Source organism: Actinotalea endophytica (genome assembly GCF_025717005.1).
GTDB lineage: Bacteria > Actinomycetota > Actinomycetes > Actinomycetales > Cellulomonadaceae > Actinotalea.
In genome coordinates this window covers 288,203-345,873 of record NZ_JAOVZU010000005.1, presented here as the reverse complement: position 1 = coordinate 345,873, position 57,671 = coordinate 288,203, and the positions used below count along the sequence as shown (strand labels likewise).

Annotated in this window: 45 protein-coding genes and 1 pseudogene (2 of these 46 running past the window's edge); 34 read left to right on the top strand and 12 right to left on the bottom strand. The window is 73.2% G+C overall.

Annotated elements, in window-relative coordinates; all coding sequences use genetic code 11:
- The 3 genes in view from OEB99_RS10900 to mshC are tightly spaced (at most 47 nt apart) and all read left to right on the top strand, a layout consistent with a single transcriptional unit that may run on beyond the window.
- Positions 1 to 477: the 3' portion of an undecaprenyl-diphosphate phosphatase gene (locus tag OEB99_RS10900; protein WP_263510074.1), read on the top strand. 396 nt of this gene lie to the left of the window's left edge; the window shows 477 of its 873 coding nt (coding positions 397–873); its start codon lies off the left edge, out of view; the stop codon is at positions 475 to 477.
- Positions 478 to 524: 47 nt separating this feature from the next.
- Positions 525 to 1,505: a pirin family protein gene (locus tag OEB99_RS10895; RefSeq protein ID WP_263510073.1), complete on the top strand. Its 981-nt coding sequence runs from the start codon at positions 525 to 527 to the stop codon at positions 1,503 to 1,505.
- 9 nt (positions 1,506 to 1,514) lie between these two features.
- Positions 1,515 to 2,768, top strand: a complete 1,254-nt coding sequence (gene mshC / locus OEB99_RS10890; RefSeq protein WP_263510072.1) for a cysteine--1-D-myo-inosityl 2-amino-2-deoxy-alpha-D-glucopyranoside ligase — start codon at positions 1,515 to 1,517, stop codon at positions 2,766 to 2,768.
- On the opposite strand, the gene OEB99_RS10885 is transcribed toward mshC, so the two are convergent.
- On the bottom strand, positions 2,769 to 3,464 hold the full coding sequence (locus tag OEB99_RS10885) for a M50 family metallopeptidase (protein ID WP_263510071.1): 696 nt from the start codon (positions 3,462 to 3,464) through the stop codon (positions 2,769 to 2,771). It lies immediately after the preceding gene.
- A 55-nt stretch (positions 3,465 to 3,519) separates the two neighbouring features.
- Positions 3,520 to 4,380, bottom strand: coding sequence for a PAC2 family protein (locus tag OEB99_RS10880; protein WP_263510070.1), 861 nt, complete (start codon positions 4,378 to 4,380; stop codon positions 3,520 to 3,522).
- 85 nt (positions 4,381 to 4,465) lie between these two features.
- Here OEB99_RS10880 and OEB99_RS10875 point away from each other — a divergent pair, with 85 nt between their 5' ends.
- A complete protein-coding gene (locus tag OEB99_RS10875) occupies positions 4,466 to 5,158 on the top strand; it encodes an HAD family hydrolase (RefSeq protein ID WP_263510069.1) in 693 nt (230 codons plus the stop codon).
- A 4-nt stretch (positions 5,159 to 5,162) separates the two neighbouring features.
- On the opposite strand, the gene OEB99_RS10870 is transcribed toward OEB99_RS10875, so the two are convergent.
- Positions 5,163 to 6,086, bottom strand: a complete 924-nt coding sequence (locus OEB99_RS10870) for a RecB family exonuclease (RefSeq protein ID WP_411910687.1) — start codon at positions 6,084 to 6,086, stop codon at positions 5,163 to 5,165.
- Between the two features lie 50 nt (positions 6,087 to 6,136).
- Here OEB99_RS10870 and OEB99_RS10865 point away from each other — a divergent pair, with 50 nt between their 5' ends.
- The 10 genes from OEB99_RS10865 (at position 6,137) to hisF (ending at position 16,639) form a co-directional block, all read left to right on the top strand.
- On the top strand, positions 6,137 to 7,249 hold the full coding sequence (locus tag OEB99_RS10865; protein ID WP_263510068.1) for a site-2 protease family protein: 1,113 nt from the start codon (positions 6,137 to 6,139) through the stop codon (positions 7,247 to 7,249).
- A gap of 55 nt (positions 7,250 to 7,304) precedes the next feature.
- The gene (locus OEB99_RS10860) at positions 7,305 to 8,276 is read left to right on the top strand and encodes a tRNA (adenine-N1)-methyltransferase (protein WP_263510067.1); all 972 of its coding nucleotides are present in this window, start codon (positions 7,305 to 7,307) and stop codon (positions 8,274 to 8,276) included.
- Between the two features lie 79 nt (positions 8,277 to 8,355).
- Positions 8,356 to 10,029 carry a proteasome ATPase gene (gene arc / locus OEB99_RS10855; protein WP_263510066.1) on the top strand — a complete coding sequence of 558 codons (1,674 nt, stop codon included), beginning with the start codon at positions 8,356 to 8,358 and terminating at the stop codon, positions 10,027 to 10,029.
- Between the two features lie 105 nt (positions 10,030 to 10,134).
- A complete protein-coding gene (gene dop, locus OEB99_RS10850) occupies positions 10,135 to 11,703 on the top strand; it encodes a depupylase/deamidase Dop (protein WP_411910688.1) in 1,569 nt (522 codons plus the stop codon).
- A gap of 71 nt (positions 11,704 to 11,774) precedes the next feature.
- Entirely contained in the window at positions 11,775 to 11,996 is a 222-nt protein-coding gene (locus OEB99_RS10845; protein ID WP_263510065.1) for a ubiquitin-like protein Pup, read from the top strand.
- Positions 11,997 to 12,002: 6 nt separating this feature from the next.
- Positions 12,003 to 12,815: a proteasome subunit beta gene (prcB, locus tag OEB99_RS10840; RefSeq protein WP_263510064.1), complete on the top strand. Its 813-nt coding sequence runs from the start codon at positions 12,003 to 12,005 to the stop codon at positions 12,813 to 12,815.
- Positions 12,812 to 13,504 carry a proteasome subunit alpha gene (prcA, locus tag OEB99_RS10835; RefSeq protein ID WP_263510063.1) on the top strand — a complete coding sequence of 231 codons (693 nt, stop codon included), beginning with the start codon at positions 12,812 to 12,814 and terminating at the stop codon, positions 13,502 to 13,504. The genes prcB and prcA overlap by 4 nt, the downstream gene beginning before the upstream one ends.
- A gap of 2 nt (positions 13,505 to 13,506) precedes the next feature.
- Positions 13,507 to 14,868, top strand: a complete 1,362-nt coding sequence (gene pafA, locus OEB99_RS10830) for a Pup--protein ligase (protein WP_263510062.1) — start codon at positions 13,507 to 13,509, stop codon at positions 14,866 to 14,868.
- Positions 14,869 to 15,008: 140 nt separating this feature from the next.
- Positions 15,009 to 15,869 (top strand): FKBP-type peptidyl-prolyl cis-trans isomerase, encoded by an 861-nt coding sequence (locus OEB99_RS10825; protein ID WP_263510061.1) that lies wholly within the window; start codon positions 15,009 to 15,011, stop codon positions 15,867 to 15,869.
- 2 nt (positions 15,870 to 15,871) lie between these two features.
- Entirely contained in the window at positions 15,872 to 16,639 is a 768-nt protein-coding gene (gene hisF, locus OEB99_RS10820; protein WP_263510060.1) for an imidazole glycerol phosphate synthase subunit HisF, read from the top strand.
- A 30-nt stretch (positions 16,640 to 16,669) separates the two neighbouring features.
- On the opposite strand, the gene OEB99_RS10815 is transcribed toward hisF, so the two are convergent.
- Together OEB99_RS10815 and OEB99_RS10810 are read right to left on the bottom strand one after the other, a co-directional pair.
- A complete protein-coding gene (locus tag OEB99_RS10815) occupies positions 16,670 to 18,013 on the bottom strand; it encodes an aspartate aminotransferase family protein (RefSeq protein ID WP_263510059.1) in 1,344 nt (447 codons plus the stop codon).
- 160 nt (positions 18,014 to 18,173) lie between these two features.
- Complete coding sequence (locus OEB99_RS10810; protein ID WP_263510058.1) at positions 18,174 to 18,731, bottom strand: hypothetical protein; 558 nt, start codon at positions 18,729 to 18,731, stop codon at positions 18,174 to 18,176.
- 336 nt (positions 18,732 to 19,067) lie between these two features.
- Between OEB99_RS10810 and OEB99_RS10805 the strand changes: the two genes are divergently transcribed.
- The 14 genes from OEB99_RS10805 to pyk all read left to right on the top strand — a co-directional run bounded on the left by OEB99_RS10805 (position 19,068) and on the right by pyk (position 37,479).
- A complete protein-coding gene (locus tag OEB99_RS10805; RefSeq protein ID WP_263510130.1) occupies positions 19,068 to 20,816 on the top strand; it encodes an ABC transporter ATP-binding protein in 1,749 nt (582 codons plus the stop codon).
- The gene (locus OEB99_RS10800) at positions 20,813 to 22,585 is read left to right on the top strand and encodes an ABC transporter ATP-binding protein (RefSeq protein ID WP_263510057.1); all 1,773 of its coding nucleotides are present in this window, start codon (positions 20,813 to 20,815) and stop codon (positions 22,583 to 22,585) included. The genes OEB99_RS10805 and OEB99_RS10800 overlap by 4 nt, the downstream gene beginning before the upstream one ends.
- Before the next feature lie 104 nt (positions 22,586 to 22,689).
- The gene (locus tag OEB99_RS10795; RefSeq protein WP_263510056.1) at positions 22,690 to 23,085 is read left to right on the top strand and encodes a cupin domain-containing protein; all 396 of its coding nucleotides are present in this window, start codon (positions 22,690 to 22,692) and stop codon (positions 23,083 to 23,085) included.
- Positions 23,086 to 23,162: 77 nt separating this feature from the next.
- Positions 23,163 to 23,513, top strand: coding sequence for a phosphoribosyl-AMP cyclohydrolase (gene hisI / locus OEB99_RS10790; RefSeq protein WP_318011404.1), 351 nt, complete (start codon positions 23,163 to 23,165; stop codon positions 23,511 to 23,513).
- Positions 23,510 to 25,060, top strand: coding sequence for an anthranilate synthase component I (locus OEB99_RS10785; RefSeq protein ID WP_263510055.1), 1,551 nt, complete (start codon positions 23,510 to 23,512; stop codon positions 25,058 to 25,060). The genes hisI and OEB99_RS10785 overlap by 4 nt, the downstream gene beginning before the upstream one ends.
- A complete protein-coding gene (locus OEB99_RS10780) occupies positions 25,057 to 25,620 on the top strand; it encodes a Trp biosynthesis-associated membrane protein (RefSeq protein ID WP_263510054.1) in 564 nt (187 codons plus the stop codon). The genes OEB99_RS10785 and OEB99_RS10780 overlap by 4 nt, the downstream gene beginning before the upstream one ends.
- 37 nt (positions 25,621 to 25,657) lie before the next feature.
- Positions 25,658 to 25,927 carry an HGxxPAAW family protein gene (locus tag OEB99_RS10775; RefSeq protein WP_263510053.1) on the top strand — a complete coding sequence of 90 codons (270 nt, stop codon included), beginning with the start codon at positions 25,658 to 25,660 and terminating at the stop codon, positions 25,925 to 25,927.
- An 84-nt stretch (positions 25,928 to 26,011) separates the two neighbouring features.
- Positions 26,012 to 26,824: an indole-3-glycerol phosphate synthase TrpC gene (gene trpC / locus OEB99_RS10770; RefSeq protein ID WP_263510052.1), complete on the top strand. Its 813-nt coding sequence runs from the start codon at positions 26,012 to 26,014 to the stop codon at positions 26,822 to 26,824.
- Between the two features lie 41 nt (positions 26,825 to 26,865).
- Positions 26,866 to 28,125, top strand: coding sequence for a tryptophan synthase subunit beta (gene trpB, locus OEB99_RS10765; RefSeq protein ID WP_263510128.1), 1,260 nt, complete (start codon positions 26,866 to 26,868; stop codon positions 28,123 to 28,125).
- Positions 28,089 to 28,925 carry a tryptophan synthase subunit alpha gene (gene trpA / locus OEB99_RS10760; RefSeq protein ID WP_411910686.1) on the top strand — a complete coding sequence of 279 codons (837 nt, stop codon included), beginning with the start codon at positions 28,089 to 28,091 and terminating at the stop codon, positions 28,923 to 28,925. Before trpB ends, trpA begins: the two co-directional genes overlap by 37 nt.
- Positions 28,922 to 29,830: a prolipoprotein diacylglyceryl transferase gene (gene lgt / locus OEB99_RS10755; RefSeq protein WP_263510050.1), complete on the top strand. Its 909-nt coding sequence runs from the start codon at positions 28,922 to 28,924 to the stop codon at positions 29,828 to 29,830. Before trpA ends, lgt begins: the two co-directional genes overlap by 4 nt.
- 153 nt (positions 29,831 to 29,983) lie before the next feature.
- Entirely contained in the window at positions 29,984 to 34,528 is a 4,545-nt protein-coding gene (gene gltB / locus OEB99_RS10750) for a glutamate synthase large subunit (protein ID WP_263510049.1), read from the top strand.
- Entirely contained in the window at positions 34,521 to 35,996 is a 1,476-nt protein-coding gene (locus tag OEB99_RS10745; RefSeq protein ID WP_263510048.1) for a glutamate synthase subunit beta, read from the top strand. Before gltB ends, OEB99_RS10745 begins: the two co-directional genes overlap by 8 nt.
- Before the next feature lie 73 nt (positions 35,997 to 36,069).
- On the top strand, positions 36,070 to 37,479 hold the full coding sequence (gene pyk / locus OEB99_RS10740) for a pyruvate kinase (RefSeq protein WP_263510047.1): 1,410 nt from the start codon (positions 36,070 to 36,072) through the stop codon (positions 37,477 to 37,479).
- Between the two features lie 83 nt (positions 37,480 to 37,562).
- On the opposite strand, the gene OEB99_RS10735 is transcribed toward pyk, so the two are convergent.
- Complete coding sequence (locus OEB99_RS10735; RefSeq protein WP_263510046.1) at positions 37,563 to 40,034, bottom strand: FAD-dependent oxidoreductase; 2,472 nt, start codon at positions 40,032 to 40,034, stop codon at positions 37,563 to 37,565.
- 126 nt (positions 40,035 to 40,160) lie between these two features.
- Here OEB99_RS10735 and OEB99_RS10730 point away from each other — a divergent pair, with 126 nt between their 5' ends.
- Positions 40,161 to 40,685 (top strand): hypothetical protein, encoded by a 525-nt coding sequence (locus tag OEB99_RS10730; RefSeq protein ID WP_263510045.1) that lies wholly within the window; start codon positions 40,161 to 40,163, stop codon positions 40,683 to 40,685.
- A gap of 3 nt (positions 40,686 to 40,688) precedes the next feature.
- Here OEB99_RS10730 and OEB99_RS10725 read toward each other — a convergent pair whose 3' ends face one another.
- A complete protein-coding gene (locus OEB99_RS10725) occupies positions 40,689 to 41,756 on the bottom strand; it encodes a bifunctional glycosyltransferase family 2/GtrA family protein (RefSeq protein WP_263510044.1) in 1,068 nt (355 codons plus the stop codon).
- Complete coding sequence (locus tag OEB99_RS10720) at positions 41,753 to 42,718, bottom strand: phosphodiester glycosidase family protein (RefSeq protein WP_263510043.1); 966 nt, start codon at positions 42,716 to 42,718, stop codon at positions 41,753 to 41,755. The genes OEB99_RS10725 and OEB99_RS10720 overlap by 4 nt, the downstream gene beginning before the upstream one ends.
- Before the next feature lie 227 nt (positions 42,719 to 42,945).
- Between OEB99_RS10720 and OEB99_RS10715 the strand changes: the two genes are divergently transcribed.
- The 3 genes from OEB99_RS10715 (at position 42,946) to OEB99_RS10705 (ending at position 45,467) form a co-directional block, all read left to right on the top strand.
- Entirely contained in the window at positions 42,946 to 44,256 is a 1,311-nt protein-coding gene (locus OEB99_RS10715) for a TrkH family potassium uptake protein (RefSeq protein WP_263510042.1), read from the top strand.
- A gap of 55 nt (positions 44,257 to 44,311) precedes the next feature.
- Entirely contained in the window at positions 44,312 to 44,713 is a 402-nt protein-coding gene (locus tag OEB99_RS10710; RefSeq protein ID WP_263510041.1) for an OsmC family protein, read from the top strand.
- A gap of 91 nt (positions 44,714 to 44,804) precedes the next feature.
- The gene (locus tag OEB99_RS10705; RefSeq protein WP_263510040.1) at positions 44,805 to 45,467 is read left to right on the top strand and encodes a hypothetical protein; all 663 of its coding nucleotides are present in this window, start codon (positions 44,805 to 44,807) and stop codon (positions 45,465 to 45,467) included.
- Positions 45,468 to 45,528: 61 nt separating this feature from the next.
- Here the strand turns inward: OEB99_RS10705 and OEB99_RS10700 are convergent, their stop codons facing one another.
- Positions 45,529 to 46,554: a Gfo/Idh/MocA family protein gene (locus tag OEB99_RS10700; protein ID WP_263510039.1), complete on the bottom strand. Its 1,026-nt coding sequence runs from the start codon at positions 46,552 to 46,554 to the stop codon at positions 45,529 to 45,531.
- Positions 46,555 to 46,973: 419 nt separating this feature from the next.
- Between OEB99_RS10700 and OEB99_RS19815 the strand changes: the two are divergent.
- Together OEB99_RS19815 and OEB99_RS10690 are read left to right on the top strand one after the other, a co-directional pair.
- Positions 46,974 to 48,191 (top strand): annotated as a pseudogene (locus OEB99_RS19815) (ATP-binding protein); the annotation flags it as partial.
- 104 nt (positions 48,192 to 48,295) lie between these two features.
- Positions 48,296 to 49,318: a tetratricopeptide repeat protein gene (locus tag OEB99_RS10690; protein ID WP_263510037.1), complete on the top strand. Its 1,023-nt coding sequence runs from the start codon at positions 48,296 to 48,298 to the stop codon at positions 49,316 to 49,318.
- Here OEB99_RS10690 and OEB99_RS10685 read toward each other — a convergent pair.
- From OEB99_RS10685 to OEB99_RS10675, 3 genes are all read right to left on the bottom strand, one after another.
- Entirely contained in the window at positions 49,299 to 53,582 is a 4,284-nt protein-coding gene (locus OEB99_RS10685) for a hypothetical protein (protein ID WP_263510036.1), read from the bottom strand. The genes OEB99_RS10690 and OEB99_RS10685 overlap by 20 nt on opposite strands.
- A gap of 10 nt (positions 53,583 to 53,592) precedes the next feature.
- Positions 53,593 to 57,435 (bottom strand): hypothetical protein, encoded by a 3,843-nt coding sequence (locus tag OEB99_RS10680; protein ID WP_263510035.1) that lies wholly within the window; start codon positions 57,433 to 57,435, stop codon positions 53,593 to 53,595.
- A gap of 192 nt (positions 57,436 to 57,627) precedes the next feature.
- Positions 57,628 to 57,671, bottom strand: the end of a protein-coding gene (locus tag OEB99_RS10675) for a hypothetical protein (protein WP_263510034.1). 2,161 nt of this gene lie beyond the right edge of the window; only the last 44 of its 2,205 coding nucleotides appear in the window; its start codon lies off the right edge, out of view — the gene reads right to left on this strand; it ends in the stop codon at positions 57,628 to 57,630.

The following is a 57,671-nucleotide window of genomic DNA, read 5'->3' as shown; positions in this document are numbered from 1 at the left end:
GTGTTCGGTCTGATCCTCGGCTGGGCGGACAAGGTCGGAGCCAAGCGCGAGACGCTCGACCGGATCGACGCCAAGCACGCGGTCGCGTTCGGCTTCGCCCAGGCGATGGCGCTCATCCCGGGCGTGTCGCGCTCGGGCGGCACGATCACCGCCGGTCTGCTGCTCGGCTACACGCGCGAGGCCGCGGCGCGCTACTCGTTCCTCCTGGCGATCCCCGCGGTGCTCGGCTCGGGCTTCGAGCAGCTGGTCACCAACATCGACCTGCTCGGCACGGCCGGGACGCCGAGCCTCGCCATGACCCTGCTCGCCGCGTTCATCGCGTTCGTGGTCGGCTACGTCGTCATCATCGGCTTCCTGAAGATCGTCTCGACGTACAGCTACCGGCCGTTCGTGATCTACCGGCTCGGGCTGTCCGTGGTCGTCCTGGCGCTGCTGGTGCTCGGCGTCCTGGACCCGTACGGCGGCGCGCTCGGCTGAGCGTCGCCCGGGGTGCGTGGCCCGGGCCGCCGGGTGACCATGTGGGCGTGAGCGACCCGGACCGCAACCCGACCGCCCTGGTGTGCGAACCCGGGCACCCCGACGGGCCGCCCGTCCAGGTCCTCGACCCCCGCGACGTCCCGCTCGGCGGCCCGCGTGCGATGACCGTCCGCCGCACCCTGCCGCATCGCGACCGGTCGTTCGTCGGTGCGTGGTGCTTCGTGGACCACTACGGACCCGACCCGGTGGCCGACACCGGGGGGATGGACGTCCCGCCGCACCCGCACGCGGGGCTGCAGACCCTCACCTGGCTGTTCGAGGGCCGGGTCGAGCACCACGACTCGGGCGGCGGCCACGTGGTGGTCGAGCCCGGCGAGGTCAACCTGATGACCGCGGGCCGCGGCATCGCACACTCCGAGGTCTCGACCGAGGACTCCGCCCGCCTGCACGGCGTTCAGCTGTGGGTGGTGCTCCCGGAGGCCGACCGGGAGCTCCCGCGGGACCTGCAGCACCACCGCGCCCGGTCGGTCGAGGTCGCCGAGGGCGTGCGTGCCCGGGTGCTGATCGGCGGGTTCGCGGGCGAGGCATCACCCGTGCGCACCCGCACGCAGCTGCTCGCCGTCGAGCTCGTCCTCGCCGCGGGAGCCCGGATCGACGTCCCCGTGCCGGCGGTGCACGAGCACGCGCTCCTGGTCGACGCCGGCGCGGTGCGCTGGCACGGCGCGGCGCTGGGCCCGGGTCAGCTCGGCGTGGTCGACGCCGGGCCCGAGCACATCGAGCTCACCGCCGAGCTGCCGTCGACGGTCCTGCTGCTCGGCGGGGAGCCGTACCCCGAGAGCATCGTGATGTGGTGGAACTTCATCGGTCGCGACCACGCGGAGGTCGCCGCGTTCCGGGCCGAGTGGCAGGCCGGCTCCGAGCGGTTCGGGGACGTCCCGGACTACCCGGGCCGGCTGAGTCGGCTCCCCGCGCCGATGCTGCCCTCCGGGACCCTGAGACCGCGCGGCCGGCACGGCCGCGGCCACTAGGCTGCCGCCGTGCAGACCTGGCCCGCTCCCGCTGTCCCGACACTGCCCGGACACGGGCCCGAGGTGCAGGTCCGGGGCCTCGACGGCCACCTCGTGCCGGCCGCCGCGGGTCCCGTGGCGGGGATGTACGTGTGCGGCATCACGCCGTACGACGCGACGCACCTCGGGCATGCGGCGACCGCCGTCGGCTTCGACCTGCTGCACCGCGCCTGGCTCGACCAGGGTCTCGAGGTGCGCTACGTCTCCAACGTCACGGACGTGGACGACCCGCTGCTCGAGCGGGCCGCCGAGCTCGGCGTCGAGTGGACGGACCTGGCCACCGAGCAGGCCGCGCTGTACGCCGAGGACATGACGGCCCTCGCCGTGCTGCCGCCGCACACCTATCTCGGGGCGGTGGAGGCGATCCCGCTGGTCATCGACGCGGTGGCCCGGCTGCTGGATCGCGGCGTCGCCTACCGCGTGCCGCTCGAGCCCGGCGCGGGTGGTGACCACCCGGAGCTCGGCGACGTGTACGCCGACGCGGTCGCCCAGGGCATCCACGGGCTGACCGGCATGTCGCACGAGGGCACGGTCGCGCTGTTCGGCGAGAACGGCGGGGACCCGGAGCGGCCGGGCAAGCGCGACCCGCTGGACCCCGCGCTGTGGCGCCGTGAGCGCCCGGGTGAGCCGTTCTGGTTCGCGGGGGACCTGGGGACCGGCCGGCCCGGGTGGCACATCGAGTGCACCGCGATCGCCGAGCAGGCGCTGGGCGATCACTTCGACGTGCAGGGCGGCGGTCGCGACCTGTGCTTCCCGCACCACGCGATGAGCACGGCGCACGCCCTCGCGCTGGGCGGTCACGGCCCGCGGGTGCAGATGCACACCGGGATGGTCGCGCTGTCGGGGGAGAAGATGAGCAAGTCGCGAGGCAACCTCGTGCTCGTCTCGGCGCTGCGCGAGCGGGGCGTGGACCCGATGGCGGTCCGGCTCGCGATCCTCGCCCACCACTACGCCTCGGACTGGGAATGGACCGACGACGTGCTCGATGCCGCGACCGCACGTCTGGACCGGTGGCGGGCCGCGGTGTCCGGCAATGGCGGTCCGGACGCCACCGAGCTGCTCGGCGAGCTGCGCGAGGCACTGGCCGACGACCTCGACACGCCGCGTGCGCTCGCCGCGATGGACAGCTGGGCGTCGGCCTCGCTGAGCATCGGCGGCGAGGTCGAGGGCGCCCCCGGCGTCGCCGCCCGCGCGGTCGACGCGCTGCTCGGGGTACGCCTGTAGTCAGGCCGCCGCGCCGACCAGGAGCACCGCACCCACCGCGGCAGCGGCGAGGCACACCGCGCCGAACACGCCGACCCACACCCACGCCGGCAGGTGCGTGAGGCGGGCCAGCGTGTCGGCGTCCGACGTGCGCGACCGTCGGCGGGTCCGCGCGAGCTCGATCACGGCGCGCGGCGCGCCGAGCAGGAAGAACCACGCGACCGCGTGCGCCCACGGCTGCGGGTCGAGGTACCAGGTGACCAGGCCGAGGACCACCCCGGCGACGAGCAGCGTCCACAGGCCGTAGAGGTTGCGGATCGCGACCAGCATCACCGCGACCAGGACCAGCAGCAGCCACAGCACCGCCGCGGCGTGCCCGCGGGACAGCAGCCAGGCCGCGCCGAGCCCGGCGAGCGCCGGCCCGACGTACCCGGCGAACGCGGTGGCCACCATCCCGGGGCCGCGGGCGGGGCCGACCGAGACGGTCAGGCCCGAGGTGTCGGCGTGCAGCCGGATGCCTGAGAGTCGTCGCCCGGTCAGCAGCGCGACGCCGGCGTGCGAGCCCTCGTGCACGATCGTCAGCAGATGGCGTGCGAGGAGCCACAGGCGCGGTGTCGCGAGGACCACGAGCACGGCCGCGGCGGTGGCGAGCACGACGGTGAGCGATGCGGGGTCGGAGGCGGCGGTCGCCCGGGCCCACAGCTCGGAGACGCTCACCGGGTACCGGTCCGGGCGTGCAGCACCGGGGTGAGGAGTGTCGTGCCCAGGACGGTCAGCCGTTCGGGTGGTCGCGACGGCGCAGGAACTTCTCGAACTCCCGCGCGATCGCCTCGCCGGTGGCCTCGGGGAGCTCGGCGGTGTCCTTCGCCTCCTCGAGCTGGGCCACGTACTCGGCGATCTCGGCGTCCTCGGCGGCGAGCTCGTCCACCCCGAGCTGCCAGGCGTCGGCGTCGTCGGGCAGCTCGCCGACGTCGACCGGCGCGCCGAGCAGCTCCTCGATCCGGGCGAGCAGTGCCAGCGTCGCCTTCGGCGACGGCGGGTGCGCCACGTAGTGCGGCACGGCGGCCCACAGCGAGACCGTGCGGATCCCGCGGCGCCGGGCCTCGTCACCGAGCACGCCGACGATGCCGGTCGGGCCCTCGTAGCTGTTCCGGTCCAGGTCGAGCTCCTCGCGCAGCATCGCGTCGTCGCTCGTCGCGGTGACCGGGATCGGCCGGGTGTGCGGCACGTCGGCGAGCAGTGCGCCGAGCGTGACGAGCGTGGTGACGCCGAGCCGCTCCGCGCTGTCCAGGAGCTCGCCGCAGTAGGTGCGCCAGCGCATCGACGGTTCGATGCCGTGCACCAGCACCACCTGGTCGCCGTCCCCGCTGCCCGGCCGGTCGGCGACCGCGACGGTCGTGGCGGGCCAGGTGATGTGCCGGGTGCCGTCGGCCTCGGTGCTCACGTGCGGACGGTTCACCTGGAAGTCGTGGTACTCCTCGGGGTCGAGCTCGTCGACCTGCTCGGCCTCCCAGGCGGTGTGCAGGTGCACCAGGGCCTGGGACGCGGCGGAGCCCGCGTCGTTCCACCCCTCGAAGGCGGCGAACATCACCGTGCCGCGCAGGGCGGGGTGCGGCGGTGGGACGTCGGTCATGCCCCCCAGCGTAGGCGGTGACCCCGCGGGCACCACGCGAGCCCGGCCCGGTGGGTCCTGAGTGGGCCGACCCTAGACTGACGCGGTGCTGGTGCCCGAGGTTCCCCTGCCCGCGGCCGTGCTGTGGGACATGGACGGCACGTTGATCGACACCGAGCCGCTGTGGTTCGCGGCCGAGGCGGCGTTGGCGGCCCGGCACGGCGTCGCGTGGGGACCGGAGCTCTCCGAGGGACTCGTCGGCATGCCGCTCGACGTGTACGGCGCCACGCTCGTCGAGCACGGGGTGGACCTGACGGTCGATCAGGTGGTCGCCGAGCTCGTCGCCGAGGTCCGCGGTGGTCTGGTCGACGGGGTGACCTGGCAGCCCGGGGTCCGTGACCTGCTCACCGGGCTCGCGGCCGCCGGTGTGCCGTGCGCGCTCGTCACGATGTCCTACCGGGAGCTCGCGGAGCCCGTGGTCGCCCAGGCCCCGCCGGGGGCGTTCCGCGTGGTGGTGGCGGGTCAGGACGTCGAGCAGGGCAAGCCGCACCCCGAGCCCTACCAGCGGGCCGCCGCGGCGCTGGGCGTCCCGATCGGGCGGTGCGTGGCGATCGAGGACTCACCGCCCGGCATCACCTCGGCCATGGCCGCGGGCGCACGCACACTGGGCGTGCCGCACATCGTGGACGTCACGCCTCGTCCCGGACTGAGCCGCGTGCCCTCGCTCGCCGAGGTCGACCTCGCGATGCTCGCGGCGATCGGCGCCGGGCAGGTGCTCGACCTGCTCGAGCCCGCCTGAGCCCTCACGCCTGCGGGCGCACCCCGACGGCGTGCTCGACCGCGTCGGCATCCAGCGGCGGCGGGGTGCCGCCGAACAACGGGCAGAGCGACTGGTGCGCGCACCAGTCGCACAGGGGCCCGCGACGTGGCTGGAACTCACCCCGCGTCGCGGCCTCGCGGATGCCGGACCAGATCGCCCGGACCTTCCGCTCGGTGCCGGCCAGCTCGGCGTCGTCCGGGACGTGGCGCAGCACGACGCCGTCGCCGAGGTACACGAGCTGCAGCATCGCCGGGACCTGGCCGCGGAGCCGGGAGAGCACGAGCGCGTAGAACTTCATCTGGAACAGCGCGCTCGCCTCGAAGCCCTCCCTCGGCGACCGCCCGGTCTTGTAGTCGACCACCCGCATCGCGCCGTTCGGGGCGACGTCGAGCCGGTCGACGATCCCGCGCAGCTCCCAGCCCTCCTCGGTGTCCAGGCGCACCGCCAGCTCTCGTTCGGCCGGTGCCAGGCGGTTCGGGTCCTCGAGCGTGAAGTAGGTGCGCAGCAGCGCGGTCGCGTTCTCGAACCACGCGTCGGTGCCCGCACCGTCGAGCACCTCGGCGACGCGGGGCTCGGCCTCGACCATCGCCTCCCACACCGGGGCGAGGAGCGCGGCCGCCGCCTCGAGGGTCCGCGCGCCGGCCGGCAGGTCGAACAGCTGCTCGAGCACGGCGTGCACCATCGTGCCGCGCACGGCCGCGGGGCTCGGCGGCTCGGGAACCCGGTCCACCACGCGCAGCCGGAACAGCAGCGGGCACTGCAGGTAGTCGGACGCACGGGACGGGGACAGACCCGGCAGCCGCGTCGTGGACTCCGGCGGCTGGACGTCTCCGGCCGCCGCAACGGCGTCGGCGACGACCTCGGCCGGGTCCGTGCGGGTGGGCGGCAGCACGTCGGGGGAGGTCACGCGGGCAGCGTACGACCTGCGTCCGACGCGCCACGCCCTAGGGTGGCCCGGTGGACGTGCGGGCATGGGGTCGCGGCTGGGTGGTCGGTCGCGTCACCGGCATCCCGGTGGTGCTCTCGCCGGGCTGGATGGTCGCCGCCGTCGCGCTCGTCGTGCTCGTGCTCCCGTACGCGTCCCAGGCCGTCGGACCCGACGGGACCGGCACGGCGTGGCTGCTCGCCACCGCCACGGTGGCGCTGCTGTTCGCCTCGACCTTCCTGCACGAGGTCGCCCACGCGCTGGTGGCACGGCGCCACGGCATGCACGTCGAGAAGATCGCCCTGACCCTGCTCGGCGGCCACACCGAGCTCGGCGGCCAGGCCCCGGGGCCCAAGGCCTCGGCACTCGTCGCGATCGCCGGCCCGGTGAGCAACCTGGCCATCGCCGCGTGCGCCTGGCTGCTGCGCCAGGCCCTGCCCGGGTACGGCGCCGTCGCGGCGCTCGTGCTCGCGGTCGCCGTCACGAACACGTTCGTCGGTGTGCTCAACCTGCTGCCGGGGCTCCCGCTGGACGGCGGCTTCGTGCTCGAGGCCACGGTGTGGGCGGCGACCGGTCGACGGGCAGCCGGGACGACGGCCGCCGCGTGGGTCGGGCGTGGCCTGGCGGTCGCGATGGCCGCGTGGGCGCTGTGGCCCGTGCTGACCGGCGCGCCCGACCTCACCCGCGCGCTGTGGGGCCTGCTCGTCGCATCGTTCGTCTGGTCCGGCGCCGGCCAGGCGCTCCAGGCGGCCGCGGTCGACACGGCGGTCCAGCGGCTCGTGCTCGCGGACCTCGCCCAGCCGGCCGTGGCGGTCGACGTGCGGGCCACGGTCGCCGACCTCGACACCGGACCGGCGGGTGTGCTGGCGGTCCTCGTGCACGCCGGCGCGGTGGTCGGTTTCGTCGACCCGGCCGCGGCCGGGAGCGTCCCCGCGCCGTTGCGGGCCGGCACGCCGCTCGAGGCCGTCGCGACGCCGTTGCCGCCCGAGGCCCAGGTGCCCGGAGCGCTGACCGGCCACGCCGCGGTCGAGGCGGTGCGGGCCGCGTCCCGGCGCTCGCCGGTGATGGTCGTGCTCGGGCCGGACGGTGGCGTGGCCGGGCTGCTGCGCACCGCGGACGTCGTGCGGGCCCTGCGCACCGGCTGACCCGAGGGCGGTCCGGCTGGACCGCAGGCCCGGCACCCCGGCAGACTCGGGCGCCGTGACCCACGTGACCGGCGCCGATGCGCGACGCGGACCGTTGCGCGCCGGTGAGCGCGTCCAGCTGACCGACCCGAAGGGGCGGTTGCACACGATCACGCTCGCCCCGGGAGCGACGTTCCACACCCACAAGGGCTACTTCCGGCACGACGAGCTGATCGGCGCGCCCGAGGGCAGCGTGGTGACCGCGACCGGTGGCGCCCAGTACCTGGCGCTGCGCCCGCTGCTGGCCGACTTCACCCTGTCCATGCCTCGGGGTGCGGCGGTGGTCTACCCGAAGGACGCCGGCCAGGTCGTGACGATGGGCGACATCTACCCGGGCGCGCGCGTCGTGGAGGCCGGCGTCGGGTCCGGTGCGCTGACGCTGAGCCTGCTGCGGGCGGTCGGCGACGGGGGCGCGCTGGAGTCGATCGAGCGTCGCGAGGACTTCGCCGCGATCGCGCGGGCCAACGTCGAGACCTACTTCGGCGGGCCGCACCCGGCCTGGCGGCTGACCGTCGGGGACCTCGCGCAGGTGCTCGCCGAGCGCGAGCCCGGCAGCGTCGACCGGGTCGTGCTCGACATGCTCGCGCCCTGGGAGAACGTCGACGCGGTGGCCCGTGCGCTGGCCCCCGGCGGCGTTCTGACCTGCTACGTCGCGACCACGACGCAGCTGTCCCGGCTCGCCGAGGACGTCCGCGCCGACGGCCGGTTCACCGAGCCGGCCGCGTGGGAGTCGATGGTGCGGACCTGGCACCTCGAGGGCCTTGCGGTGCGCCCCGACCACCGGATGATCGCGCACACCGGGTTCCTGCTCACCGCGCGGCGGATGGCCGAGGGTGTGGCACCGCCCGAGCGCACCCGGCGTCCGGCCAAGGGTTCCCGCCCGGCCGACGAGTGGAGCGCCGAGGACCTCGGCGAGCGGGCCGTCTCGGACAAGAAGGTCCGCAAGGTGCGCCGCGACCTCGGCGCGACCGATCCGGTCGAGGGCTGAGACCGAGCGGTGCGTCAGGCCCCCTGACACGCCCCGTTCACGAGAGGCACCTATCGTGGGAGGGTCGGAGGGAGGCACCATGACCGAGAGCCACGGTGAGAGCCACCGCCCCGTCGGGGCGAACCCGGACGACGCGGCGCGCCGCGCCGGGGACGCCGCACGTCAGGCTGCGGCGCTCGCGGCGAAGAACGAGCGGCTCGCCGAGGCCCTGAGGGCCGCCCGCGACCGGATCGTGGAGCTGCAGCGGCAGATCGACGACCTGGGCCGCCCGCCGGCCACGTTCGCCACCCTCGTGCGGCTGCGCGACGACGGCACCGCGGTCGTCTCGCAGTCCGGCCGCAAGCTGCACGTGCAGATCGGGCCCGGCGTGGACCTGTCCGAGCTGCGCTCCGGCCAGGAGGTCCGGCTCAACGAGGCGATGGTCGTCGTCGAGGCCGAACCCACCGAGGACGTCGGCGAGATCGTCACCGTCAAGGAGCTGATCGGCACCGACCGCGCGCTCGTGGTGGGCCGGGGCGACGAAGAACGGGTGGTGCGGCTGTCCGGCACGCTGCGCGATGTGCGGATCCGGGTCGGCGACGTGCTCACGGTCGACTCGCGGTCCGGCTTCGTGTTCGAGCTCGTGCCGCGTTCGGAGGTCGAGGAGCTGGTCCTCGAAGAGGTCCCGGACATCGACTACGAGGACATCGGCGGTCTGGGCGCCCAGATCGAGCAGATCCGCGACGCGGTCGAGCTGCCGTTCGCGCACCCCGAGCTGTTCCGCGAGCACGGCCTGCGCCCGCCCAAGGGCGTGCTGCTGTACGGCCCGCCCGGGTGCGGCAAGACGCTGATCGCCAAGGCGGTCGCGCGGTCGCTCGCCGAGACCAGGGGACGCACCCCGGACGGCCAGCCGGGCACCTCCTACTTCTTGAACGTCAAGGGCCCCGAGCTGCTCAACAAGTACGTGGGGGAGACCGAGCGGCACATCCGGCTGATCTTCGCCCGTGCCCGGGAGAAGGCGTCGCAGGGGTCGCCCGTGGTCGTGTTCTTCGACGAGATGGAGTCGCTGTTCCGTACCCGCGGCACCGGCATCTCGAGCGACGTGGAGACCACCATCGTGCCGCAGCTGCTCGCCGAGATCGACGGTGTGGAGCGGCTCGACAACGTCATCGTGATCGGCGCGTCCAACCGCGAGGACATGATCGACCCGGCGATCCTGCGGCCGGGCCGCCTCGACGTGAAGATCAAGATCGAGCGCCCCGACGCCGAGGCCGCCAAGGAGATCTTCGGCAAGTACCTCACCACGAACCTGCCGCTGCACCCCGACGACCTCACGGTGCACGGCGGCGACCGGGACGCGACCGTCGCGGGCATGGTCGAGGCGACCGTGGAGCGGATGTACGACGAGTCCGCCGACAACGAGTTCCTCGAGGTCACCTACGCCTCGGGCGACAAGGAGACCCTGTACTTCAAGGACTTCTCGTCCGGCGCCATGATCCAGAACGTCGTCGACCGCGCGAAGAAGACCGCGATCAAGGACTTCCTCGCCACCGGGCAGCGCGGCATCCGCGTCGAGCACCTGCTCGCGGCCTGCGTCGACGAGTTCAAGGAGAACGAGGACCTGCCGAACACGACCAACCCGGACGACTGGGCGCGGATCTCGGGCAAGAAGGGCGAGCGGATCGTGTTCATCCGCACGATCGTCCAGGGCAAGTCCGGCAAGGAGTCCGGCCGGACGATCGAGAACGTCAACCCGACCGGCCAGTACCTGTAGCGACGCGAACCCGGCGACCGCGCCGGAACCGGTCCCGACCACCACGCCCGGCAGGAGAGCCGCGGCGGCCGGCACTAGCCTGAGGCGGTGGGTGTGCGCCGGGTGATGGGGATCGAGACCGAGTACGGCGTGCTGCAGCCTGGGCGCCCGCAGGCCAACCCGATGCTGCTGTCGAGCCACGTGGTGAGCGTGTACGCCGCGGTCCACGCCGAGTCGCGCGCCCGCTGGGACTACGCGGACGAGGACCCGTTGGCCGATGCGCGGGGGTTCCGCCTGCGGCGGACGGCCGCCCACCCCTCGCAGCTGACCGACGACCCGTCCCGTCCGGCCCCGTCGGGCGACGACGCCGTCGCGCTCACCCCCGACCAGGTGGAGCGCCCGTTGGCCGAGGAGTTCGACGACCCCGGAGCCGCGACCAGCATCCTGTCCAACGGCGCGCGGCTGTACGTGGACCACGCGCACCCCGAGTACTCCTCGCCCGAGGTGACCACGCCACGCGACGCGGTGATCTGGGACAAGGCAGGTGAGCAGGTCATGCTCGCGGCGGCCCGGGCGTGCGCCGCGAGCCCGGCGCTCCCGGAGATCGTGCTGTACAAGAACAACGTCGACGGCAAGGGCGCGTCGTACGGCATGCACGAGAACTACCTGGTGGACCGCGCGGTGCCGTTCTCGGTGCTCGCGGCGGAGCTCATGCCGTTCCTGGTCACCCGGCAGGTGTACGCCGGAGCGGGCCGCGTCGGGATCGGGCAGTCCGGCCAGCTGCCGGGCTTCCAGCTGTCCCAGCGCGCCGACTACATCGAGGCGGAGATCGGCCTGGAGACGACCTTGCGCCGCCCGATCGTCAACACCCGCGACGAGCCGCACGCCGACCGCGTCCGCTGGCGTCGCCTGCACCTGATCCTCGGTGACGCGACGATGCTCGAGGTCGCGACCTGGCTCCGGCTGGGCACGACCTCGCTGGTGCTCTCGCTGATCGAGGACGCCGGTCCCGACGGAGTGCCCGCGCTCGACGAGCTCGCGCTCGCCGACCCGGTCGCCGCGGTGCACGCGATCAGCCACGACCCGACCCTGACGACCCGCGTCGAGCTCGTCGACGGTCGGTGGCTGACCGGGCTGGAGATCCAGCAGCACGTGCTCGCCGCCGTGCGCGCGCACGGCGTGGACACCGAGTCCGAGCCGGTCGTGGAGCGCTGGGCGTCGGTGCTCGACCGCCTGGCGCAGGACCCGGCGCTGTGCGCGCGTGAGGTCGAGTGGGTGGCCAAGCTGCGGGTGCTCGACGCGATGCGCCGTCGCGACCACCTCGCCTGGGACCACCCGCGGTTGGCGGCGATGGACATCCAGTGGTCCGACGTGCGCCCCGAACGTGGCCTCTACCACCGGCTCGTCGCCGCCGGCGCGGTCGAGCGGCTGGTCGACGACGCCGAGATCGAGCGGGCCGTGCACGAGCCGCCGGGGGACACCCGCGCGTACTTCCGCGGGACCGTGGTGCGCCGGTTCGCCGACCAGGTCCGGGCCGCCAGCTGGGACTCGGTCGTGCTCGACGTGCCGAGCCTGGCGACGCTGCAGCGGATCCCGCTGCGCGACCCGTGGCGCGGCACCGAGGCGCACGTCGGTGAGCTGCTCCGCTCCTGCAAGGACGCGTCCGCGCTCGTCGCGGCCCTGGCGACCGGTTGACCGGGCCGTCTCGCCCGGCGTCGTGACGCGACCGGCGACGCCCCGCACGCCTAGGATCGCACCGGGACCGCGTGACGGTTCGTCGGACGGACGGAGGTCAGCCCATGGCACAGGATCAGCAGCGCGCACGGCACGACGAGAACGAGCCGGACGAGCCCGAGGCTCCGCCGGTCCCCGCCGCGCCGCAGTCCCAGGACTCCGACGTCGACGCGTTGCTGGACGACATCGACGAGGTGCTCGAGTCCAACGCCGAGTCGTTCGTGCGTGGGTTCGTCCAGAAGGGCGGCGAGTGACGCTCGATGCCTGAGGCCGCGGGCCGTCTGCCACGGTCCTTCCTGACGCCGGGGAGCTCGTCGTTCGTCGAGTTCCTCGCCGCCCACGACCCGTCGCTGCTGCCCGGCGGCCGCCCGCTGCCGCCCGGCGAGGTGCCGCTCAGCCCGCACGGCACGACGATCGTCGCGCTGACCTACGAGGGCGGCGTCGTCATGGCCGGTGACCGGCGGGCCACGGCCGGGTCGATGATCGCGTCGCGGCAGATCGAGAAGGTGCACCCGGCCGACGACTACTCGGTGGTCGGCATCGCCGGGACGGCCGGTCTGGCCCTGGAGCTCGTCCGGCTGTTCCAGCTCGAGCTCGAGCACTACGAGAAGATCGAGGGCGCCCTGCTGTCGCTGGACGGCAAGGCGAACCGGCTGGCGACCATGGTGCGCAGCGGCCTCGGCCTGGCGATGCAGGGCCTCGCGGTGGTCCCGCTGTTCGGGGGCTACGACCTCGACCGCACGGTCGGGCGGATCTTCTCCTACGACGTGACCGGCGGCCGGTACGAGGAGACCGAGCACCACGCGGTCGGCTCCGGCTCGGTGTTCGCGCGCGGCTCGCTCAAGAAGCTGTGGCGGTCGCGGCTGTCCGAGGCGGATGCCGTCCAGGTCGCGGTGCACGCCCTGATCGACGCCGCGGACGACGACTCCGCCACGGGTGGGCCGGACCGCGCGCGGCGGATCTGGCCGACCGTCGCCGTCGTCGACGCGTCCGGGTACCGCGCGGTCGGGGACGACGAGCTGGCGGCCGTGGTCGACCGGGTCGAGGCGACCCGGGAGGGGGAGCGCGCATGAGCATGCCGTTCTACGTCGCGCCCGAGCAGCTGATGAAGGACCGGGCGGACTACGCGCGCAAGGGCATCGCACGCGGCCGGTCCGTGGTCGTCGTCGGCTACGACGAGGGCATCGCGTTCGCGACCGAGAACCCGTCGGCGGCGCTGCACAAGATCTCGGAGATCTACGACCGGATCGCCTTCGCGGCGGTCGGCAAGTACAACGAGTTCGAGAACCTCAGGGTCGCCGGCATCCGGTACGCCGACCTGCGCGGCTACTCCTACGACCGCTCGGACGTCAGCGCCCGCGCGTTGGCCAACGCCTACGCGCAGACCCTCGGCACGGTCTTCACCACGGAGTCCAAGCCGCTCGAGGTCGAGCTTGCGGTGGCCGAGGTCGGTGCGACGCCCGACGAGGACCAGATCTACCGGCTCTCCTACGACGGGTCGGTCACCGACGAGCGGCGGTTCGTCGTGATGGGCGGCCAGGCCGACAGGCTCGCCGAGGCGCTGGCCGAGCGGTGGCAGCCCGGCCTGGACCTCGGGTCGGCGGTCCGGCTCGCGGTCGACGTGCTCGCGAGCCAGCCGGACGAGCCGCCCCGCACCATCGACGCGGCCCAGCTCGAGGTCGCCGTGCTCGACCGGACCCGCCCGCGCCGGGCCTTCCGTCGACTGGCCGGCCCCGCGGTCGCCGACCTGCTGGCGGGCTGAGCGTGGACCGCAGGATCTTCGGGCTCGAGACCGAGTACGGCGTCACCTGTGCGGTCTCGCACGGTCGCGGGCTGTCGGCCGACGAGGTCGCGCGCTACCTGTTCCGCAAGGTCGTGGCCTGGGGCCGGTCGTCGAACGTCTTCCTGCGCAACGGCTCGCGGCTGTACCTCGACGTCGGCTCGCACCCGGAGTACGCGACCGCCGAGTGCGACTCGCTGCGTCAGCTCGTCGCGCACGACCGCGGTGGTGAGCTGGTCCTCGAGGGCCTCGTGGCGGACGCGCAGCAGCGCCTCGAGCACGAGAGCGTCCCGGGCACGATCCACCTGTTCAAGAACAACACCGACTCGGCCGGCAACTCCTACGGGTGCCACGAGAACTACCTGGTGCGCCGACGGGGCGACTTCGGCCGGATCGCCGACGTGCTCGTGCCGTTCCTGATCACCCGGCAGGTGCTGACCGGGGCCGGGAAGGTGCTCCCCACCCCGCGCGGTGCGGTCTTCACGCTGTCCCAGCGCGCGGACCACATCTGGGAGTCGGTCTCCAGCGCGACGACCCGGTCGCGGCCGATCATCAACACGCGGGACGAGCCGCACGCCGACGCCGAGCAGTACCGGCGGTTGCACGTGATCGTCGGCGACTCCTCGATGTCGGAGACCACGACCTTGCTCAAGGTCGGCGCGACCGACCTGGTGCTGCGGATGGTCGAGGCCGGCCTGCCGATGCGGGACATCGGGCTGGAGAACCCGATGCGGGCGATCCGGGAGATCAGCCACGACCTCACCGGCACGGCACCGGTGACCCTCGCCAGCGGCCGGACCGCGAGCGCGCTCGACCTCCAGGACGAGCTGTTCGCGCGGGCCGCGGAGTTCGCCGAGGCCGAGCTGGACCTCACCGACGATCAGCGTCGGGTGCTCGACCTGTGGGGTCGCGGCCTGGCCGCGGTGCGCTCGGGCGACCTCGCCGCGGTGGAGCGCGAGCTGGACTGGGTGATCAAGCTTCGGCTCGTTCAGCGCTACCAGGCCAAGCACGGCATCACGCTCGACGACCCCCGGATCGCCCGCCTCGACCTCGCGTACCACGACATCTCGCGCACCGAGGGTCTGTACCACCTGCTGTCCCAGCGCGGACTGGTGGAGCGGGTCATCACCGACGTCGAGGCGTTCGAGGCCACCGCCGTCCCACCGCAGACGACCCGCGCGAAGCTGCGGGGCGACTTCGTCCGGCGCGCCCAGGAGGCCCGACGCGACTACACGGTCGACTGGGTCCACCTGAAGCTCAACGACCAGGCGCAGCGCACCGTGCTGTGCAAGGACCCGTTCGCCAACGTGGACGAGCGCGTGGACCGGCTCCTCGAGTCGATGTGACCACGCGGGCCACCTGCGACCCGGCCGTTCGGATGTGAACGGTCCGTGTGGGCCGGGTGAGCACCCGAACCGGCCGGCGGGGTGGTCGGAGGCCAGCGGTTACAGTTCTCGCGCCAGGTTCGTCGCGGGAGGAGAGATGAGTGCGTCGCGTCACCGTGCTGCTCGTCGCGCTCGTGCTCGCGACCACGGCCGCGTGCACGCCGGCGAACGAGACGCCGCCCGACGTCCAGGTCAGCGGTGACCCCGGGTCGGCGCCCGAGCTGAGCTTCCCGACGCCCTACGCGGTCCCCACCCAGCGGGTCGAGGTCCTCGTACCGGGTGACGGCCCCGCGCTCGAGCCCGGCCAGCCGGTGCTGCTCGACTTCTACGCGGAGTCCGCCGAGGACGCGTCGGTGATCGGCGACACCTACAGCTCAGAGCCACGACCGTTCGTCATGTCCGCCGAGGCGCTCGGCCCCGACCTGTTCGCCGCGCTGAGCGGCCAGTCCGTGGGCGCGAGGATCCTCCAGCTCGCGCCCGCGCGGCAGGGCTACCCGGCGACCGTGGCGGTCTACGACGTCCTGCCGACCCGGGCCACCGGTGAGCCGGTCACACCGCGCGAGGGTCTGCCCACGGTCACCCTCGCCGCCGACGGTGAGCCCACGATCACCATGCCCGACGGCGATCCGCCGTCCGAGAACGTCGTGCAGCCCCTGATCCGCGGTTCCGGGCCCCAGGTCCAGGCCGGCCAGGCCGTGACGGTGCAGTACGTCGGGGCCACCTGGACCGACGGCACCGTGTTCGACTCGACCTGGACCGACGACAAGCTCCCCGCCACGTTCCCGATCGGCGTCGGGTCGGTGCCGGACGGCTGGGACGAGGGCATCGTCGAGCAGACCGTGGGCAGCCAGGTGCTCCTCGTCCTGCCACCCGGGCAGGGTGGCGAGGCAGGGCTGAACGACCAGACGCTGGTGTACGTGGTGGACATCCTGGCCGCGAGCGGCGGCCCTGAAGGGAGCTGACCGTGGCGGTCGCCGTACGCGTGATCCCCTGCCTGGACGTCGACGCCGGGCGGGTGGTCAAGGGTGTGAACTTCGCCGACCTGCGCGACGCCGGCGACCCGGTCGAGCTGGCCAGGCGCTACGACGCCGAGGGCGCCGACGAGATCACCTTCCTCGACGTGTCGGCGTCCTCCGGGAACCGGGAGACCACCTACGACGTGGTGCGACGCACCGCCGGGGAGGTGTTCGTGCCGCTCACGGTGGGCGGTGGCGTGCGGTCCGTCGCGGACGTCGACCGTCTGCTGCGCGAGGGTGCGGACAAGGTCGGTGTCAACACGGCCGCGATCGCACGGCCGGAGCTGGTCGCCGAGATCGCCGGGCAGTTCGGCTCCCAGGTGCTCGTCCTGTCGGTCGACGCGCGACGCGTGGTCGACGGGTCGACGCCGTCCGGCTACGAGGTCACCACGCACGGCGGCCGGACCGGGACGGGGATCGACGCGGTGTGGTGGGCCAAGCACGCCGTCGAGCTGGGTGCGGGCGAGGTGCTGCTCAACTCGATGGACGCCGACGGGACCACGAGCGGGTTCGACCTCGAGATGCTCGCCGATGTCCGCCGCGAGGTCGCGGTCCCGCTGATCGCCAGCGGCGGCGCCGGGACCGTCGAGCACTTCGTGGCCGCCGCGCGGGCCGGTGCGGACGCACTGCTCGCGGCGAGCGTGTTCCACTTCGGCACGCTGAGCGTCGGCGACGTGAAGGACGCGCTGCGCGCGGCCGCCGTCGAGGTGCGCTGAGCGCCTCCCGTCGCGCGGGGTCCGCCCCGATCAGGGCACCGAGGTGTCGCCGATCGCCTGGTCCAGGATCTCCAGCCCGAGGTCGATCTCGCTCTCGTCCGCGGTGAGCGGCGGGGCGATCCGGAAGGTGCCGCCCCAGCCGGGCATCTGGACCACGTTCATGTGCAGCCCGAGCTCGAAGCACCGCCGGGTGACGGCCGAACCGAGCGCATCGGCCGGCTGCTTCGACTCGCGGTCGGTCACGAGCTCGAGGCCCTGCAGCAGGCCGTGGCCGCGCACGTCACCGACGACACCGTGCCGCTGCTGGATCGTCCGCAGACCGTCGCCGAGCCGCTCGCCGAGGGCGGCCGCGCGCGCCACGAGCCCGTCCCGGGCCACGACGTCGAGCACGGTGAGGCCGACCGCGGCGACCAGCGGGTCGGACACGTGGGTCGTGTAGAAGAGGAACCCGCGCTCGTGCGCACGCTGCTCGATCTCCGCCGAGGTGACCACGGCGGCCAGCGGCAGGCCGGCACCGAGGGTCTTGGACAGGGTGAGGATGTCGGGGACGACGCCCTCGCGCTCGAACGCGTACATCAGGCCGGTGCGGCCGACGCCGGTCTGCGCCTCGTCGAGGATGAGCAGCATCCCGCGGTCGCGGCACTTCTCGGCGAGCGCGGCGAGGTAGCCGGGTGGTGGCACGACGACCCCGGCGGACGACAGGACCGGCTCGACCAGGCACGCCGCGAGGGCGCCGGTGGACTGCGCGTCGACGAGCGCGAAGCCGAGGTCGAGCTGGCGGCGCCAGTCGAGCTCGCCGTCCGGCCCGACGACGTCGGGGCGGTAGCGGTTCGGGGTCGGGATCGCGAGGTTGCCCGGTGCGACCGGGCCGTACCCGGCGCGCCGTGCCGAGTAGGTCGCGGCGGCGGCGCCCTGGGTCATGCCGTGCCACGACGCGGCGAACGACACCACCTCGTGCCCACCGGTGACCAGCTTGGCGAGCCGCAGCGCCGCCTCGTTCGACTCGGCGCCGGTGGTCAGCAGCAGGACCTTGTCCAGCGGGTCGGGCAAGGAGCCGGCGATCCGGCCGGCGAGGTCGATCACGGGGCGCGACAGCATGCCGGAGAACAGGTGGTCCAGCTCGCCGACCTGGCGCCGCACGGTGGCGACGACGTCCGGGTGGCTGTGCCCGAGGACCGCGCTCATCTGACCGGAGGTGAAGTCGAGCACCCGCCGGCCGGACTCGGTCACGACCCACGAGCCCTCGGCGCGGGCGATCACCTCCGGCGTGAACGCTCCGCCGTAGCGCACCAGGTGCGTCTCGGGGGGCGTCCCGGGTCGGGCCGCGGGTGTGGTCTCGGTGGACAGGGGCACGGGTGCAGGTCCGATCGGCACGGCGGTGAGGCTAGCCGTGCCGTGTTACGGGCGTGCGGCAGGTGCGTGTGCAGGTCCGGTGCAGCGCGGTGCCGTGCAGGGCGGTGCCGTGCAGGGCGGTGCCGTGCAGGGCGGTGCCGTGCGGGGCGGCGGTCCGCGCTGCGCGTGCGCCCGAGCGCGCCTAGCCGGTCGGCTCCCACCGCCGCAGGTGCGTCTTGCCCGGCTCACCGGTCCCGCCGACGCCCGTCCGCGGGCTCCGACGAGGCTCGGTGATCGGAAGGTCGGTGCTCCTCCCCGGGCCGCCGGGGCCGGTGGTGGGGCTCGCCGCCTCGACCGTGCTGGGCAGGTGACCGCTCGCTCCGGGGCCGGTGGTCGGGCTGGACCGGTGCGCACTCCTCGGGTGCTCGCCGCTGACTCCGGGCCCGCCGCTGGGGCTCAGGGCCGAGCCGTAGTGCTCCACCAGCCGTGCCTCGTCGTCGGGCGCGATCGTGTCCTGCGCGGTGAGCGCCGGGGCGTCGCGGACCAGCTCGACGGGCACGTCCAGCTCGAGGACGGCGTCGTGCACCCACGACCCGGACAGCGGGGCCAGCCGGTCGTCCGTCGAGCCGTGCACCACGACCCAGGCGGCGTTCCCGGTCCAGTCGTCGACGTAGACGTCGGCTGCCGTGCCCATGGCCGCGCCGCTGTGGTCCACCACCTCGGTTCCGGCAAGCGTGCGGATCTCGTCCACAGTGACCATGTCGACTCCTCTCCTGGTACCACCCGCTCGTGGCGCGCGGGACACCGTGACATGAGTCGCTACTTCCATCGAAGGACGCCACCTCGAAGATCGCAAGCGGCCGTCGGAGCGTGCGGAGGCACCGACTGTCGGCGCGGCGACCTAGGATGTTCAGGTCCCGGTACTCCTCTGACCGGGGCACCCCCCACCGTTCGGCGTGCCGCGCCGTGCGCGCGGTCGCGCCCGACCGCCGCCCGCGCCCGCGCCCCGTCAGGCAGGAGACCCGTGAGCACCGACCGCAGGCACACGCTGCCGGGCGGGCCCGTCCGCAGGGGCTTCCTGCTGATCTGGCGGGGGATGGCCGCGCACCCGAGGACGTACGTGGTCGCGGTGCTCACCTCGGGGCTGTTCGGCGCGCTCACGGTCGGGGTCAGCCAGGTGCTGGGTCGCGTGACCGACTCGGTCGTGGTGCCGGCGATCGGTGGCGACGCGGAGGCCCGCGACGCCTTGTGGCTGGCGGGTCTCGCCCTGCTCGGCGTCGCCGTGACCCTGGCGCTCGCCGTCGCCGGCAGGCGGATCTACGCGGGCCGCGGGTACGCGGACATCGGCGCCGACCACCGTCGTGGCGTGACCCGGCAGTACCTGAGGCTGCCGATGTCCTGGCACCGGGCGCACCCGACCGGCCAGCTCCTGGCGAACGCGTCCTCGGACGTCGAGGCGGCCACCGGGGTGTTCAACCCGGTGCCGTTCGCCATCGGCGTGGTCGTGATGATCGTCGTCGCTGCCGTCGCGCTGTTCAGCACCGACGTGTGGCTCGCGGTCACCGCGCTGACCGTGCTGCCGCTGGCCGTCGTCGCGAACCTCGTGTTCCAGCGCCGGATGTCGCCGGCGGTGACGCGCGCCCAGCAGCTGCGTGCCGAGGTCTCCGACGTGGCGCACGAGTCGTTCGAGGCCGCCCTCCTGGTCAAGTCGCTCGGCACCGAGGACGTCGAGGAGCGGCGGTTCGCGCAGGCGACGGACCGTCTCCGCGCCGCGAACGTCCGGGTGGGCGTGGTGCGGGCCTTCTTCGACCCGGTGATCGAGCTCCTGCCGAGCGCCGGGACGCTGGCCGTGCTGGCGGTCGGCGCGGCACGGCTGCGTGCCGGCGCGATCGAGACCGGTGACGTGGTGGGTGCCGCGTACCTGCTCGCGCTCATGGCGGTGCCGGTCCGGGCGTTCGGCTGGGTGCTGGGGGAGCTGCCTCGTGCGCTGGTCGGCCACGACCGGATCTCGCGTGTGATGGACGCGGAGGGGGACCGGGCCGGGGGTACCGGTCACCTGCCGCGTGCCACCGGCGGGCTGCACGTCCGGGCCAGGGGCCTGGGTGTCGCGGTGCACGACTCGTCCGGTCGGCACGACCTGCTGCGCCGCGTGGACCTCGAGCTCGAGCCCGGGCGCGTGGTCGCGCTGGTCGGGTCGACCGGCTCGGGCAAGACCACGCTCTGCGGCGTGCTGGCGCGGCTGCACGACGTCGACTCCGGTGAGGTCCTGCTCGACGGCGTGCCGATCGGCGACGTGCGGGACGAGGACCTCACGGCCCAGGTCGCCCTCGTGGCGCAGCAGACCTTCATCTTCGAGGACAGCGTGCGGTCGAACGTGACCCTGGCCGACGTGGACGACCCGGCCGCACCCGACGACGACGCGGTCTGGGCGGCGCTCCGGCTCGCCAAGGTCGACGACGTCGTGCACGCGCTGCCCGGTGGGCTCGACGCGATGCTGGGGGAGCGTGGCGCGAACCTGTCCGGTGGCCAGCGCCAGCGCCTCGCGCTGGCCCGTGCGCTCGTGCGCAGGCCGCGGCTCCTCGTGCTGGACGACGCGACCTCGGCGGTCGACCCGCAGGTCGAGCGCGCGATCCTGCGCGGCCTGGCCGCCGGCGGCGCCGACGGCCCGACGGTGCTGCTCGTCGCGTACCGGATGTCCTCGGTGGCGCTCGCGCACGAGGTGGTGCACCTGGAGAACGGGTCGGTCGTGGACCGCGGCACGCACACCGAGCTGCTCGCGCGCGACCCGCGGTACCTCGAGCTCGCCACCGCCTACGAGACCGAGCGCGAGCGGAGGTCGGCATGAGCGTGCGACTGGACGCGACCTCGTCGCTGAGCGGGCGTGAGGTCCTGCGCCGCGGGCTGCAGGTGTCTCCCGAGCTCGTGCAGGGCGTGTGGATCACCCTGCTGCTCGCGGTGCTCGCCGCGGGCGGCCGCGTCGTGGTGCCGATGGCCGTGCAGCAGACCGTCGACACGGTGGTGCTCGGCGATGCCGGGGCCGGCCGGCTCGGGCTGCTGCTCGGCGGCGCGGCCGTCGCCCTGGTGATCACGGGCATCTGCTCGGCCCTGGTCAACGTCCGGCTCTTCCGGTCCAGCGAGGCAGGGCTCGCGCGGCTGCGCGTGACCGCCTTCCGGCACGTGCACGACCTCTCGGCGCTCACCCAGGGCACCGAGCGCCGAGGGAGCCTGGTGTCCCGGGTGACCTCGGACGTCGACACGATCTCGTTGTTCGTGCAGTGGGGCGGGATCATGCTGCTCGTCTCGGTGCTGCAGATCGTCGCCGCGACCGTGCTCATGGCGGCGTGGTCGTGGCAGCTCACGCTCGTGGTCTGGGCGACGTTCGTGCCGCTCGTGCTCATCCTGCGTCCCGCCCAGCTGCGGGTGTCCGCCGCCTACGCGCGCGTGCGCCAGTCGATGGGCGCGATGCTCGGTGCGATCTCCGAGGCCGTGGTCGGCGCGGAGACCGTGCGCGCCTACGGGGTGGAGCAGCGCACCCAGCGGCGGATCGACGGAGCGATCCACGACTGGCGCCAGGCCCAGGTGACGGCGCAGAACCGGGTCGCGACCGTCTTCTCCAGCGGGGTCCTGGTGGCCAACGGCGTGCTCGCCGTGGTGGTCGTGGTCGGGACGCTGCTGGGCATCGGTGGCGGGTTGAGCGCCGGGCGGTTGCTCGCCTTCCTCTTCCTGGTCCAGCTGTTCACCGGCCCGGTGCAGATGGCCACGGAGATCCTCAACGAGCTGCAGAACGCGCTCGCGGGCTGGCGCCGCGTGCTCGGGGTGATCGACACGCCGGTCGAGATCGCCGACCCCGACGGCGGAGGCCGGGGCACCGCGCGGGGTGCCGCCCGGGTCGAGCTCGACGGTGTCGAGTTCGCCTACCCGGACGGTCCGACGGTCCTGCACGACGTCCACCTGGACGTCCCCGCCACGACCAAGGTCGCCGTGGTGGGAGCGACCGGCTCCGGCAAGACGACGCTCGCGAAGCTGGTCACCCGACTGGTCGACCCGGCCGCCGGCCGGGTCCTGCTGGACGGTGCGGACCTGCGTGACCTGTCCCTCGCGGCCCTGCGCGAGCGCGTGGTGCTGGTCCCGCAGGAGGGCTTCCTGTTCGACGGGACGCTCGCGGACAACGTGGCGTACGGAGCACGCGGCGCTGACCCGGGCGACCTGGGTCGGGTGTTCGACGAGCTCGGCCTGACGGACTGGCTGGCCACGTTGCCCGACGGCCTCGGCACCGAGGTGGGTCAGCGCGGCGAGCGGCTGTCGGCGGGGGAGCGTCAGCTGGTCGCGCTGGCCCGGGCGCACCTGGCCGGGGCCGACCTGCTCGTGCTGGACGAGGCGACGAGCGCGGTGGACCCGGCGACCGAGGTGCGGATCGCGCGCGCGATGTCCGAGCTGACCGCCGGCCGGACCACGATCACGATCGCCCACCGACTGTCCACGGCCGAGGCGGCCGACCTCGTGGTCGTCGTGGATGCCGGCCGGGTGGTCCAGGTCGGTCCGCACGCCGAGCTGGTCGCGCAGGCCGGCCCGTACGCGGCGATGCACGACGCCTGGCTGGCTCAGACCAGCTGAGCGGCGTCCGACCACCGCCGGGGCGGCGCCTTCTGGCGAGCGCGGGGCGGGTGTAGCGTCGAGAGCCCGGGAACGGCCCCGGGGCCTCGGGCGCGGGAGGTCCCATGTCGGGTGTCACGGCGAAGTCGTTCAACGTCCCGGACGAGCAGCGGACACCACCGAGCACCACGGTCGACGTCGTCCACCTCGGCACCCACCACGTCGCGCGGTTGACGTTCCAGCCCGGGTGGCAGTGGTCCGTGGACGTCGCCCCCGTCGTCGGGACCAGGTACTGCCAGGTGCGTCACGTCGGGTCCGTCCAGTCCGGCCGGATCCACGTCGTGCACGCGGACGGCAGCGTGGCCGACCTCGGCGTCGGCGACGCGTACGTCATCGAGCCCGACCACGACGCGTGGGTCGTGGGGGACGACCCGGTCGTGGTGGTGGAGTTCGAGAGCGCCGCGGTCTACGGGCGGGCGTCGGCGGGCATCGACGCCCGCCACATCCCGGAGAACGACTGACCTTCGCCCGCCGAGCGGGGCGCCCGAGCGCTGGGCGTACCGCACGGGGCGCGAGCCTGCCGTGGCAGGATCGTCCGGTGACTCTCGACCCCACGGTGGCATCCCGGCTCAAGCGGGACGCGGCGGGCCTGGTGGCCGCTGTCGTCCAGCAGCACGACACCGGCGAGGTCCTCATGGTCGGCTGGATGGACGACGAGGCCCTGCACCGGACCCTGACGACCGGTCGCGTGACGTTCTGGAGCCGGTCCCGTCAGGAGTACTGGCGCAAGGGGGACACCTCGGGTCACGTGCAGCACGTCCACTCGGTCCAGCTCGACTGCGACGGTGACGCCGTGCTCGTGAAGGTCGAGCAGGTCGGCGCGGCTTGCCACACGGGTGCGCACAGCTGCTTCGACGCCGGCGGTGACCTCGCGGCGGTGCGCGGATGACGCCGACCGCGCCCACGCCGCTGCCCTGGGGCGTCATCTGGCCGACGCTGCCCGAGTTCCGTGAGCTCGCCGCCGGGCGACGGGTGATCCCGGTGGTGCGCCGGCTGCTCGCGGACGAGGTCACGCCGGTGGGGCTGTACCGGACCCTGGCCCAGGGGCGCCCGGGCACCTTCGTGCTGGAGTCCGCCGAGGTGGACGGCACGTGGGCGCGGTGGTCCTTCGTGGGTGTCTCGTCTCGGGCGACGCTCTCGGTGCTGGACGGTGCGCCGCACTGGACCGGCGACGTGCCGATCGGTGTGCCGACCGAGGGCGACGTGCTCGACGTGGTCGCCGGGACGCTCGAGGCGTTGCGCACGCCGGCGATCGAGGGGCTCCCGCCGCTCACCGGCGGCCTGGTGGGCGTCCTCGGCTGGGAGATCGTGCGGCACTGGGAGCCGACCCTGCCGGCCAAGGCGCCGGACGAGCTCGGTGTGCCCGAGCTGCTGCTCTGCCTGGCCGCCGACCTCGCGGTCGTCGACCACGTGGACGGCTCGGTGTGGCTGATCGCCAACGCCATCAACACCGACAACACCGACCGGCGGGTGGACGAGGCGCATGCCGACGCGGTCGCGCGGCTCGACGCGATGCAGGCCGCCCTCGCGCACCCGGCCACGTCGGCACCGCTCGTGGTGGCGGACGTCGCGGAGCCGGAGATCGAGTTCCGCTCCCGCCAGACGGAGTTCGAGGACGCCGTGCGCAGCGGCAAGGAGGCCATCCGCGACGGTGAGGTCTTCCAGGTGGTGCTCTCCCAGCGCGCCGACCTCGACTGCCCGGCCGACCCGTTCGACGTCTACCGGGTGCTGCGCACGCTCAACCCGAGCCCGTACATGTACTACCTGCACCTGCAGGACCCGCAGGGCCGGGACCTCGCGGTCGTCGGTTCCAGCCCCGAGACGCTGGTGCGGGTCGAGGACGGGCGGGTCATGACCTACCCGATCGCCGGGTCGCGCCCGCGTGGCGCGACGGCCGAGGAGGACGCCGAGCTCGCGGTCGACCTGCTGGCCGACCCGAAGGAGCGCGCCGAGCACCTCATGCTCGTCGACCTGTCCCGGAACGACCTGGTGAAGGTGTGCGAGCCGACCAGCGTCGAGGTGGTCGACTTCATGGCGGTCAAGCGGTTCAGCCACATCGCGCACCTGTGCTCGACGGTGGTGGGGAGGTTGCGCCCCGGCGCGACGGCGCTGCAGACGCTGGTCGCGACGTTCCCCGCGGGGACGCTGTCGGGTGCCCCGAAGCCACGGGCCATCGCCCTGATCGACGAGCTCGAGCCGGCCGGTCGCGGGATCTACGGCGGCACGGTCGGGTACTTCGACTTCGCGGGTGACATGGACATGGCGATCGCGATCCGCACCGCGATGATCCGCGACGGCCGGGCGAGCGTCCAGGCCGGCGCCGGGATCGTCGCCGACTCCGTGCCGACCAGCGAGTGGCACGAGGCCCAGAACAAGGCGGCGGCGGCGGTCCGGGCGGTCCAGGTCGCCGCCCGGCTGCGCCCGGTGGGCCCATGAGCCGCCGGCAGGCCGTCTGGGCGTTGCTGGCGGTGGCCGTCGCGGTGCTCGCGACCGGTGCGCCGGTCTGGGTGCACGGGACGACCACGAGTGCGGTGCAGGCGGTGGTGACCGTCCAGGCGACCGGGTCCGAGGTCGCCCCTGGGGTCGGGGCCGGTGGGCTCGTGATCGCGGCAGCGGCGCTCGCCCTCGCGCTCGGGCGCCGCGTCGGGGCGATCCTCGCCGCGGTGGTCGCGGCGCTGGGTGGGGTGCTCGTGACGGTGTCGGCGCTGGGCGCCGCCTCGCGCGCGACGACGGTGCTCGCCTCGACGGCGGCCGACCGGGTCGGCGTCGGTGACGTGGGTGACGTCGTCGTCGGGCTGTGGCCGTGGGTCGCGGCGGCGCTCGGTCTGGCCGCCGTCCTGGTCGCGGTCGGCACCGTCGTGTGGTCACGGCGTTGGCAGGGGCCGACGGCGCGGCACGAGGTGGCGCCTCGCGACGCGGGCGAGCAGACCTCCGGCGGCACCGTCGACGCCGGTGAGGCCTGGGATGCGCTCACTCGCGGAGAAGACCCGACGTGATGCGGTTATCCTCGGCACACCGACGGACGGAGGAGCGATGACCGAGACGAGTGGCGGGCGCGAGCAGGCCAACCTGCCCGTGAGTGCGCCGCCGGCCAACCACGGCAACACGCTCGCGGCGTGGGTGACCGTGGTGATCATCCTGATCGGCGGTCTGACCTCCACCCTGTCGATCATGTTCTCCGTCATGCCGCTGTTCTGGGTGGGCCTCGGTGTCGTCCTGGTCGGCCTCGTGGTCGGCAAGGTCATGCGGATGCTCGGGATGGGCCAGCCCACCGGGGCGAGCAGTTCCACCGCGGGCGCCTGACGGTCTCGCGGATCGGGCAGGTCGGGGACCCTCCGCGGCTCGCCCTACGATGGCCGTGAGGCCGGACGAGGGGAGGCGGGACGCGTGACCGTGCTGGACGACATCATCGCCGGGGTCAGGCTTGACCTCGCCGAGCGCGAGGCAGCGACACCGCTCTCCGCGGTCAAGGAACGGGCGGCCCGCATCCCGGGCGCCAAGGACGCGCTCTCCCAGCTGCACGACCCCGCGGCCGTCGGGGTCATCGCGGAGGTCAAGCGCTCCAGCCCGTCGAAGGGAGCGCTCGCACCGATCTCCGACCCGGCGGCCCTCGCGGCGGAGTACGAGGCGGGCGGGGCGGCCGTGATCTCGGTGCTCACCGAGCAGCGCCGGTTCGGCGGGACCCTGGCGGACCTCGACGCGGTCCGGGCCGCGGTGGACGTGCCCGTGCTCCGCAAGGACTTCGTGGTCACGCCGTACCAGGTCTGGGAGGCCCGGGCGCACGGCGCCGACCTCGTCCTGCTCATCGTCGCGGCGCTCGAGCAGACGGTGCTGACCTCGCTCGTCGAGCGGGTGCACTCGCTCGGGATGACCGCCCTGGTCGAGGTGCACGACGAGGTCGAGGTGGCCCGTGCGCTGGACGCCGGCGCGCGCTGCATCGGGGTCAACGCCCGCAACCTCAAGACCCTCGAGGTGGACCGCACGACCTTCGCGCGGCTCGCACCGCTGGTCCCGACCGGCGTGGTCCGGATCGCCGAGTCGGGCGTGCGCGGACCGCACGACGTGATGGACTACGCGCGCTCCGGAGCGGACGCGGTGCTCGTGGGCGAGTCCCTGGTGACCGGCAAGGATCCGCGCAGCGCGGTGGCCGACCTCGTGGCCGCGGGCGCGCACCCCTCGCTCCGGGCGGTCCGGCAGTGACCGAGGCCGGGCCCCGTGGCGGTGCCCGCGCCTCCGACGCGCTGCACCGAGCCGTGAGCGCGCTCGGCGAGCGCGGACCGCTGAGCGACCAGTCCGGGCCGTACTTCGGTGCCTTCGGCGGGCGCTTCGTGCCCGAGGCCCTGATCGCGGCGCTGGACGAGCTGGACACCGCGTACCACAAGGCCCTCGCGGACCCCGCGTTCGGTGCCGAGCTCGAGCGGCTGCACCGGACCTACACCGGCCGGCCGAGCCCGCTGACGGAGGTGCCCCGGTTCGCGGCCCACGTCGGGCAGGGTGCGCGGGTCTTCCTCAAGCGCGAGGACCTCAACCACACCGGGTCGCACAAGATCAACAACGTGCTCGGTCAGGCGCTGCTGGTCAAGCGGATGGGCAAGAAGCGGGTCATCGCGGAGACCGGCGCGGGCCAGCACGGCGTCGCCACGGCGACGGCGGCCGCCCTGCTCGACCTCGACTGCACCGTGTACATGGGCGAGGAGGACACCCGCCGCCAGGCGCTGAACGTCGCGCGGATGCGGCTGCTCGGCGCCGAGGTCGTCCCGGTGACGATCGGTTCGAGGACGCTCAAGGACGCGATCAACGAGGCCCTGCGCGACTGGGTCGCCAACGTGGAGACCACCCACTACCTGCTCGGCACGGTCACCGGACCGCACCCGTTCCCGGAGATGGTGCGGGACTTCCACCGGGTGATCGGCGAGGAGGCCCGGGCGCAGCTCGCCGAGGAGACCGGCCGGCTGCCGGACGCGGTCGCCGCGTGCGTCGGCGGCGGGTCGAACGCGATGGGCATCTTCAGCGCCTTCCTGGACGAGCCGACCGTGCGGCTGTTCGGTTTCGAGGCCGGCGGCGAGGGCGTGGAGACCGGACGCCACGCGGCGCGCTTCTCCGGTGGAGCGCCCGGGGTGCTGCACGGGGCCCGCTCGTACCTGCTGCAGGACCAGGACGGTCAGACCAGGCCGACCCACTCGGTCTCGGCCGGCCTGGACTACCCGAGCGTCGGCCCGGCGCACGCCTGGCTGCACGACCTCGGGCGGGCGGAGTACCAGCCGGTGACCGACGTCGAGGCGATGGACGCGTTCTCGCTGCTGTGCCGGACCGAGGGCATCATCCCCGCGATCGAGTCGGCGCACGCGCTGGCCGGCGCGCTCCGGCTCGGCCCGCAGTCGGCGCAGTGGGGGCTCGACCACCCGCCGCTGATCCTGGTGAACCTGTCCGGACGCGGGGACAAGGACGTGGCGACCGCGGGAGCATGGTTCGGTCTGCTGGACGAGACGGAGGACGAGTGAGCGGTACTGCCACCCGGCTGCGAGAGCTTCGCGACTCCGGGCGTGCCGCGCTGGTCGGCTACCTCCCGCTGGGCTACCCCGACGTCGCCGGCTCGGTCGAGGCCGCGAAGGCCATGGTCGACGCCGGCGTCGACATCGTCGAGCTCGGCGTGCCGTACACCGACCCGGTGATGGACGGCCCGACCATCCAGCGCGCGGTCGAGCACGCGCTGGAGACCGGTACGCGGGTGGCGCAGGTGTTCGGCGCGGTCGAGCAGATCGCCGCCACCGGCGCCCCGGTGCTCGTGATGACGTACTGGAACCCGGTGCTGCGCTATGGCGTCGACGCCTTCGCGCGCGACCTCGCCGCCGCGGGCGGTGCGGGCCTGATCACGCCGGACCTCATCCCGGACGAGGGCGCGGACTGGCTCGCGGCCTCCGACGCGCACGACCTCGACCGCGTGTTCCTGGTCGCGCCGAGCTCGACCACCGAGCGCCTCGCGCTCACCGCCGCGGCGAGCCGCGGCTTCGTCTACGCTGCCTCGACCATGGGTGTCACCGGAGCGCGCGCGACTGTCGGCGCCCAGGCCGCCCGGCTGGTGGCGGACACCCGTGCCGCCGGGGCGGAGCTGGTCTGCGTCGGGGTCGGCGTGAGCACGCCCGACCAGGCGGCCGAGGTGGCCGGGTACGCCGACGGCGTGATCGTGGGCAGCGCGCTGGTCCGGACGCTGCTCGACGCGCCGGACGCTGCGTCCGGCCGCCGCGCGCTGGGCGATCTCGCCGCGGCGCTCGCTGAAGGAGTCACGGGAGCACGCCGATGATCGCCGTCCAGGCGGCCGCCGAGGCCGCCAGCCGAGTCGCCACCGAGATCCCGAGCCCGTCGCAGTCGGTCTGGTACCTGGGTCCGCTGCCGATCCGGGCGTACGCCCTCGCGATCATGGTGGGGATCGTCGCGGCGATCATCATCACGCAGCGTCGGTGGGTCGCCCGCGGGGGAGACTCGGACACGGTGCTCGAGATCGCGTTCTGGGCGGTGCCGTTCGGCATCGTCGGCGGCCGGATCTACCACGTCATCACCTCGCCGGACGCGTACTTCGGCGTGGGGGGCGACCCGGTCCGTGCGCTGTTCATCTGGGAGGGCGGGCTCGGCATCTGGGGTGCCGTCGCACTCGGGGCGGTGGGCGCCTGGATCGGCTGCCGTCGCCAGGGCGTGCGGTTCGCGGTGTTCGCCGACTCGCTCGCCCCCGGCCTGCTCGTCGCGCAGGCGATCGGGCGGCTGGGCAACTGGTTCAACCAGGAGCTGTTCGGCGGCCCGACCACGCTCCCGTGGGGGCTGCGGATCGACCCCGACTCGCCGACCTTCCCGTCGCAGTACCCGCCGGACACGCTGTTCCACCCGACCTTCCTGTACGAGCTGCTGTGGAACCTGGCCGGCGCCGGCGTGCTGGTCTGGGCGGACCGCAAGTTCAAGCTCGGGCACGGACGGGTGTTCTGGCTCTACGTGATGATCTACACGACGGGTCGGCTGTGGATCGAGATGGTCCGGATCGACCCCGCGCACACCTTCCTCGGGCTGCGCATCAACGTCTGGACCTCGATCCTGGTCGGACTTGGTGCGCTGGTAGCCTTCGTCGTGGTCGGACGTCGTCACCCTGGGCGCGAGACCACGGTGCTCGTCGAGGCACCCGAGGAGCCGGCCGACCCCGCCGATCTCCCCGAGAGCTGAGGCGTACCCTTGCCTGACGAGCCACGCGGAACACTGCCCGCACGGCTGAAGGGCGGCGAACCAGCACGGTCGCCGCGGTTCGGGTCGATGACGCCCAGGACTTCCCATGACCACGTCCCCGGGCATGCCCGGGCCGCAGCGAGGACGGTGACGATGAGCCGGCCGCTCCATGAGGTGCCGACGGGTCTGTACGACCCGGCAGCCGAGCACGAGAACTGTGGTGTCGCGTTCGTGGCGACGCTGCGAGGCACCCCCGGACGCGACATCGTCGATGCGGGGCTCACCGCCCTGCTCAATCTCGATCACCGCGGTGCGGTCGGCGCCGAGAAGGACACCGGTGACGGTGCCGGCATCCTCACCCAGATCCCGGACGCGTTCCTGCGGGACGTCGTGCACGCCGAGCTGCCGCCGGCCGGGTACTACGCGATCGGCATGGCGTTCCTGCCGACCGACCCGACCGAGCGCGCCGCCGCCGAGCACGCCGTCGAGCAGGTCGTGGCGTCCGAGGGCCTGGAGGTGCTGGCCTGGCGCGACGTGCCGGTGACCGCTGACCTCGTCGGGTCGATCGCCCGCTCGACCATGCCGGTCTTCCGTCAGCTCGTGGTCGCCGACCCCGCGCGGGCGCTGGCCGGGATCGAGCTGGACCGCAAGACGTTCCGGGTGCGCAAGCGGGTCGAGCACGAGCACGGGCTGTACTTCGCGTCGCTCTCGGCGCGCACGCTCACCTACAAGGGCATGCTCACGACCGGCCAGCTCGAGCCGTTCTTCCCGGACCTGTCGGACCCCCGGTACGCGTCCGAGCTCGCGCTGGTGCACTCGCGGTTCTCGACGAACACGTTCCCGTCGTGGCCGCTCGCGCAGCCGTTCCGGACGCTCGCGCACAACGGTGAGATCAACACGCTGCGCGCCAACCGGAACTGGATGGCCGCGCGCGAGTCGACGCTGAGCTCGGACGTGCTGGGCGACCTCGACCCGGTGCTGCCGATCTGCACACCGGACTTCTCCGACTCCGGGGCGTTCGACGAGGTGCTGGAGCTGCTGCACCTGGCGGGCCGGAGCATGCCGCACGCGGTGCTCATGATGATCCCGGAGGCGTGGGAGAACCACGCCGAGATGGACCCGGCGCGGCGCGCGTTCTACCAGTACCACGGCACCCTGATGGAGCCGTGGGACGGCCCGGCCGCACTGGCGTTCTCCGACGGCACGGTGATCGGCGCGGTGCTCGACCGCAACGGTCTGCGCCCGGGCCGGTACTGGATCACCGACGACGGCCTGGTGGTCCTCGCCTCGGAGGCCGGTGTGCTCGACCTCGACCCCGCGACGGTGGTCCGCAAGGGCCGTCTCGAGCCGGGCAAGATGTTCCTGGTCGACACCGGCCAGGGCCGGGTGATCTCCGACGAGGAGATCAAGTCGTCGCTCGCCGCGCAGCGTCCCTACGGCGAGTGGGTCGAGGAGCACTCGGTCTACCTCGCGGAGCTGCCCGAGCGCGAGCACGTCGACCACTCCTACGCCTCGGTGCGACGTCGCCAGCGGGCGTTCGGGTACACCGAGGAGGAGCTCAAGGTCCTGCTCGGGCCGATGGCGCGTGCGGGCGTGGAGCCGATCGGTGCGATGGGTACCGACACGCCGGTCGCGGTGCTGTCGGACCGCCCCCGGCTGCTCTTCGACTACTTCACCCAGATGTTCGCGCAGGTCACGAACCCGCCGCTGGACGCGATCCGCGAGGAGCTCGTCACCTCGATCGGCGGGGCGCTCGGCCCCGAGCCCAACCTGCTCGAGGACCTGCCGGAGCACGCCCGCAAGCTCGTGCTGCCGTTCCCGGTGCTGGACAACGACGAGCTCGCCAAGATCATCCGGATCGACAAGGCGCCCAAGGTCAAGGGTCACTTCCGTGCGCACACCGTGCGTGGCCTGTACAAGGTCGACGGCGGGGCCGAGGCGCTCGAGGCCCGCCTCGAGGAGATCTTCGCCGAGGTCGACCTCGCCATCGACGAGGGCAAGAACTTCATCATCCTGTCCGACCGCGACTCCGACGCCGACCACGCGCCGATCCCGTCGCTGCTGCTCTCCTCGGCGGTGCACCACCACCTCCTGCGCCGGCACACCCGCACCCGGGTGAGCCTCGTGGTCGAGGCCGGTGACGTGCGCGAGGTGCACCACGTCGCGCTGCTGATCGGCTACGGCGCAGCGGCGGTCAACCCGTACCTCGCGATGGAGACCGTCGAGGGCATGGCCAAGGACGGCACGCTCGACGTGTCGCCGCAGAAGGCGGTCGCCAACCTCATCAAGGCGCTCGGCAAGGGCGTGCTCAAGGTGATGAGCAAGATGGGGATCTCGACGATCGCGTCCTACCGCGGCGCGCAGGTCTTCGAGGCGGTGGGCCTGTCCCACGAGGTCATCGACCGCTACTTCGCGGGGACGACCAGCCGGCTCGGTGGCATCGGTCTGGACGTCATCGCGACCGAGGTCGCCGCGCGGCACGCCGACGCCTACCCGGCCTCGGGCAACCCGCAGGCGCACCGCCGGCTCAACGTGGGCGGCGAGTACCAGTGGCGCCGCGACGGCGAGGAGCACCTGTTCGACCCCGAGACCGTCTTCCGGCTGCAGCACTCGACCCGGACCCGCCAGCTGGACGTGTTCCGGCAGTACACCCGGCGCGTCGACGAGCAGTCCGAGCGGCTCATGACGCTGCGCGGCCTGCTGCGGTTCGCCGAGGGTGCCCGCCAGCCGGTGCCGCTCGACGAGGTCGAGTCGATCGACGAGATCGTCACGCGGTTCTCCACCGGCGCGATGTCCTACGGGTCGATCTCGATGGAGGCGCACCAGACGCTGGCCATCGCGATGAACCGGCTCGGCGCGAGGTCGAACACCGGTGAGGGTGGCGAGGACCCGGAGCGGCTGCACGACCCGCAGCGGCGCAGCGCGATCAAGCAGGTCGCGTCCGGCCGGTTCGGCGTGACCTCCGAGTACCTGACCAACGCGACCGACCTGCAGATCAAGATGGCGCAGGGCGCCAAGCCCGGTGAGGGTGGCCAGTTGCCGGGGGAGAAGGTCTACCCCTGGATCGCCAGGACCCGGCACTCCACGCCGGGTGTCGGCCTCATCTCGCCGCCGCCGCACCACGACATCTACTCGATCGAGGACATCGCCCAGCTGATCCACGACCTGAAGAACGCGAACCCGCAGGCCCGGGTGCACGTCAAGCTGGTCAGCGAGTTCGGGGTCGGCACGGTCGCCGCGGGCGTCTCGAAGGCGCACGCCGACGTCGTGCTCATCTCGGGCCACGACGGCGGCACCGGGGCGAGCCCGCTGACGTCGCTCAAGCACGCGGGGACGCCCTGGGAGATCGGCCTGGCCGAGACCCAGCAGACCCTCGTGCTCAACGACCTGCGCGACCGGATCGTCGTGCAGGTCGACGGCCAGCTGAAGACCGGCCGCGACGTCGTGATCGCCGCGTTGCTCGGCGCCGAGGAGTTCGGCTTCGCCACCGCACCCCTGGTGGTCAGCGGCTGCATCATGATGCGGGTCTGCCACCTCGACACGTGCCCGGTGGGCGTCGCGACCCAGAACCCGGAGCTCCGGGCGCGCTTCAACGGCAAGCCCGAGTTCGTCGAGACGTTCTTCGAGTACATCGCCACCGAGGTGCGCGAGCACCTCGCGGCGCTCGGGTTCCGGACCCTCGACGAGGCCATCGGCCGGGTCGACGCGCTGGACACGAGGGCGGCCGTCGAGCACTGGAAGGCGGCCGGGCTCGACCTCGCTCCGGTGCTGCAGGCGGTCGCTCCGCGGCCCGGCTCTGCGGTGCGCTGCGTGAAGGGCCAGGACCACGGTCTCGAGCGTGCGCTGGACAACCAGCTGATCTCGCTGGCCGCGGACGCGCTCGAGAACGGGACCCCGGTCAAGATCGAGCTCCCGGTGCGCAACGTCAACCGCACGGTCGGCACGATGCTCGGCCACGAGGTCACCAAGCGCTACCGCGGCGAGGGGCTCCCGGACGGCACGATCGACGTGACCCTCACCGGGTCCGGCGGCCAGTCGTTCGGCGCGTTCCTGCCGCAGGGGATCACGCTGCGGCTGTTCGGCGACGCCAACGACTACGTCGCGAAGGGCCTGTCCGGCGGGCGCGTCGTGGTGCGCCCGGACGTCGCCTCGGTGCTCGGCGAGCGGGACGTCATCGCCGGCAACGTGATCGGCTACGGCGCGACCAAGGGCGAGGTGCTGCTCCGCGGCGTCGTCGGCGAGCGGTTCGCGGTGCGCAACTCCGGCGCCACCCTGGTGGTCGAAGGGGTCGGCGACCACGGCTGCGAGTACATGACCGGCGGCACCGTGATGGTGATCGGGCCGACCGGCCGGAACTTCGGCGCGGGCATGTCCGGCGGTGTCGCGTACGTCCTGGACCTGCGTGACGGTGCCCTCAACGGGCTCGCGATCAGTACCGGTGCGCTGCAGCTCTCGCCGCTGGACACCGCCGACCAGGAGGTCGTCGAGACCTTGCTGCGCAAGCACGCCGAGGAGACCGGTTCGCCGCACGCGGCCGCGCTCCTCGCCGACCTGCCCGCGGCGTTCGCCCGGTTCACCCGGGTGCTGCCGACCGAGTACGACCGCATGCGGGCGGCGCTCGCGCAGGCCGCGGCCGACGGCCTCGACGTGCACGCGCCCGGAGTGTGGGACCAGATCCTGGAGGTGTCCCGTGGCTGACCCCCGAGGTTTCCTCAAGGTCCGTGAGCGCGAGCTGCCGGCCAACCGGCCGGTGCCCGTGCGTCTGCAGGACTACCGCGACGTCGTGGCCGAGCGGACCCGCGAGCCGGGCGAGCTCGAGACCGCCCAGCGGCAGGCCGGCCGCTGCATGGACTGCGGCATCCCGTTCTGCCACCAGGGCTGCCCGCTGGGCAACCTGATCCCGGAGTGGAACCACCTGGTCTGGACCGGGCAGTGGGCCGAGGCCAGCGACCGGCTGCACGCGACGAACAACTTCCCGGAGTTCACCGGGAAGATCTGCCCGGCCCCGTGCGAGACCGCGTGCGTGCTGGGCATCAACGCCCCGCCGGTGACGATCAAGAACACCGAGATCACCATCGTCGAGGAGGCGTTCGCCCGCGGGCTGATCACCCCGCAGGTGCCGCACTTCCTGACCGGGTCCACGGTCGCCGTGGTCGGCTCGGGGCCGTCCGGGCTCGCCGCCGCCCAGCAGCTGACCCGTGCCGGGCACACCGTCGCGGTCTTCGAGCGCGCCGACCGGCCCGGGGGGCTGCTGCGCTACGGCGTGCCGGACTTCAAGCTCGAGAAGCGGCTCATCGACCGTCGGGTCGCGCAGATGGAGGCCGAGGGCACCCGGTTCCGCACCGGGGTGGAGATCGGCAAGGACATCACCTGGACCGAGCTCCTGGCCCGGTACGACGCGGTCCTGATCGCGATCGGGTCGACGACGCCGCGGCTGCTGACCGTCCCCGGCTCGGACCTCGAGGGCGTGCTGCCCGCGGTGCGGTTCCTGACCCAGAACAACAAGGTGCGGGCGGGCGACGACATCCCCGACCAGATCACCGCGACGGGCAAGCACGTCGTGGTCATCGGCGGCGGCGACACCGGGTCGGACTGCGTGGGCACCTCGCTGCGCCACGGTGCCGCGTCGGTGACGTCGCTGGAGATCGTGGACCAGCCCCCGGTGGAGCGGCCGGTGAACCAGCCGTGGCCGACGTACCCGATGACGTTCAAGGTCTCGACCTCGCACGAGGAGGGCGGCGTCCGGGAGTACCAGGCGGCGACCACCGCGCTCGTGGGGGACGAGAACGGGCGGGTCCGGGCGCTGCGGCTGGTCACCATGGAGACCAAGCCGGACGGCTCCCGCGGTCCGGTCGAGGGCTCCGAGAAGGAGATCCCGGCGGACCTCGTGCTGCTCGCGATGGGCTTCACCGGGCCGGAGAGCGGGTCGCTCGTCGAGCAGACCGGGGCGGACCTCACGGCGATGGGGACGGTCGCGCGGGGCGACGACTTCTCGACCTCGGTGCCGGGCATGTTCGTCGCGGGCGACGCGGGCCGCGGGCAGTCGCTCATCGTGTGGGCGATCGCCGAGGGCCGCGCGGCCGCAGCAGGCGTGGACGCCTGGCTGCGGGGCTCCACCGAGCTGCACCGGCCGATCGAGCCGACCGACCGTCCGTTGCGAGCCTGACTGTCGGGTGAACGTTCCGTGCGGGGCCGGTCGGTGACGAAAGGTCCCACGACTGAAGAACTAGGCTGGGGACATGCGTAGAGCGAAGATCGTTTGCACCCTGGGACCCGCGACGGAGTCCCCCGAGATGGTCCAGGCCCTGGTTGACGCGGGCATGGACGTGGCACGGATCAACCGGAGCCACGGCGAGCCGGAGGAGCACGCCGCCGTCATCAAGCGCGTCCGGGACGCGGCCAAGGCCGCGGGACGTGCGGTCGCCATCCTGGTCGACCTGCAGGGCCCGAAGATCCGGCTCGGCCGGTTCGAGGAGGGCAAGCACGAGCTTGCCGTCGGTGACGTGTTCACCATCACGACCGAGGACGTGCCCGGCACCAAGGAGCTCGTCTCCACCACGTACAAGGGCCTGCCCGGTGACGCCCGGGTCGGCGACCGGATCCTCATCGACGACGGCCGGGTGGCCGTGCGGATCACCGCGGTCGAGGGACCGCGGGTGGTCACGAAGGTCGAGATCCCCGGTCCGGTCTCGAACAACAAGGGCCTGAACCTGCCCGGCGTCGCGGTGAGCGTGCCCGCGCTGTCGGAGAAGGACAAGGAGGACCTGCGCTGGGGCCTCGCGCAGGGCGCGGACTTCATCGCACTGTCGTTCGTCCGGTCGGCCTCCGACTACGACGACGTCGCCCTGATCATGGCCGAGGAGAAGCGCAAGGTCCCGGTCCTGGCGAAGATCGAGAAGCCGCAGGCCGTCGACAACCTCGCCGAGATCGTGGACGCCTTCGACGGCATCATGGTCGCCCGCGGCGACCTGGGCGTCGAGCTTCCGCTCGAGCAGGTCCCGCTGGTGCAGAAGCGCGCGATCGAGCTCGCCCGCCGTTCGGCCAAGCCGGTCATCGTGGCCACCCAGGTGCTCGAGTCGATGATCTCGGCGCCGCGCCCGACCCGGGCCGAGGCCTCGGACTGCGCGAACGCGGTCCTGGACGGCGCGGACGCCGTGATGCTGTCCGGCGAGACGAGCGTCGGTGAGTTCCCGATCGAGGCCGTCCGCACGATGGCCCGGATCATCGAGAACACCGAGACGCACGGCTTCGACCGGATCGCGCCGCTGGGCTGGAGCCCGAAGACCCGCTCGGGTGCGATCACCCACGCGGCGGCGGACGTCGGCGAGACGCTCGGCGTGAAGTACCTGGTCACGTTCACGCAGTCGGGTGACACCGCACGCCGGGTCTCGCGGCTGCGCTCGCAGATCCCGATGCTCGCGCTGACCCCGGATGGGGACGTTCGCAGCCGGCTCGCCCTGACCTGGGGTGTGCAGACCTACCAGGTCGACACCGTCGCGCACACCGACGCGATGGTCGTCCAGGTGGACGCGACCTTGCGCAAGCACGGTCTGGCCGAGGCCGGCGACCTCGTGATCATCGTGTTCGGTGCCCCGGTCGGGGTGCCCGGCACCACCAACTCGCTGCTGGTGCACCGCTTCGGCAGCTGAGCCTCCCGCCGGCCGCGTGCCGGTACGACGAGGGGCCCCGGGCGGATCGCCCGGGGCCCCTCGCGTTGCTGGTCAGGTGCTGCTCAGATGAAGAAGCGGCCGTTCGACTCGTTCGCCTCGCCGAGGAACGTCGCGACGCCGCCGAACTCGACGCCGTCGATGAGGTCCTCCTCGCGGATGCCGAGCAGGTCCATCGTCATCGTGCAGGCGACCATCCGGACGCCGGACCGCTGCGCGGCTCCGATCAGCTCGGTGAGCGACGGCACGTTGTGGTCCCGCATGACCTTCTTGATCAGGGCCGGGCCACCGCCGAGCATGTTCATCGTCGACAGGGGCATGGCGTCGGGGCCGGACGGCATCATCACGCCGAAGGCGCGCTCGAGGGCCGACTTCTCGGTCTTCGGGGCGTCGTCACGCTTGAGCGCGTTGAGGCCCCAGAACGTGAAGAACATCGAGACCTCGTCGCCCATCGCGACCGCACCGTTCGCGATGATGAACGCCGCGATGAGCTTGTCGAGCTCGCCGGAGAACACCACGAACGACTTCTTGTCCTTGATCCGGGCCGCCGCGCCGGACAGCTGGACGCCGCCCTTGCGGAACCGTGCCTGGAAGCCGGCACCTTCGGGGGTCATGTCGACGAGCTCGTGACCGTTGCGCTGGGCCCAGGCCGGCGCGTCCAGGCCGAAGCCCGGGTCGGAGACGTGTGCCACGACCTCGTCGCCGGGGACGAGGGTGAGCATCGTCTGGGTGAGCCGCATGATCGGGCCGGGGCAGGCCAGGCCGGTGCAGTCCAGGTCGACGACGTTCCCGGTCGCGGCCGGAAGGGCCGTGCCGGTCTCCTCGGCGTAGGAGATCATCGGCGTGGTGGACTCGACCGCGGTCGGGTCCACGTCGTGGAACGCACGGAAGGTGGTCGAGCCGCCGGACAGCGTCCTGACGTCGGTGAACCCGCGCTGGACCAGTGCCCGGTAGGCGAGGTAGGACCGGAATCCGACCGCGCAGTACAGCCGGATCGGCGTGTCCTTGTCCCAGCCGTCCTGCGCGTCGCGGATCGTCTTCAGCGGCACGTTCTCGGCACCGGGGATGTGCCAGATGCCGAACTCGTCCGGGCCGCGCACGTCGATGATCCGGGCGCCCTCGGTGGCCTCCGGGTAGTCCTCGGCGTACCAGAGCTTGAGGTCGCCCGAGATCACGTTGGAGGCCACGAAGCCGGCCATGTTGACCGGGTCCTTGGCCGAGCCGAACGGCGGCGCGTAGGCCAGCTCGAGGCCCTCGAGGTCGTGCACGGTCATGCCGGCGCGGATCGCGGTGGCGAACACGTCGAGGCGCTTGTCGACACCGTCGAACCCGGCGATCTGGGCGCCGAGGATCCGGCCGTCGGCCGGCGCGAAGAGCACCTTGACGTGCATCATCGCGGTGCCCGGGTAGTAGCCGGCGTGGCCGTGCGGGTGGGTCGAGACGGTGAGGTACTCGGTCCCGGCTCGCTTGAGCTGCTTCTCCGAGGCGCCGGTGCCGCCGGCGACCATCTCGAACACCTTCACGACCGACGTGCCCTGCACCGAGTCGAAGGTGGTGGTCCGACCGCAGATGTTCTCGGCGGCGACCCGCCCCTGGCGGTTCGCGGGCCCGGCCAGCGGGATGAGCCACGAGTCGGGCAGCACGGTGTGCTTGACCTCGACGGCGTCCCCGGCGGCCCAGATGCTCGGGTCGGACGTGCGCATGTGCTCGTCGACGGCGATGCCACCGCGCGGGCCGAGCTCGAGGCCCGCGGCCTCGGCGAGCTCGACGCTGGGGCGCACCCCGGCCGCCATGATCACCATGTCGGTCTCGATGAAGGTGTTGTTCTTCAGCTCGACCTGGGTGCGGCCGTTCGCCTTCTTCGTGAACGCCGCGGCCGCCGTGCCCAGGTGGAGCGTGACGCCGTGCGCCTGGATGTACTTCTCCATGGCGCGGGTCATCTCGTGGTCGAGCGGCGGCATGATCTGGTCGGCCATCTCGACGACCTCGACCTTGACGCCCCGCTCGTGCAGGTTCTCGGCCATCTCGAGGCCGATGTAGCCCGCGCCGATCACGACGGCGTGCTGGACGCCACCACTGCGCTTCTTGTCGCCGTCGCCGTCCACGGCGCGCTTGATCACGTCCATGTCGCCGATCCGGCGGAGCACGTGCACCGAGTCCAGGTCGATGCCGGGCATGGTCGGCTTGAAGGGGACCGCGCCGGGGGTCAGGCCGAGGGCGTCGTAGCTCTCGTCGTACTCCTCGCCGGAGTCGACCACCCGGACCCGGACGGACTTGGCCGCGGGGTCGATCGAGAGGACCTCGACGCCGTTGCGCACGTCGATGGCGAGCGAGTCGTGCAGGCTCGCGGGGGTCTGCAGCAGCAGCCGGTCGCGTTCCTTGATGGTCTCGCCGATGTGATACGGCAGGCCGCAGTTCGCGAACGAGACGTGGTGGCCGCGCTCGAAGACGACGATCTCGGCGAACTCGTCGAGACGGCGAGCACGCGCCGCGAGTGACATCCCGGCCGCGACGCCGCCGACGACAACGATCTTCATGGTTCAGGAACCTCATTCCGTGAAGGTGGGTGCGCGCACGCCCGTACGGGCCGTGTGCCCGTCTTCGGGTGGGTGGGCCTCGCCGGCCCGGGCGCCCCGGAAGGGGTCTGATATACCGTAGGGGGTATGACGCCACCTCCCCTGGGTCTCCGGTCCCGTGCCTCCACCCGCCTGGGTGCCGCTGCGACCGGGCTGCGGGCCTGGGAAGCGCGCCAGTACCTGACCGCCGCGGTCGCTTCCCTCGTCACGGTACTCGTGGTCGCGATCCCGACGGCCATGATCGGGAACCCGATCTTCGGTCGCGAGATCCCGACCACGGCGTGGGCGTGGCCCGCCCTGCTGGTGACGGCGGTGCTCTCCGGCATGCTCTTCGCGACCTACGTGCGCCGCAAGGACGACCGGCCCGAGGAGAGCACCGAGGGCAAGGCAGGCGCGCTCGGCGGGTTCCTCACCTTCCTGGCGGTCGGCTGCCCGGTGTGCAACAAGCTCGCACTGCTGGCGCTCGGGTACACCGGCGCCATCCAGTGGTTCGCGCCCGTGCAGCCGTGGCTCGCCGTCGGCGCCGTCGCGCTGCTCGGCTGGGCCCTGGTGCGGCGCCTCGCGGCCGCCGACGCGTGCCCGGTGCCGGTGCGTGCGGGCGAGCAGGGCTGAGCCTCAGCCGTTCACCTCGACCGCGCTCGCCGCGACCTCGGCGGCGTGCCGGTGTCGGAAGACCAGCGCGCGCTGCACCTGGTAGCTGACCGTGAGCAGGCTCAGGTCGGTGATCACCTTCGCCGCCAGCAGCGGCAGGCCGAGCGCGGTGAGCGCTGCCAGGCCCAGGTACGAGCCGGCCAGCAGGAGCACCGCGAGCGTCACGTAGCGGCGCACGACGCCGCGCAACGGCGCGTGCCGCCCGGAGCGGAACGTGACGTGCCGGTTGAGCATCAGGTTGGCGGTTCCGCTCAGCAGCCGTGCGCCGACCACGCCGACCGCGAGCGACCCGCTCAGCGGGACGAGCACGAGCAGCACCGCGGTGTCGATGACGAAGCCCACCAGGGACGCCATCGCGAACCAGAGCACCGGCACCAGCACCCGGACCGAGTCCACGACCGGCCGGAAGTGCGAGGACGCGTTGTGGTCCAGGTAGATCGTCGCGATCTCGATCTCGTGCACGTCGTACCCCGCCGGTCCGGCCTCGAGCAGCACGCGCATCTCGTACTCGAAGCGCTCGCCCGGCACGGTGCCCAGCCACTCGAGCAGGTCGGCTGGGTAGCCACGCAGCCCGGTCTGGGTGTCGTGCAGGTCGAGGCCCGTGACGAGCCGGACCAGTGCGCGCACGCCCGTGTTGCCGACCCGGCTGCGCAGCGGAACGTCGCCGCTGAACCGCCGTGCGCCGAGCACCATCGTCCGGTCGCGGCCCACGGCCGCGGCGACCCGCAGCACGTCCACCGCGCTGTGCTGGCCGTCGGAGTCGGCGCACACCACGTCGTGCCCGGGATGCCGGCGGGCCACGTAGCCGAACGCGGTCTTCAGTGCACGGCCCTTGCCGCGGTTGACGTCGTGCGTCAGGACCGTGGCGCCGGTCTCCCGGACGCCGTCGAACACCCGGCGGTAGGCGGGCCCGCTGCCGTCGTCCACCACGAGCACCTCGGTGCTCGGGCTGGTCCGGTGCAGCGTGCGGACCAGGTCGACGAGTCGCTGGTCGGGCTGGTAGGCGGGGATGACGACGATCACGGTGCTCACCCCGCGACGTAGAGGATGTCGGAGACGCCGCGCTCGCCGCCGTTGCTGGGCTGGTTGATGACCTCGCCGTTGAAGTACATGGTCGACGAGCCGCCGCCGTCGAGGTTGTACGCGGTGGTCGCGCCGAGGTCGATCATGATCTGGGCGAGCTCGTTCATGTCGACGCCCGCCGAGTAGCCGGGGCTCCGGCCGTCGACCACGACGAACACCAGGTGGTTGTCGTCGATCACACCGACCGCGGTGCGCGGCTGGTCGCCCTGGATGGAGTGGTTGCCGAAGTTCGTGTCGACCTCGACCGAGTCGATGCCGTCCACCACCTGGCCGTCGACCACGAGGGCCGGTCCGAAGGACAACGTGTTCCAGACCCCGGCGGCGAGCAGCTCGTCGGCGCTCGTGGTCGTCTCGTCGTACACCTCGACGTGACCGTCGGTGTAGAAGGCCAGCCCCTCGCGGGCCGGCTCGTCGCGGTAGACCACGCCGTTGCGGATCTCGATCCCGGTGCTGCGGAACCCGTAGTAGTCGCCGTTGATCGCGAACACGGCGCCGACGTCGGCGGCGATGTCCGAGGTGTCCTCGGTGATGTTCTCGCCGAACTCGTTCTGCGCGAAGGCCGACCGGAGCGCGGTCGCGTCGGACAGCACGACGTCGGCGACGTAGTACGTGACCTGCGAGCTGCCGCTGCCGGTGACGACGGTCGAGATCGTGATCGACGCGTCGTCGGAGGTGTAGCTCGTGTCGGTGAGCACGGCCTCGCTCGTGCTCGCGTCGGCGGTCGAGTCCGCCGTGGTCGCGCTCGCCGAGCTGGACGCCGAGGCGCTCGCCTCGTACGCCGCGACGTCGGTGATCTCGACGTGCTCGATGACGAACCGGTCCAGGGCCCAGGCAGCGGCGCTGCCGAGACTGAGGACGAGGGTGGTGGCGACGATCGCCGCCGTGCGACGTGTGCGGGAGCGCTTCGACATGTCCAGGAGCGTCCCGCCCGAGCTTTCGGGGACCGTGTCCCTCCGCTGAGGGTCGGCTGTGAGGCGCGCCGTGCGCCACGATGGGACCTGCCCGCCCCTGTCCGTGAGGAGTGCCCGTGCCGCCGTGGTCCCGTCAGCGTGCCCCCCAGGCGCGGCCGGGCTTGCCTGGGGGACCTGTCCAGCGGCCGTCCGGCGGCCTCCGGCTCGGCGCCGCCTGGCGCGCCGCGATGCACCAGCGTCCGCTGCTCGGCATCGTCCTGGGGTTCGCCGGCGCCGTGGTCCTCGGGACCGTGCTCCTCGTCCTGCCCCTCTCGGGTCACGCAGGTCTGCGCACGGCGCTGTTCACCGCGACCTCGGCGGTCTGCGTGACCGGGCTGACCACGGTCGACACCGGGACGGCGTGGACCGGCTTCGGCCAGCTCGTGATCCTGCTGCTCATCCAGCTCGGCGGCTTCGGCATCATGACGTTCGCGTCGCTGGTGGGGCTGCTCGTCTCGCGGCGGCTCGGGCTGCACACCCGACTGATGGCAGCCGCCTCCACCCGGACGGTCGGCCTCGGCGACGTGCGCAGCACGCTCGTGCGGGTCGGCCGGATCACCCTCGCGGTGGAGGCCGCCACGGCCGTCCTGCTCGCGGTCCGTTGGGTGTGGGGCTATCACGAACCCTTCGGCAGGGCCGTGTGGCTCGGCGTCTTCCACGCGGTGTCGGCCTTCAACAACGCAGGCTTCGCGCTCTTCCCGGACAGCCTGGAGGGGTACGCGACGGATCCGTGGATCGGGATCCCGATCGCGCTCGCCGTGCTGATCGGCGGCCTCGGCTTCCCGGTGGTCGTCGAGCTGCTCCGTCGGCACCACCGACCGAGCCGCTGGAGCCTGCACACCAAGATCACCGTCCTGATGACCGCGATCCTGGTGCCGCTCGGCACGGTGTTCATGCTGACCGCCGAGTGGTCCAACCCGGCGACGCTCGGCGGCCTCAGCGTGCCCGGGCGGGTGCTCGCGTCGTTCGTCCAGGGCGTGATGCCCCGGACGGCGGGGTTCAGCGTGCTCGACCCCGCCGCGCTGCGGGAGGGCACCTGGCTGGGCACCGACGTGCTGATGTTCATCGGCGGCGGGAGCGCGTCCACCGCGGGTGGGATCAAGATGACCACGTTCGCCGTCCTGGCCGTCGTGATCTGGTCCGAGCTGCGCGGCGACCCGGACGTGACGTTCTTCGACCGTCGGATCTCGGCCGCCGCGCAACGCCAGGCGGCAGCCGTCGCCCTGGTCGGTGTCGCGGCGGTGATCGTGCCGACCATCGCGATCGACCTCACCTCCGACTTCGGGCTCAGCGACATCCTGGCCGAGGTGGTCTCGGCCTCGGCCACGGTCGGCCTGTCGGCCGGCATCACCGCCCAGCTCGCGCCGTGGCACCAGGTGGTCCTCATCGGCCTGATGTTCGCCGGCCGGCTCGGGCCGATCACGCTCGGGGCCGCGCTGGCGCTGCGTGAGCGGGCCCGAGCGGTGCGCAGGCCCGAGGGACAGCCGATCATCGGGTGACCGCCGTCCGGGCGCGCCCGACGCGCAGCGGGGCGGTCGTGTCACGATGCCGCCCATGTCCCACCGCAGCCTGAGCGTGACCCGCGACAGCCAGGGCGTCTACACGGCCCGCAACGCGAAGGGTGCGGAGGTGACGTTCGGCGCCGAGGGCTTCACCCCGATCGAGATGCTGCTCGCCGCGCTCGCCGGTTGCGCGGCGGTGGACGTCGACCACGCCACGAGCCGGCACGCCGAGCCCGAGCGGTTCACGGTGCGGGTCGACGCCGAGAAGCACACCGAGGGCGGCAACCGCCTCGAGGACGTCGTGGTCACCTTCGACGTCGCGTTCGGCGAGGGGGCGGGTGCCGACCGTGCGCGTGCCGTGCTGCCGCGTGCCGTCACCGTGACCCACGACCGGTCCTGCACGGTCTCCGGCACCCTCGAGGCCGCGACACCGGTCGTGATGCGGCTCGCCTGACGGTTGCGGTCGCGGCGGCCTCGGCGCTGTGCTCCTGTTGCCGACCTCCCGCAGCGGGCGCACACTGACGGCCTCACCCGAGGAGGTCGGCATGACCACAACCGTGCCCGACTCGCTGCCGGTGCTGGCGCCCGGGGCGCATCGTCGCAGGACGGACGGCGGCTGCTTCATGGAGTGGGCCAGCCTGCTCGCAGGGGAGCGCTGGAGCGACCACCCCTCGTGCACCCACCCGCTGCTCGCACACCTGGCGCGCTCGGTCAACGACCGGGTCGGCGACCTGCAGCGTCAACGCCTCGTGCCGTTGATCCCGGACGTCATCGGGCTCACCTCGACCGACCCGCGCTGGGACCTGGAGATCGCGCTCGTCGCCGTGCGCCGTGCGGCCCCGGAGGCCGCGGACGAGGACCTGACCCGTGCGCTCGCTGCCGGTCTGCTGACGTTGGACCGGGCCCTGGCGAGCAGGGACGGACGGTCACCGGGCGCACTGCGGCCGTCGACAGCCGCGACACTGGCTCGCATCCCCGATGCTGCCGCGTGGGCCGAGCAGTTCACCGCGGAGCTGACCGTGACCCGGTTCGGCAGCCGTGACCTGGCGCGGACCGCGGTGGATCACGCCGTCGGGGCGCTGGCAGCGGGCGGCGCGGATGCGCTCCTCGGAGTGCTCGAGGACGCGGTCGCGGTCTGTGCACGACTCGCCGGGCGTAGCAGCGCGGCCCTCGGAGCGCCGGTCACCGCGGGGGCCGGCGCGCGGTAGCGCCCGCTGCGCGAGGCGCCGACGACCCGCCGCCGGTGCACACCCGCCGCCGTGCGGGGCCTCAGACCTCGACGCGGATCCCCTCGTCGCCCGAGCGGATGATGGCGTGCGCGACCTGCAGCGCGCGGCGCCCCGCCGACGCGGGCACCGGAGGCGGTCCTCCGGCGCGCAGCGCGCGCAGCAGGTCGTCGACGTAACGGTCGAACGTGCCGTGGAAGTTGCGCGCCTCGTCGTCGAAGTACCCGGCCTGCCAGACCTCGGCCACGTCGTCACCGGCGCGGGAGAGCGTCAGCCGGCGGACGGTGTCCTCGACGAGCCCGCGACCCTGCGTGCCGTTCACCTCGAGCAGGTGGGTGCCCGGGTAGGCGTACGACGAGTCGTAGGTGCCGAGCAGCGTCCCGACGGCCCCGGAGGCGAACTCCAGGGCAACTGCGAGGGTCGTGACGGTGCCGGGGTGGGAGCGGTCGTACGGCTGGGACATGACCGAGGCGATCGGCCCGCACAGGTGCTCGAGCATGTCGAGGCCGTGCACCTGCGTCTCGATGAGGTTCGCGTGGCGGGACCCGCCGAGGTTGGGTTCGCCGCCGAACCGCCAGGTCGCGAACACGAGGTCGCCGAGCCGGCCCGCGTCGATCGCCTCCTTGAGCCGCCGCACCGGCTCCGCGTAGCGGTGGTTGAGGTCGATCGCGAAGAAGAGGCCGCGCCGGCCGGCGGCGGAGACCAGCGCGTCGGCCTCGGCCAGGTCGAACACGAGCGGCTTCTCGACGAGCAGTGGCACGCCCCGCTCGACGAGGTGCAACGTGGGGGCGAAGTGGGCCTCGTTCGGCAGGCACACCGTGACCAGGTCGGGCGAGGTCGCCTCGAGCATGGCGTCGACGTCGGTGAACGGCGTCGTGCGGTAGGCCGCGGCCCGGGCGGCCGTCCGGTCGGGGTCGCGGCCGACCACACCGACCAGCTCGGTGTCGGTCCGGTCGGTGAACACGCGGGCGTGCTGCTCGCCCCAGCCGCCCGTGCCGACGACGGCGACCTTGAGGACCGGTGCGGTCGGTGGTGTGCGGGGGGCGGCGCTCGGCCGGAACTCGGGCATGTCACCCACTGTGCCGCAGGTCCGTGCGTCGCGTGCCGTTCGCCGGCGGGAATGCTCAAGTTCGCCGAGTTGTTGCCGATATTCACTGTGAACGGGATGGCGCGACGCGCTACCGTTCACATGCGCAGGACGCTGCCGAGCGGTCACGACATCCCGCCCAGGCGCTGCGTCCCGTTCGAGTCGCGGGCCTGAAGGCATGGGCACCGGACCCGGGCGGGTGGCTCGTCCCTGACGGCGACCAACAGGCCGGTCGTGGTTCAGGCTCCCCGAGAAGGGCAAACGGGGGAGCGGGCGGGGGCGATGATGTCGACTCGACGGCCCGGCCACCTCGGCCGGGCCGTTCGCGCACCTGGCGACGATCCGGGCCCTGGCTACAGTGGAAGGGCCGCGCACGACCTCCGAGAACCACGGGAGTCGGCATGACCGTCTTCGGGGACGAGCTTCGTCTGGTGCGTCGTGCGCGCGGCCTCACCCAGGTGGACCTGGCGAAGCTGGCGGGGCTCAGCGTCGAGGCGGTCTCGCTGCTCGAGCGCGGTCGCCGCTCGCCGCGGGTATCGACGCTCCGACAGCTCGCGGACGCGATGTCGCTCGAGGACCTGGACCGCCACACCTTGCTGCGCGCCGCTTCCGTAGGGCACGGCGTGCAGCCGCTGCCCAGCTGGCCGGGCCCGCTCCTCGGCCGCGACGCCGCGCTGCGGACCGTCGGCGGCCTGCTGACGCAGGGCGTCGGCGTCGTCACGGTGACCGGACCCGGCGGTGTGGGCAAGACGCGTCTCGCCGTCGCCGTCGCGCAGGAGCTCGCGGGCCGGCACGCCGACGGGGTGATCTGGGTACCTGTGGGCGCGGTCCGGCGAGCCGGTGCGTGGTTCACCACGGTGGGTGACACGGTGGGCGCGCCCGGGGCGACCACGCTCGACGCGATCGTGCGCCGGCTCGCCGACCGGGACGCGCTGCTGCTGCTCGATGGCGCGGAGCGCCTGCTGGACCGCTCGCGGGAGCTGGTCCGTGCCCTGGGTGACTGGGCGCCCGGCGTCCAGGTGCTGGTCACGTCGCGGGTTCGGCTGCAGCAGCACGGGGAGATGTCGTTCCCGCTCCCGCCGCTCGCCCTGCCGGACGGCGAGCACGACGTCGCGGGGCTCGTCGCCGCCCCGGCGAGCGCGCTGTTCCTGCGCGCGGCGACCCGGCCGGCGGACCTCCCGCTGAGCACTGCGGACGTCCGCGCGGTCGAGCGGATCTGTCGTCGCGTGGACGGCCTCCCGCTCGCGGTCGAGCTCGTCGCGGCGCGCTCGGACGTCCTGGGTCTGACCGAGCTGGCCGACGCGGTGGAGCAGAGCCTCGCCGAGACCTCGGACGGGCCCGGCGCGCCGGGCCACGAGGTCGGCGACGACCTCCTCGGGGCGGTGGTGGGCTGGAGCGACCGGGCGCTACGACCTGCTCAGCGGGAGATGTTCGCGACGCTCTCGGTGCTCGCCGGCTCCTTCGGCCCCCACGACGTCGAGGCCGTCTCGGCGCGCGACCCGGCCGAGACGCTGGACAACCTGTCCGCTCTGCTCGCCACCTCTCTGGTGGTGCGGGCGGCCGACGCCCACGGCACGGCCCGCTTCCGGATGCTGCGACTCGTGCGTGACGTCGCGGCCCGCCACCTGGCCGAGCGGGACGACGCGGACGCCGTCCACGCGAGGCACGCGGCGTGGGTGGCCGACCTCGTCGAGCGGCTCGGCGCCGGCGCCGGCGACGACCCGTGCGGGGGGCGCGCCGACCCCGGCGGGGCCCGTTCGAGGTCCTCGACGACCACGTCGAGGACCTCGACCGTGCCGTGCACTGGGCGGTCGGGCACGACCCCGACCTCGCGCTGCGCATCGTGGGGGGCGCGTGGGAGTGGTGCTACCTGCGCGGCCGGTATGCGCAGGGGCGCGCCTGGACGGCGCTTGCCCTCGCGGCCGCGCCGCAGGCTGCGTCCTCCGGCGCCGTGCGCGCGGCCCTGCGGGCTCGCGCGTTGCAGGCGTCGGGCACGCTGGCCTTCCTGCAGTGCGACTACGCCGTCGCGACCGACCAGGTCGAGGAGTGCCTGGCCCTGTCGCGCGACCTGGGCGACACCGCCGGTCAGTGCTGGGCGCTCGGCCGGCTCGGCAGCATCGCCCGCGAGCGGGGTCGCTACCAGGACGCGCGACGGCGCCACGAGGACGCGCTCCACCTCGCCCGTGCGGCGGACGACGTCCGGGCCGAGTGCGGGCAGCTCACCGGCCTGTCGCTGGCCGCATGGCTGTCCGGCGACCTGGCTCTGGCGGCGCGGTTCGCCGCGCAGGCCGTGGCTCTGGTGGATCGCATCCCGCCCGGTGAGCCGGCGATCTGGTCGGCGATCAACACGGGCGTGATCGCGCGGCTCAGCGGGCGTCTCGAGGAGGCCGACGCCCTGCTGGCCCGCGGCTACGAGCTGAGCGAGCAGCACCTGTTCCCGGAGGGCATGGCCTGGACGCTGAACCAGCGTGGTGTCGTGGCCCGGGAGCGCGGCGACCTGGATCGCTCGGCCCGGCTGCAGGAGGTGGCTCTCGCCGAGCACCGGCGCCTGGGGGACCGGTGGCGCGAGGCGAGCGCGCTCGAGGAGCTCGGCCTGCTGGCGGCGCTCCGGGGCGACGTCGCCGTCGCGGCGTCGCGTCTGGTCGAGGCCGAGCGGGTTCGGGCCGTGATCGGAGCTCCCGTGCCGCCCGCCGAGCGCGCGGTCCGGGAGCGCGCCGGAGCGATGCTCACCCGATCCGTCGGGTGAGGCCGATGCTCCGTTGCACGGTCGGCAGGTCGAAGGAGTCGGCGTAGACCAGGCGCTCGCGCAGGGTCGTCAACCCGGCGGGCGGTGCCAGGTGGAGCATCGAGGGCGAGCGCGACCGGGTGTGGCCGAGCGGTTCGTCGGTGTCGTCGTCGGCCCACTGCAGCTCGACCTCGCGAACCATGATCCGGCGGCGCTGCCCGGCCCGGCCGTCGGGCACCGGGACCACACCGGTCCAGTGCACGTCGGCGAGGCTCGCGGCCTGGGTCGGCACGAGCTCCACCTCGGCGCCGGTGTCCTGCCAGCCGAGATCGGGGTCGGACCCGGAGCCCAGGACCTGCACCCGGGCACTGAGGCGGTGGCTCTCCAGGACGCCGGGGCCACTGGGGTGCGGACCGGTGATCCGCTCGGCCGCCCAGGTCAGGCCCGCAGGTCCGTGGACCTCGACGTGCACCGAGCCGGCCTGCGTGCTGAACGTCGCGGTGCGCGGGGGGACCAGCTGGATGAAGTCCGTGGTGCGCACCCGGGAGATCTCCGCGCCGTCGATCGAGTGCGGCTGGTACCGGCACAGACCGAGCCGGACGAACGGCAGGTAGGAGCTGCCGGCGTCCAGCTGGATGTCGCAGAACCACAAGCCACGGTCCGGGTCGAACCGGGGCGTGTGGCCGACCACCGTCACCGTGTCGTTCGCGGTCTCGGCCAGGGCGAGCCCCGTGCCGACGGCCGTGCGGAGCGGCATCTGGTGGATGTACGGGCCGTGGGCGACGGGTGCCGAGTCGCGGATCGGGTCCGCTCCCCAGCGGGTCACGAGCGTGTCGGGGTCGGGCCCGAGGTGCAGGAAGCCCCAGACCAGGTCGCCGACCAGGTCGAGGTTGGCGGCGGCCCGGCCGAAGGTCGCCCGGGCGAGGTCGGGGGACACGTCGACGTCGCCGAGGCCGACCGTCGCGAGCAGCTCCTCGGAGCCGGGCAGACCGCGTGCCGCGGTCGTCACGCCACGCCGCCCCGCGGCGCGACGGACGACACCGGCCGCGGCGAGGTCGGCGGCCTTGCGGGCCGTGAGCGGCACGGTCATCCCGGCGGCCAGGTCCAGCGGCCAGGTGAACCACGGCTGGTCGGCGATCACGACCCCGAGCAGCTCGCCGTCGCCGGAGGAGAACCACGGCCTGCGCAGGTAGACGCGCAGCCCGCCGACCCGGGTGCGGCTCAGCGGGCGCGGCAGCGGCCGGTGCCCGGGCAGGGCCAGCGCCGGGGGCAGCTCCTCGGTGCGCCAGTCGAAGGTCGGCACGACGTAGGCGACCTCCGGCGGCTCCGGGCGCCGCGAGGACGGCACGTGCCGGGACACGGCGGGCCCCGCACGGGTCACCAGCGACGCACCCGTCCCGTCGACGCCGTCGACGATCGCGGGCGGGAAGTACTCGCGGAACCGGGTGGTCGCGGTCGCGGTGTAGTCGACCAGCCGGTGCTTGGTGTCGCCGAGCTCGTGGCGCAGACGGTGGACCGGCCCCTGGCCACCGCCGGCCGGAGCGTCGTCGCGGCCGGTGCGGCAGTGGTTCTCGTCGGGCTCGAGGTTCAGGTCGCCCACGTGCGCGTGCGCGCTGCGCAGCCCCCGTCCGTCGACGCCGTCCAGGGGCGCGTCCATCGCGAGGTCGTCGACCTGCTCGTGCCACACGGCGTCGACGTCGAGCCGTCCGGTGCTCTTGGCGTGGTTGTCGATCGCGCCGTCGAGGACGCAGAGCGTCTCACCGGCGTCGCGGACCATGCCGGCCGGCGGCACCGCGACCTGGGGGTCGGTCAGCGGCTTCTCCACGGCGTGCACGAGGGTGAGGGTCACCGGCGGGGTGGTCAGCCACATCCGTCCCTGGAGGGCCTGGCCGCGGTCGTTCGCGTCCATGACGTTCTCGACCAGGCTCCACACGCCCTGGATGTCCAGGTCGGTGTCGTCCAGGTACGAGCTGAGGCTGACCCGGACCACCTCGGCCTGCGGCAGGTGGACGTTCAGGACGCGCGCCGTGGGGTCCCACTGCGGCGACTGGGGCGTCCCGCCCGGCGAGACCGGCGCGGGCGCGGGCCCGTCGTGGATCCGGAGCAGGAACGGCTGGCGGTCCCACCAGGCGCCCTCGCCCTCGACGGGCCACGGCTGGAGCCAGGTCTGCGCCGGGCCTGCCGGCAGCGTGGTGAGGCTCGCACCGCGGCTGGACACGTCCGGCAGGTACGGCAGCTCGAGCTCGGCCTGCGGCACGACGTCGGGGAGCGCACCGGCCTCGCGGGACGCGACGGCGAAGGCCTCGTCCCGGGCGGCCTGGCTCGAGCCGTCCCCGATCGCGGCGTCGAACACGCCGTGCTGCTCCGCCATCTGCTGCGACGTCTTCGGGGCGGCGAGCCAGCGATCGTTCGTGGCCTGGTAGCCGGCCGCCTCCTGGACCCTCGGCAGGGCGACGTAGTCGGCGACCGGGATCCCGGCCGTGCTGCGGATCACCATGCGCAGCTGCGACTCGCCCTCGGAGTAGGGGAGCCGGGGCAGCACGGCCGGTGAGGACACCGGCTCCCAGCGGTAGAACCGCTGGGGCGCGCTGGCATGCCCGTCGTCGGCGAGCCCGGGCTCGATGCTGTTGCCGGCGAGGTCGACCAGGCGCGCGCGGAACCGGTACTCGGTGCCGTAGCGCAGCCGCGGCAGGGTCCCGGGCGTGGCCTCGAACGACGTGACGAGGGGAAGGTCCGCGTCGGTGGCGAGGTCCGTGGGTGGTTGCTCGAGGTCCTCGTCGGGGTTGACCCGGCCGCCGGGGCGCTGCACGACCTGGCTCCAGCCGCCCCAGGAGAACAGCGCCTCGTGCAGGTAGAGCTCGGAGTCGTCGTCCGGGACCTCGGTGGTCGACGCGGCCTTGACGTACCCCTCGTCCGGCGGGATGTCGAGGGGCTCGTCGCCGTGGGCGGTCTGCACGCGGTAGGTGCCGGTCCTGGCGTAGAGCGGCCGGAACCGACCGTCGGACCCGGCATCGACCCGGTACCCGCGGACGACGTCCTCGGCGAAGAGATCCGCGGGCTGGCCCGCCTTGGTCAGGGTGTCGTTCGCGAGCGAGTGGTCGAGCTGCTCGACGACCTGGGCGGCGCGGTCCACCCGGACGATCGTGAACCCGGCGGATCGCAGGGCCGGCAGCGTCGTCTCGTCGTCCGAGATCGACGGCTGGGTGGTCGCCAGGTGGTCCTTCAGGGTGCCGACCGTCGCCGCGAGGTGGGCGGCCTTGAGGACCGACCCGTCGATGTCGATCTGGTGCACCTCGAACCAGTCGTGGACGTTGAGCCGGAGCTGACCCCGGTCGAGGTCGCCCTCGCCCTTGCGCGAGCGCGGGACGAAGTACTTCCCGTCGAGGAGGTAGTTGAGCCAGGGCGCGGCCTGGGGCTCGGTCATCCACGGCTCGGGGTCTCCTTCGAGCACCAGGCGCATCCGCTGTGGGCCGTCCGGCAGGTCGTCCGGCAGCACCAGGTCGACGGCGAGCCCGAGCATCCGCATCAAGGTGGGGTAGTCCCCGAGCGCAGCGACGTAGGCGTGGAAGTCGTAGTGCGGCGCCGACGGGGCGGGTGTCACCGCGTGCTCGTCGAGCATCGCCGGCGAGGTCCGCACTCGGCGACCGTGGCTGAACCGGTCGTAGAACCGGTACGCCTGCAGGTAGTTCAGCCGGCGGCGCAGCGGCCCGGGCACCGCGCTGCGGACCAGGTACCGGCCCCTGCGGCCCTCGATGACGTTGCTCACGTCGACGAAGAAGGCGTCGAGCTGCCGGTACGGCGAGTCCGGTCCGTCGAGCTGGCGGCCCAGGTCGCCGACGTCGTCGGCGAGCGTCGCGATCGGCCCGGTGGACGCGGGCGGGAAGGCCCAGGGGTGCTGCGCGGCGACCTGGGCGTAGGTGCTCAGCACGTCCTGCGCGAGCTCGGCGGCGGGGAAGCTGCGCATCGTCCGCTCGGAGCGGTCGACGAACTCGTGCCCCTCGACCCCGACCGCGTCGCCGAACACGAGGTGCCAGGTGTCGGACGAGGGCGGCGCGACCGGGTCGACGCGCTCGGCCGGGAAGATGCCGACGCCGTCCACCTCGACCTGCCAGGCCAGCCTGGACAGGGTCTGCGGCCAGTCGGTGAACGCCGGGAAGGCGCGCACGGACTGGAAGGACTGACCGGGGTCCGGGGTGAGGCGAGGGGACACCAGGACCGTGGCGCGCAGGCGGTCGTCACGGCGTCCGTCCGGCAGGACCGTCCACAGCACTGACTCGGCAACCATGACTGCTCCTTCAGGCCGCGAACGCGGCGCAGTAGGTGTCCCAGGGCCGCGGGGAGCCGACCGTGGCCGGCCCCATGACCTGGGCGAACGTCGGGTCGGCGTTGGACCCCTTGAACTTCTTCTCGCAGCTGATCTGCACCGAGAAGGACAGGAAGCAGATCTCCACCTCGATGGTGAGCGTCGCCCTGCCGACGGCCTTCCCCGTCGAGGTCTCGTAGCTCAGCTCGAGGTACAGCTCGATGCTCGCCGAGATCAGGCCGAGCACGTCGACCTCGCCGCGCAGCCGGAAGTACCCGGTGAGCTGGCCGTTGTCGTCCTCGATCCGGAAGTAGATCCCGGCCATGCACTCGATGGAGCCGCTCGCCACGCCGAAGTTCAACGCCACGGCAGCCCCGAACTCGAAGGCCGCCTCGAGCACCGTGACCTCCATCGGGGTCACCGTGACCGCGAAGAAGCCGCCGCCGCCGAACAGCCACACCGTCAGTCGGAACGGGTTCTCGCGCGTGCAGAAGTTGAACCTGAAGTCCAGCGAGTCGCCGATGAACGGCACCCGCATCTGGGCTCCGAGCGAGACGTTCGCGAGGCTCATCACGCCGACCGTGAGCGGTGGGAGGTCGAGGTCGAAGCCCGCCTTGATCCCGCTCGCGTCGACGTCCAGGTAGGGCGGGTCGGAGAAACCGTCGAACGGGATCACGTTCCGGAGCGTGTCCACGAACGTCAGCGGCCCGCCGAACTCGACGGCCTGCGAGCCGAGCACCACGTTGACGTCCGGCTTGTGGCCCGGCGTCACGAGGAACTCGATCTTCTCGACGTGCAGGGCGATCACCCAGCTCTGGCCGGCGAGCTGCAGCCGGAACGGCGTGATCGAGCAGGTCACCATCGTGGTCGGCTGCGCGGTCGGCCCGGTCGGCGGCTTGAGCTCGACCACGAGGTCGAGGGTCGCGTGCGGGATGGCCGCACCGGCGGCGGTGACCGGCTGGAACACGGGGGCGGCGGCGGGCCAGGCCGGCAGGTCGTGCGACCAGTCGAGTCTCGCGGACACCTGCGACGGCAGGGCGATGCCGTTGATCAGGTCGGTCGCGAGCGAGAGCACGCCGGTCACGGCCTGCGCGCCGCCCAGGTGCTCGGCGAGCCGACCGAGCACGCCCACCAGGTCGTTGCGGACGGCACTCGGCAGAGCCGTGGCGGCCGAGGCCGCGTCGCGCAGCCCGCCGAGCTGTCCGGCCAGCGCGGTCATGTCGGCCGAGAGCTGTGCGGTGTCCGTGGGGTCGAACGAGGTGAGTGCGGTCAGCACGTCGCCGACCAGGGTGGCGGCCCCGTTCAGGGCGGCGAGCGCGGCCTGCACCGCAGGATCCGGGTCGCCGCCGAACCTGGTGGGCAGGTCCTGCACGTAGCCCGCGAGCCGCCGCAGGTCGTCGAGCAGGGCGAGCACGGTGTTGGTCTGCTCGCCGCGGAACGCCGGGAACTCCTCGGGGAGCAGACCGACCGCGTCGAGCAGGTCCGCGAGGCTGACCAGGCCGAAGAGCTTGGCGCCGAGCGCACCGAAGAAGTCCGCCGGGCTGGTGGTGCCGGCGATCGCGGCGTCGACCGACCCACCGATCGGACCGGTCCGGCCGGACAGCCCGGTGACCGACAGGCTCGGGGTGACCAGGCCGCCGGAGCGATCGGCCTGCTGGGAGAAGTCCAGGGCAGGAGCACCTTCGACCTCGAGATAGACCAGCGCGCGGTTCTGCGCGAAACCGTGCTGCGCGTAGTGCGCCGGGTAGCGGACCGTGACCGGAGCCTCGGCTCCCGCGAGGGCACTCATCGCCGGGACGACGACCTGGGCCTCGCGCAGCATCGGCGAGTACTGGGCGTCGTCCTTGCCCTCGGGGCCGGGCCCCGGCGGGACTGCGGCGTCGAAGTACAGCGCGGAGGTCCGCTGCTCGGTGTCCAGGGTCGGGTGCCCCGGGGTCTCGCGCCGCGCGAACGCGATCGCCTGGCCGTGCAACGGGTGGCGCCGGAGCGAGTCCGAGGCCTCCCAGTAGAGCTTCACGATCTCCGGGAGCCCGTCGAGGGAGTTGTGGTCCTTCTCCACGAACAGCAGCGGGCCGCTCCACTCCGCGACGTTCCCCTCGCGGTCGGTCGCGAGGATCCCGAAGTCCACCGGGGCGAGGGCCGCGTGCGGGAAGAACACCAGGCCTCCGGTCGTGACGAGGTTCGTGGGGTTGTCCAGGAGCGGGGTGACCCTGGTGGTCAGGTGCACGCTGCCGAGCGGCATGGCGAGGTCACGCCGCACGGTCCGGCTGCCGAGCCCGGTGTAGTCCCGGGCGTCGGTGTACTCCGAGGTGTCGGTGTACGTCCGGGTCGGCTGGCGGACCACGATGAAGAACCGCTGGTACAGGTAGGCCGGGTCGTCGGGCTCGTCGTCGGCGAAGCGGCGCTCGGTGATCTTGACCAGCGACGCTCGGTGCCCGAACGGGAAGAGAGTCCCCGCGTACACCACCTTGACGTAGTGGTCGCGGCCCAGAGTTGCGCGGTGCTGCCACTCCTCCAGGGAGATCGGCCCGTCGGGCCTGGTCGGCACCTGGAGGTCGGAGTCGAGCCAGCCGCCCAGCGCGGAGAGCATCAGGTTGTCCACCTGGACCGGGTACGGGCTCCAGGTGTGGCCGTTCAGCGTGAGGCCGAAGTTCGACGAGCTGTGCACGATCATCATGCGGTCGCGCGCGTTGAGGGACTTGCGGAAGTCCAGCCCGAGGGCCGGCTCGTCGGCGGACCCGTCGGCGTTCGGGAAGTCGCCGGCCTGGACCGGGTGCGGCGTGAAGGCGCTGACCCGCCCGAAGTCGCGCGTCCAGATCGCGCGGACGCGGCGCCCCAGGTCGTCGTCCTCGTCGACGACGACCTGCCCGTCCTGCGAGTCGCGCACCCCGAGCCGGGAGTGCCACAGCTCGGTCCGGCCGTCGTGCTCGACGGGCTGGGAGGCGTGCGCGAAGGCGTTCTTGGTCGACGGGGACAGCTGCAGGCGCCACGGGATCTCGAGCGAGGTCTCTGCGTCGGTGGGTGCTCGCGGCGTCGGGTGCTGGGCGAGTGCGGCGACCACGCCGGTGAGGCGGCCGATCAGGTCGTCCCGGACGCCGAGCTCGCGAGCCACGTCGAGGTCCACGAGCGCGTCGGCGGCGGACGCGACGCCGAGTCGGCCACGGACGGTCCGCACGGCCCGGACACCTCGGGCCACGGCGGCGAGCGAGACCGGGGAGCCCCCGCTGCCCGACGCACGCAAGGCCAGCGCATGCTGCAGGTCGAGCGTCGCGCGGCTCAGGTCGCTCAGCGAGCCGACGGTCCCCAGCCCGGCCACCCGGACCGGGTGGTCCTGGGCGTGCGGCGCCACCCGGAGCGGCAGCGTGCTGATCGCGGTGAGCAGCCCGTCGAGCGAGTACGGCACGCGCTGGTCGGTCACCGAGACCGCGACCCGGCTCCCGTCGGAGATCACGGCCGGCACCGGCCGGAAGACCGGTTCGGAGCCCAGCTCCGGCTCGACACCCCCGGCGGGCTTCGAGCTGGGGGCGGGTCCGACCGACGTCTCCAGGAAGGCCTGCTCGACGATGTGCTGGCTGGGGAGCTCCATCACGATGCCGGCCGGGTGCTGCGGGTCGTGCCGCTGCAGCACGACCGTGCCGTGGTCCGAGCCCCACTCGAGGTTCACGAAGCGGAAGCGCACGTGCAGGAGGTCCTGCGGGCGCAGCACTGTCACGGGGCGTGGTGCGAGCACCGCGGTCCCGGGGTGCACCGGCCCGAGCACGAGGTCGTCGGTCAGGAGCCGGGGGTCGACCGAGCGTCGGACCCTCCGGCCGAACGTGGTGTCGTTCTCGGACATGGCGGCGGCCCGCCGAGGGGGCGGTGCTCGGGCCCCTCGGGGGCGGCCCCCCCGCGGGCCCCGCCACCAGGACGTTCGGTGCGTTTGTCCGGGCTCTGTCCGGGTCATGGGGTCGGTCGTGACGAGCCCGTGACCGGGTCCTGCCGGTCCCCCTGCCCGGCGAGCCCCTCGGGCCCGCCGGGCAGGTTCGGCTCACTCGATGCAGAAGCCCACGTCGACCGCCACGGAGCGGCCGG

Bases quoted from the DNA above. Each gene is read 5' to 3' on its own strand.
- OEB99_RS10880 (WP_263510070.1), bottom strand. From the start codon at position 4,380: ATGACCGACGTCCCACCGCCGCACCCCGCCCTGCGCGGCACGGTGATG.
- arc (WP_263510066.1), top strand. From the start codon at position 8,356: ATGACCGAGAGCCACGGTGAGAGCCACCGCCCCGTCGGGGCGAACCCG.
- dop (WP_411910688.1), top strand. From the start codon at position 10,135: ATGGGGATCGAGACCGAGTACGGCGTGCTGCAGCCTGGGCGCCCGCAG.
- prcB (WP_263510064.1), top strand. From the start codon at position 12,003: ATGCCTGAGGCCGCGGGCCGTCTGCCACGGTCCTTCCTGACGCCGGGG.
- prcA (WP_263510063.1), top strand. From the start codon at position 12,812: ATGAGCATGCCGTTCTACGTCGCGCCCGAGCAGCTGATGAAGGACCGG.
- OEB99_RS10810 (WP_263510058.1), bottom strand. From the start codon at position 18,731: ATGGTCACTGTGGACGAGATCCGCACGCTTGCCGGAACCGAGGTGGTG.
- OEB99_RS10805 (WP_263510130.1), top strand. From the start codon at position 19,068: ATGGCCGCGCACCCGAGGACGTACGTGGTCGCGGTGCTCACCTCGGGG.
- OEB99_RS10800 (WP_263510057.1), top strand. From the start codon at position 20,813: ATGAGCGTGCGACTGGACGCGACCTCGTCGCTGAGCGGGCGTGAGGTC.
- OEB99_RS10795 (WP_263510056.1), top strand. From the start codon at position 22,690: ATGTCGGGTGTCACGGCGAAGTCGTTCAACGTCCCGGACGAGCAGCGG.
- OEB99_RS10785 (WP_263510055.1), top strand. From the start codon at position 23,510: ATGACGCCGACCGCGCCCACGCCGCTGCCCTGGGGCGTCATCTGGCCG.
- OEB99_RS10780 (WP_263510054.1), top strand. From the start codon at position 25,057: ATGAGCCGCCGGCAGGCCGTCTGGGCGTTGCTGGCGGTGGCCGTCGCG.
- OEB99_RS10775 (WP_263510053.1), top strand. From the start codon at position 25,658: ATGACCGAGACGAGTGGCGGGCGCGAGCAGGCCAACCTGCCCGTGAGT.
- trpA (WP_411910686.1), top strand. From the start codon at position 28,089: ATGGTTCGGTCTGCTGGACGAGACGGAGGACGAGTGAGCGGTACTGCC.
- lgt (WP_263510050.1), top strand. From the start codon at position 28,922: ATGATCGCCGTCCAGGCGGCCGCCGAGGCCGCCAGCCGAGTCGCCACC.
- gltB (WP_263510049.1), top strand. From the start codon at position 29,984: ATGAGCCGGCCGCTCCATGAGGTGCCGACGGGTCTGTACGACCCGGCA.
- pyk (WP_263510047.1), top strand. From the start codon at position 36,070: ATGCGTAGAGCGAAGATCGTTTGCACCCTGGGACCCGCGACGGAGTCC.
- OEB99_RS10735 (WP_263510046.1), bottom strand. From the start codon at position 40,034: ATGAAGATCGTTGTCGTCGGCGGCGTCGCGGCCGGGATGTCACTCGCG.
- OEB99_RS10730 (WP_263510045.1), top strand. From the start codon at position 40,161: ATGACGCCACCTCCCCTGGGTCTCCGGTCCCGTGCCTCCACCCGCCTG.
- OEB99_RS10720 (WP_263510043.1), bottom strand. From the start codon at position 42,718: ATGTCGAAGCGCTCCCGCACACGTCGCACGGCGGCGATCGTCGCCACC.
- OEB99_RS10715 (WP_263510042.1), top strand. From the start codon at position 42,946: ATGCACCAGCGTCCGCTGCTCGGCATCGTCCTGGGGTTCGCCGGCGCC.
- OEB99_RS10710 (WP_263510041.1), top strand. From the start codon at position 44,312: ATGTCCCACCGCAGCCTGAGCGTGACCCGCGACAGCCAGGGCGTCTAC.
- OEB99_RS10705 (WP_263510040.1), top strand. From the start codon at position 44,805: ATGACCACAACCGTGCCCGACTCGCTGCCGGTGCTGGCGCCCGGGGCG.
- OEB99_RS10700 (WP_263510039.1), bottom strand. From the start codon at position 46,554: ATGCCCGAGTTCCGGCCGAGCGCCGCCCCCCGCACACCACCGACCGCA.
- OEB99_RS10685 (WP_263510036.1), bottom strand. From the start codon at position 53,582: ATGGTTGCCGAGTCAGTGCTGTGGACGGTCCTGCCGGACGGACGCCGT.
- OEB99_RS10680 (WP_263510035.1), bottom strand. From the start codon at position 57,435: ATGTCCGAGAACGACACCACGTTCGGCCGGAGGGTCCGACGCTCGGTC.